We start from the raw sequence: 56,897 nt of genomic DNA, 5'->3' as shown, positions 1-56,897 counted from the left end.
TGGCATGGCATTTGTGGTCACCATTGCTGCAGGCGCTTACCTTATCGCCATCTAGCAACCTGATTTGCCACTAAAAAAGCCACCGAATACGGTGGCTTTTTAATGTCTAGCGGTTTGCCATTGCTACAGGTTGCTGGCGTGGCCTAACTGGTTCCAAGCCTCTTGCAGGAGCATACTGGAAGTTCGTAAGTTAGGCTCGCGATGGATACCGAGCAATTGGATTAAGCTGAAATCCGAACCGCCGCATAAGTGGCCATCTCGAGAAAATCTGACTTCAGCTTGAGCGCCCGTCAGCACTTGTTGGGTGAAATTGCGTACATAGCGCTGTTTACCTTGGCGTAAACCAATAAAGGGTAGGTAGGCATCAATTCGGCCAGTCGCAATTTCGACCCACTGCATCTGGCGTAATAGACTCTCTTCTGCATTCACATCTTGCCGCACATTATTCACCAGCAACGGCATGTAGCCGAGTTTGCGACGAATGCGCTCAGACAACTGATTGACTTCATTTTGAGGCAAAGATGGAATACGCACCGATGTGGTACCAAAGCGAAGTTGCCAGTCTGTGCGCGTATGCAGTTGCGCAATGCGACCACATATTAAGAAGAAGGCCAGCACATCGCCATTCGCGACCGGAAATGAAAAACTAATTTGAGGTGAGGACAAACCGTCCCACTCAACAATGCCGCCGTTCCAGCATTCAAACAAAGTAATCATGGTGTCACCCACATTGCTCGTCATCTCCCTGACAAATCCTCCAACTGCCAGCCAAAGGCGCAACACTGCGTCCGCTCGCCCTATTAACTTTAGTCAAGTTCTCATCAAACTCTAACGTTGAGACAAATTAGTTAACGCCAGCAGGGCAAAATATGGGGCACCTCAAGTTATCGCAAAGGTCGTAGCTATTTTTATCAACTAACCCTATGAATCAGAGAATTTGATGCTACTGCCTTCGCAGCATTCGCTAGCTGTCGTAAATGTTTAACAACAACTTGCTAATTTGAACGCGCTAATCATGAGGGAAAAGAAATGGATACTGTCGTCGAAGCCGAAATTGAGCGTCGCGGAAGTAACGCGCTGGTTCGCCTAACACAGGCACAAGAACTCAGTGTTCACGCTATGCAAAAGCTTGGTTGGGATATTTGGTTTGTCCGTATGACTCAACGTGGGCCACTCGCCGTATTGTGCCGAGGCGAAGCAATTTGTACCGTAGACCACTTAGGCAATGCTAGTTTTTCGCCAACCATCACCATACGCCAACACGACTAATCTCCGCCTTTGCTGAGCGATACGGTTAAGCTCTATCGACCGGAAAAGCGATCACATCACTGATGGCAGCGGCGTCCTGCTGCAACATCAACAGGCGGTCAATCCCCAATGCAACGCCAGAGCAAGCCGGTAAGCCGGCCTCTAATGCTTGCAGAAATAATTCATCCACCGGCGCTTGTGGCAAGCCATGTTGTTGACGATAGTGATTGTCAGCAGCAAATCGAGCGCGTTGCTCACTGGCATCTTGCAACTCACGAAAGCCATTGGCTAACTCAATCCCTCTGAAGTAAAGCTCAAAGCGATCTGCCGTGCGGGGGTCATTGTGGTTAAGTTCCGCTAACGCAGCTTGCGACGCGGGAAACCCATAAACAAACACAGGTCGTTGCTGACCGATGCGCGGTTCAATCGCCATGCTAAACAATAATTGCAGTAAGGTATCGCGATCCGTTTCGTGGTGAGCTAAGTCGGCACAGCTAGCAGGCGCAACTTGTTGCAACTCGGTCAGGCTGGCGATCAGCGGATCAACATTCAAATGAGTCAAAAAGGCTTGTTGATACGTCATGCGATCACACTCATCAGCACCAATCACCAGCGTCATTAACTCGGCCATTTCAGTCATTAGCGCGTGATGATCAAAGTCCGGTCGGTACCATTCAAGCATTGTAAATTCGGGGTTGTGAAAGCGCCCCTGCTCTTCATTGCGGAAAGATTTGCAGATCTGATAAATAGGCCCACTGCCCGCACACAGCAATCGCTTCATATGAAACTCAGGAGATGTGGTCAGGTACAAGGCTTGTTGCTGCGCTTGCTGAGGGGAATCGAATTGGGTGACAAAATTCTGCAAATGGATATCGCAAACAGCCGCTTGCGACATCACAGGCGTTTCCACTTCCAGCACATCTCGGTCAGCAAAAAAGCGTCGAATACTGGCCAGTAATTGAGCACGCGCAATCAGCATGGCGCGAGTCATCGTAGGCTGCCAACAGCCTAAGGTTTTGGAGTGGTTCATGGCGTAAAATCAAAGACCTGAAATCATAGCAACCGGCACTGCAGCATGTGACAGCACGGCATAACGGCGTGGTGGCAAGGTTATCACTATTTGCCGGCCACGGCTCGATATTTGGTCTGCGGCGCCCAGTACCAGATGCCAATTATAATCAGCATCCAGCATCACAACCTGCGATGATTTACCACGGTTAATGAACACCTGAACTTGCTGCTCTGGCAACGTACGGCAATAGCCCAATACATCCTCGGGCAGATCGGAATCAAATGCCAAGGTTCCCGTGCGAAGCGCTGGAAACTGGTGACGCAACTTGGTCACTGCACGCACGAATGCCAACATGCCTTGGTCGATTAGCTCGGGTTGATGCCATGGGTACGCAGCCCGACAATGGGGATCATCCTCGCCAGTCATGGCAATTTCATCACCGTAATAGATGCAAGGCGCTCCCGGCATCGTCATCTGGAATAAAAAGGCTTGCTGCAAGGCGTGACGATCTTCGCGCAAAATCCATAACGGCCGTGCCATGTCGTGGCTGCCAAGTAAGTTAAATTGAGCTTGAGTGATCTGCCAATCTTGCGCTGCAACCATGTTGTCTATGGATTGGGTAAAGTCCTCGGTTGATAACTGCTTCAGCGGCAAGCTGTTCTTGTGATAATCCTCGCGCAAGGCATGGTGGCCAAAGTAGCTTAACGTCAGGCTACAAAATTCGTAGTTCATGGTGGCATCAAACATATCGCCTTGTAGCCAATGCGTGGCGCGCTGCCAAATTTCACCGCAAATATAAGCTTCCGGATTAATGGCTTTGACGCGCCGACGAAACTCACGCCAAAATTCATCATCATCAATCTCGCAGGGCACATCTAGCCGCCAGCCATCAATTCCGAATTTCAGCCAGTACTCAGCCACTTCAAATAGATAGTTCCGCACACCGGGGTTAGCGATATTAAACTTAGGCAAAGCTGGCAAGCCCCACCATGCTTGATAATTAGGAGGATTGTCTTCGTCAGCGTGATAAGGGCGCAGTGGCCAGTCTTCCACTAAAAACCAATCGAGATAAGGTGAATCGTCACCATTTTCCAGAATATGGTGAAACGCCCAAAATCCGCGGCTGGCATGGTTGAACACACCATCGAGCATCACTTTAATACCACGCAAATGCGCTTCATCCAGCAGCTTGCGCAGCGCTTTATCGCCGCCGAGTAATGGGTCTACCTGAAAATAGTCAAAGGTGTGATAACGATGATTACAGGCAGAACTAAAAATAGGATTCAGGTATATCGCATTGATGCCAAGTTTCGCTAAGTAATCGAGTCGATCAACAATGCCGTAGAGATCGCCGCCCTGAAACCCTTGCTCTGCCGGATCGGCGCCCCAAGGTTTTAACTGGATCCCTGCGGGTAAATGGTTGCCGCCGAAACGAGCGAAGCGATCGGGGAAAATCTGATAGAAAATGGCATGTTTAACCCACTCAGGCGTCTGGCTCATAGTTAGGACCTACGAATCGTTGTTGCATGAATCTGCTCGCTCGAAATGCAGCCGTATAAGAAACAAAGAGCGGGAAATGAGTATTTAGTATAGCAATCTAAAACTAGAGCAAGAGGCTAACTTGATTGCATTTTTATTGATGAATTAATACCAAAGGTCTGCCCAAACAAGCTGCCATTTTTACGTGTGAAGGGCGCCAGTCAGATAGAAAAAAGGCTAACGTAAACGCTAGCCTTCTCATCAATATTTGCCTGCAGCAGGTTCTCTTTATTGACCCGCCAACTTGGTGATCTGATCAACATAGTCAGCAACAGCTTGCTTATCAGCTTCTGTCACGCTGGCAAATTGCTCAGTGAGTTGCTGAGTCGTTTCAAGTAGGCTGAGCATGGCTTCTTTTTGCTCGGCCGTCATGTTGGGATCATTACGGATATCAGCAATTTCCTTGCTGAAATCTTGCTTGATGGTGGCTTGTTGTGAAGCGCCATAAGCCAGCATAATCTGCTCGCCGACTTGCGACCAATGCGCGGCCGAATTAAAGCCATGACTGGCCAGTACTCGCAACATGTCTTGATATAAAGGATTGTTGGTGATGTCGCTAGCGGCTTGATCGTCGTCGAAAAATGACTGAGCATCCAACGCCAATAGCTCGTCTTGGTGTTGTTTGGTCCACTGTTGAACCGCTTGGTAACTTGCCAGCCATTGACCAACTTGCACCTTGTTCAGATCGGCAGCATGCAATTGCACACTGAACAGCAACATTAAACCCGCTAAAACCTTTACCACGCGTGCCATGCTTAATCCTTATTTTCAATCAGACGACACTCACCAGCGATGGTGAGTGCACATGCTTACGACTCGTTTACCAAGCTTACTTTACGCGAGAAACATATTCCGCGCTGCGAGTATCAACTTTAATGACTTCGCCAATTTGGATGAACAGAGGGACCCGAACCACTGCGCCAGTGGTTAATGTTGCAGGCTTACCACCCGTACCGGCCGTGTCACCTTTCAGGCCCGGATCAGTTTCGGTCACTTCTAACTCTACGAAGTTAGGCGGTGTTACCGTAATTGGCGAACCATTCCAGAGCGTTAGGGTGCATAAATCTTGCTCCACTAACCATTTTTCATTGTCACCAACAGCTTTAGCATCAGCAGCCAATTGCTCAAAGGTGTCATTGTTCATGAAGTGCCAGAATTCACCATCGTTATAGAGGTAGGCCAGTTCAACGTCCATCACGTCAGCGGCTTCAACGGTCTCGCCAGACTTAAACGTTTTTTCCAGCACTTTGCCAGAGATCAGCTTGCGGATTTTCACGCGGTTAAAGGCTTGGCCTTTACCCGGCTTTACAAATTCATTTTCAATGATGGAGCAAGGCTCGCCATCCAACATTAACTTCATGCCAGAGCGAAACTCATTGGTGCTAAACGTAGCCATGGATACCTCAGATCAGGTTCAAAACGAAAAACCCGCCAATCATACAAGAAAACCAGCCATCTGGCAGCACTATTGGGGTCACATCTTTTGGCCCTAACTTGCATTAGATCAAAGCTGACTATAAGGTTCGCGTCATGAAAACGACCCAGCCCATCGAAACCTGCGATCAGCCCCCGTGGCAATGGCAACTCAAGCATGCCATTAGCTCACCGGAGCAACTATTGCAGCAACTTCAGTTAACACCTGAGCAGGTCGGCCTAGGCCAGGCAAGACGATTATTTCCTTTGCGTGTACCGAAAGCGTTTGTTGAAAAAATGCGCAAAGGCGATGCCAACGATCCGCTATTTAGGCAAATTTGGCCCGATGATGCTGAATTCGAACACGTCCCCGGTTACCAGCTCGATCCGCTACAAGAGCACGACTCTCCCGTACCCGGTGTTATCCACAAATATAAAAGCCGGCTGTTATTGGTGGTTCGAGGTGGCTGTGCGGTCAATTGCCGCTATTGCTTTCGCCGCCATTTTCCATACGGCGACAACAAACCAACAGAGCACCATTGGCAACCCGCCATTGATTACATCGAAAAGCACAGCGAGCTTAACGAAGTCATTTTAAGCGGCGGCGATCCTCTCATGGCCAATGATCAGCAGTTATCACAACTGCTCGATCAACTCGAGCAGATCCCCCACCTCAAGCGGCTACGGATCCATACTCGCTTGCCAGTCATGATCCCGGAGCGATTGACCCTTGGGCTTAAACAGCGGCTACAAACGTCTCGGTTGCAAACGGTGTTAGTGCTTCATATCAACCACCCGAACGAAATCGATGAGCGCCTGCAAAGTTCGCTGGCACCGTATAAACAGGCTGGTATTTGGTTGCTCAATCAATCGGTTCTGCTGGCCGGCGTGAATAACAATGCAGCCACGCTAGTCGCACTCAGCGAAGCGCTGTTTGACGCGGGTGTTCAGCCCTATTACCTGCACTTATTAGACCCTGTGGCACAAACTGCGCACTTCGATATGCCAGAAGCTCATGCCCAACAATTAGTGCATAGCATGCTGGCGCAATTGCCCGGCTTTCTGGTGCCCAAATTGGTACGAGAAATAGCTGGCGAAGCCAGTAAAACCCCATTGGATTTAAGGATGGAAAAATGACCGCAATCGATCATCAACAGGTTGTAATCAAGCTGCAAGAAGAGCTCAAAGGCCTATACCGAAAATGCGTCGATGCTGACAACAAGCTCAGTCAAATACGTGCCCAAGGCATGGGAAAATTTTCAGCGTTGTTCGGTGAGGAATCACCGTTTGATGTGCAATCGAAAACCTTCAGCGACTATCTTGCTGAAACAGCAGCTGACGTTGCTGCATTCGAGCAGATGTCCGCCGACGATGTCGAGCAATGGCAAGATCGCCTGGCTAAAATTCTAACCAAGCTGCAGGCAATCCACCAATTGCTGGCGCAGTTCAAAAAGCTTTGAAACGCCTGATTACTGCTGCCAGTTGGTCACGTTAAAGGCTTCTGGCAGCCAACCGCGTAATGTCCCAGAGACATCGCCGACGAAGCAAACCCGGCTACGATCTTTTACTTTCGCCAACGCGGTTTTGATTTCATGAATCAATTCATCGCGGTCGTTGGCGTTCAATACGAACATATCAATGCCGTCCTGCGTTTTCGCATCAACACGACTTAACGCATCTAGCGCACCAACACCAACAGGCGTTAGCTCGACTTTATTGTCAATCACATGGCCACCAGACCAGCAACAATACAATTGCTTTTGTTCGAATTGGGTGTCGAACACCATGTAAGACACGTTGCCCTGCTCTGGTTTGTCCATGCCCAACATATCCAATACGGCATCAGTGCATTCGGCACTGGCTGTATTGTCAATCAACTCACTTGAAATCATGTTTGTCTCCTAGGTGTTAAGGTGTCATTTCTGGGTGTCAAAAATTCACCACTAACGACTTGCAAACAAGATCTATACCAATAAGTAACAATCAACTAATGCACTGTTTAATAAGTAAAAATAAAATCAACCCTACCACCTTGGAGCGATTTCTAGCGATCATTTTCAAGCGATGTTCTTGTTGTATTGATTGCAGAGGCAAGCCATCGCCGCCGCAAGTAACGCGCATTCGGCGCAATTCATCCGCGACTCTGGCCGTATTTGATCCACCGCTCAGAACCATCCCGTCGGTCAACCGTTACAACCGTCCGTACCTACCGCTTTGGTAATCGCCATGTCATGCTGTGCACTATAAAAACAACACAGAGCTACCCACATGACTAAACCATTTCTCTGGGGCATCATCGGCCCCGGCCGAATCGCCCATCGTTTTGCACAAGCACTCGCTCATAGCGGCTGTGGCAACTTGCACGCTGTTGCAAGCCGCAACCAAGATCGCGCCCGCTCGTTTGCGCAGCAGTACAACGCCGCCGTTTACTATGACAATTATCAGCAAATGATTGCCGATCCGGAGATCGACGGCATTTATATAGCCACGCCGCATAACTTTCATTTTGACGCCGCCAAACGTTGTTTAGAAGCCGGTAAGCCCGTGCTGTGTGAAAAACCACTCACTGTAAACACAGCACAAACTCAGCGCTTAATTGAGCTGGCTCAGCAACATCAAACGTTTTTAATGGAAGCGTTGTGGACCCGCATGCTGCCGGTTTACCAACAAGTAAGACAATGGCTCGACAGCAACGCCATTGGCGACGTTAAGCTGGTGCAATCTAACTTTGGCTTTTGCATCGATCGCAACCAAGAAGATCGCCTGCTCAACCCTGAACTCGCCGGTGGCGTGTTGCTCGACATGGGAGTTTACAACCTTTCGATGAGCGACTGGGTTTATGGCCGAGGGCCTATCTCCACCCAAGTAACAGGTATGATTGGCGATACTGGTGTCGATGAATTAATGGCCGTTAATTTAGACTTTGGCCACGGCCAATTCGGCCAATTTACTTGCAACTTCCTGTGCAAAACGGACAACCACTTAACCATTTATGGCAGCAAAGGCCATATTCGAGTGGATCAAATGTTCTGGGATACCGGGCGAGCAAAATTGGTGGTCGAGCAGCAACCAGATGTCGAATTCGATCAACCTTATGATGCATCAGGGTTTGAATATCAGATCATGGAAGCCGAGCGCTGTATTCGCGCGGGGTGGCTAGAATCACCAGAAATACCTCATGCCACAACCCTCCGAACCGTTGAAGCAATTGACCGGTTAAGAACCTTGGTAGGCCTTCCGAAATAACCCAAAGGTTATTTGTGAGGGACGATTTAGCGCCTGCGTGATTCGGCGATGTTAGCTCTTACAGGCATCGCCGATAGCTTGCACTGATTCGCGCCGTACCAATTCGAAATCAATCAAGTGACGATAGTCGGAGCGACGTAACGTTCGGTCGCTCGTTAGCTTGCCCGAGCGGATCAACTCAATGGCACATTCAGCCATTTCGGCAATCGGCTGGCGAATGGTGGTGAGCGGCGGCCACAGACTCGAGGCAATTTCCACATCATCAAAGCCCGCCACAGACACATCTTCTGGCACACCTAAACCATGAATATGCGCGGCCGACGTAACAGCGGCGGCCATGTCATCATTGCTGGCAAATATCGCCGTTGGCCGATTCACTAATCCTAATAGTTTGCTTGCGGCTTGCAGGCCAGATTTATAAGTAAAGTAACCTTGCTCAATGTGTTCAGGCGGGCAATTAATACGATTCGAGCGCATCGCATCCAAAAAACCCTGATAACGTAATCGGCTGGTGCCGTGATTCGGATGACCAATAATAAAGCCAATATCACGATGGCCCGCTTGAATGAGTTCTTGCGTCATGTCGTAGGCGGCTTGGTAGTCGTCCATGCACACATAAGGCGACGCTTCTAAGTCGGCATTTGGGGCAATGCGAACAAACGGCGTACCGCTTTGTTTTAAGGTTCCGAGGATTTCTGGCACATCACACAGTGGCGGCAGTAAGATCACCCCATCCACTCGCGTGCTGGCGACAAAGTCACGTGTCATTCGCACCTTGTCTTGCGAACTCCCCTGACATTGATCAATCACCAAGTGATAACCCGTCGCACGACAGCGCTTAAGCGCTCCCAATAAGAATTGGCTCACGTAGCCTTGACTCGGATTGTCGTATAACAAGCCAATAAAATAACTCTTAGAGCCTGCAAGCTGGCGGGCAGAAATATTAGGCCGGTAATTGAGAGCCTGCACCGCATCCATCACCTTTGCTCGCGTCTTATCACTCACTTTGACGTCTTGGTTTAGCACCCGTGAGACCGTCATTTTAGAGACGCCAGCCCGATCGGCCACATGCTGGATAGTAATGTTCTTTTGCTCTGATCTCATCGCTCAAGACGGCCTTTTTAAATGCGTACCAATCAACTTAATGTTAGCAGTAACATAACCACTATAGCTGACCAGCATTGCCGAGAAGAAGTTGCTGAAAGAATAACTCAAACTAGTTGTCAAACAACACACTTTTTACAGGACTTCAGCGACAGATACCAAAATGAGCATGTTTTACGGAAAATATCGGCTTGGACTTTAATAGTTCATGATGCTCTCAACACGGCAAAACCATCTCGATTATCCGAGCTATTTTCAAAAAACTTAGCACTGAAGGTAAGTGACTACCGGTTAAATAAACAGCGCCAAATCAAATTAAAACCAATAGAATGATAACGATAACATTCATGCTATGCAGTCATAATAGCTTGCTATCGAGCAAAGCTCAGAGCGGAGTCTAATCGGGCAGGCAATCAATCACGATCAACGCTCTTAGCCAAAACCATGTGCTATAAAGCTCAACATTCACACTCATTCATTTCTTGCATATGCTATTAACTAAGCTTATAAATAGCATATGCCATTTAGGAGCATATATGCCCAGACCCAAAATACCGCGCAACATTTGTGGTCGCCCTGCCGACTCTTGCTTTAAGCCCAACGGCATCCCAATGAGCCAACTGGTGCAGGTCGCCTTGGCCGCCGATGAATATGAAGCGCTTCGATTAGTTGATTTGGAAGGTCAGCAACAACAGCAAGCCGCGGTGGCAATGGGTGTATCACGGCAGACCCTAGCAAATGTATTAAAACGGGCTCGCTTTAAAGTGGCAGACTGTCTTACTCATGGTAAGGCATTGATGATGCAGAATTAATCGCTAGCGCTGGTTGTTGCAGGGGATCGGCAAGGCGGAGTTAATTCATTCACTGTTGAAAGGAATAGATTCATGATTACCGCTATCCCAATGAATAACCAAGACATTGCACAACACTTTAGCAAAGCACTTAGCCTCGCATTCTTCGACGAGCGAGGTAACGAAATACACCGAGAGCCCAACCCAGCATTAGATAAAAGCTGTGCCGGCAAAGCTGCCATGTTGAATGTGATGGTGGCGCAAAAGGCGGAGCGCGTATTAGTCCGCCATATTGGCGAAAAGATGCTCGCTCGCTTACTCAATCACTCGCTGAATGTTTTTCAAATGAAGCGCGGACGCCATTCCCACCACCACATACCAAACATTCCACCAAAGCACTTAGTGGCACTGACCGATGCAACGCAAGGCTCGCCATCCATCAACAACCGCAATAAACAGGCTGAGGGTGGTCAATGTTGCGAGCAACATCAAGCGTCCGATGCGACTCATCATACCCACGGAAAATGCTGCAACAGCCAACAACAATCGTCATCTCATGGTGGCCATCAGCGCCGTTGCTGCCATTAATCCAGTAGTAACGAATGAGTACCGCGGGGCATTGCTAGCCGAAAATTTTTCCTGATGGTCGCCATCCTGACCACCTAGCTTCATCTGACTCGGCAAAGGCAACACGGTGTGCCACCAAACCACGTGGCTGATGTGGCTATTCAGCGGCCTGTGGTGCCTCCCTTTATTCGATCATCGATATCGATGCTTAGTGCTCAAGCCCAACCCGACGCTAGCAGTTTTAAAAAACCGCTTTTGTACCGCTTGAGCTCTATTCGACAACAACAAGGAATTTACTGTGTCTTTGCCTCATCGTTCACCGGTACCAGCCATCGCGGCGGCTGACGTCCATCCCCATTGTTTTGCCTGCAGCGACCTTCCGAGCGGCCTTGGTTTAACGTTTGACTCAGTGGCTTCGAATCCAGAGGTTTCGAATAAGGTAGTCGCGCGTTTTTTTACTCATGATTTGTTTCAAGGTTACCCGCAACGACTGCATGGTGGGATCACCTGCACCCTACTCGATGCAGCCATGACACATTGTTTGTTCACCGCGGGCATTGCCGCGCTAACGGCCGATTTAAATGTGCGATTCATGGCGCCGGTTCCGCTTAACGAACACGTTGAGATTGAAGCGCAGTTGCTCACCACCAAACGGGGCGTTTATCAGCTGGAAGCAAAACTTTGGCGAAATAAGCAGTGCTTGGCGAAAGCCACGGGGAAATTCTTACGCTCGAAAAGCCCATAACCCCATTAAAAACAGCATTTTCAATGAAATCTAAAAAGTATTTCTCTTTTGTTCGCCATTGCCGCCCTCCGCATTAGCAACTAAATTGCTAAGCACTTTATTCAGTCGACCTTGTTTCGCAATCGGTAATCGTGTTTCTCTAACGTCAGAGCAACCGGAGCCTTCTCAAACAACGTCGCCATGCCGCAATTTAGACCTAAGGACTCGCTATGACTCACCCGATCATCCGTGATTTGAATACGCGCTATACCGCCAAAAAGTACGATGCCAGCAAACGTATTTCTGCCGAAGATATCAATGTCATTAAGGAAGCGCTGCGCATGTCGGCATCTTCTATTAATTCACAGCCGTGGAAATTCATTGTCATTGAGTCAGATACAGCCAAGCAGCGTTTTCACAACACCTTTGCCAACATGTATCAATTCAACCAGCCCCATGCAAAAGAAGCATCTCACACCATTCTTTTTGCTTACGATCCGGCATTTACGAAAGAAAAATACGCCAAACGTGTCGATGCAGAAGTTGAATCGGGGCATCTGCCAAAAGACATGTATGACTCAATGATGGGCGCGTACGCCTTTGCTGAATCGAATACCGATGAAACCGGCTTTAATGGCAGTTGGACCAAAGCTCAAATGTACATTGCACTTGGTAATTTACTGCACACGTTGGCACGTCTCGGTATTGATTCGACGCCGATGGAAGGTGTTGATTCAGCACTGATTGGCGACGAGTTCAAACAAGAATTAGATGGTCACGTTTGTGAGGTTGCGTTGGCAATGGGCTATCATTTGCCTACTGAAGACTACAATCATGGCTTGCCAAAGGCCCGCTTAGATTTACAAGACGTCATCACAACCCTGTAGCGGCCAATAGTTAAACCGGCACCGATCATCTCATTAATACCGTTCATAGCCACTCATACCGTTAGTCTTGTATGTGTGGCTAGTGAGTTCTTGTGCAGCAAGCTTTAAAGTTGTTCAGTCATCCGTGAATAGAACAGTTGCGTCCGGCTATCGATCTTGTTGGTGGCAGAAGAGGTGATGCTCGGCGCGAGATCTTCGTTCGTTGGTAGATAAGGCTTAAACTCCAATAGCGGATCAACGCTGTGAGCGCGGTATCCCTGCAACGGCTGCGTCGCATTTGCTTGTGTTGTCACTTGAGCAACGGATGAGATCTTAAACGAGGTTGCCATAGCGGGCACCGCGATCATCACCACAGCAGTTAAAATACCAATACTTTTCAAACTCATAGCTACATCCTTAAGCGAACTACTTCCTAAAATTGATTCGGCCTCATTTAACCACACAAACTATAGGCCTACAACTTTATGTGACACAAATCACACTTTATTCACAATTGATGACGAGAGAAATAGAGTTTCAGTTCTATTAATACGTTGCTTTAAAATCAGGCTACTCCAAGCCAAGAGTGTGTATTATTTAGTCTTTGGTCGGTCAATAGCCATGCTCTCGTTGATTGGTGTGCGCTCATTGCCCGTAGCACGCAAACGGTGTCACCTGCTGTGGCGTAATGATCGATTCAGTCATTAGGAAACGGATTTCCATGCAATGTAATATTCTTAAAAATCTATACGTGAAGTCGAATGGTGACATTCGCTGTGACGATGATTACGGTGAACGGATTTTGCTCGGCTCCATCAATCAGCTCGACAATTGTTCTGCTGACGCACTATTTACTCACCCGAACTATCAGACGATTCGACAACGTTACCAATCAAACTTGGCACCATGGCCGGGCGTGTGCGAACAGTGTGCGTTTTATCGTTCTGGGGTGATAGAAGACTCTATTTCGCGAAAAGTAATTACCAAAATTCAATTAGAACTGAGTTTGCTGTGCAGTTTACGTTGCCCCGCTTGTTCCCGATCCGAGCAAATAAAGGCTGGTAGAAAACCCTTAATCATGTCCTCGGCATCACTAAAGCGCTTTTTGATAAAACTCAACGAGGGAGGTTACTCGGTTGAGCGGTTTGAGTTGTGTGGTCAAGGCGAGCCATTAAATCACCCGGAGCCAAGTCATTTAATCCGTTTAATCAACGAAATTTTTCCAGCATCGCAAGTGTGTTTGGTGACGAATGGTAATTTTGAGGTTGATAAAGAGCTAACTGATTGCCGGCTCGACGAAATTATTGTGGCAGCCGATGGTGCTACGCAAGCATCGTATCAGCAATACAGAGTGAACGGAGATCTCAGTACTTGCATTGAGTTTTTCCGCGATGCACGGGCACTGTTCCCGCACGCCAAAATCATTTGGAAGTATGTGTTATTTGCTCACAACGACAGTGATGAGGAGTTGATACTTGCTCAGCAACTCGCCGACAGCCTTCACCTGAACGAGCTGCGGTTCATTAACACCACCTATGGGCCGGTATCCGACCGTTTTACCGTATCCAATACTAAACCGTTGCCTATTTGCTCGGATATCGTGACCGTTTTCCCCCATGCAAATGCGTTTAACACGGTCAAAATATTAATCACGCATGCACAATCACGGCAATGGCTACAAAAGCTAATGGCACGACTGGGGCCTAAATTCGTAAAAAAACTATGGCCGTCGAGTTACCATGCCATTGAAAAAGTGACCCTAGTTAAACTGCAACAAAGTTACTACTTATGTGCCGATGGCTGGGTCGCCAGCTCTCGCGACGCATCCATCAGCTACTTGGGCCAATCGAGGCAAATTCAACGCATATTTAGCCGCCGACATATTCATTGGTGGCAAACCCTGTTAAGAGTTGCGGGTGTAAAGGTGAAGCCCAAATACCAATTAACAAAGTTTAGGGAGTCGCTACCGATTAACAGTGACGTACTGCCCAATGACTTTGAGTTAATCATGACCACGAAAAGTTGGTTTTATCGCAGCCGGTTTAGGTATCGATGCAGCATGCAATAAACCAAACACAGCAGTAACCTGCGGCTCTGCCTTTCCAAAAAAGGGCGAATGCGCCAGCACTCTGACCGAGAGCTAAGCGGATGGAATCTGGCTCCTGCTGACAGCCACCAAAGCCAATATAAACACCTGAAGATCTGATGAGTCGTAAACTGAACTGTCGCTGAATCAATCGGTTAATCAGATTGAACAAAGATTAAACCCCGTCTAAGCTCTGGCTATCAGTTTGTTACCACCATGGAGCACAACATGTTAACTAAGGCACGGAATTTGGTATTGGCAGGCGCAATTGCGTTTATCTCCTTCAGCGCAACAAGCGCATCCATCACGTTAAAAGACGGTCGCGTTATTGAAGGTGAGGTCGTGTCTCAGCAAGGCGATAACCTGATTGTGAACAGCGGCGGCATTGAAGTTACTTTGCCTAAAGCACAAGTTGCCAATATTGATTTAACGGGCGGCTCAGCGCCTGCTCCTCAAGCAGCGGCTCCGGCCCCTCAAGCGGCAGCTCCAGCCCCTCAAGCAGCGGCACCGCAAGCCAGTTCACAACCCGCAGTGGTCAACGCAGGTACCCCCTTTACCGTTCGCACCACTCAGAAGCTCTCGACTCGCGGTAATGGTCAGGGCCAACGCTTCACCGGCGTACTTGAGGCGGACATGGTGGCAGCCAACGGGTCCGTCATTGCACCGCGTGGCACCCAAGTATATGGCCGGATCACCAGCTCGCAGAGCTCTGGTCGCATGACAGGCACCGCAGGCATGAGCTTAGAGATCACTGAAATCATGATTAATAATCAGATGAAGGCGGTGGTCACTAACACCCTAAATGCAAGCTCGGGGCAAAATGAAACAGGTAAGACGCTCGGTCGTACCGCTCGTACAGCTGCGATTGGAGGCTTGATTGATGGCAGTAGCGGCGCTAAAACCGGTGCTAAAGTCGGTTTAGGCGCATCCATTCTGACGCGCGGCAATGACGTGGAAATTCCGAACGGCACCTTGCTCGACTTCCAATTACGAGCACCGTTCCAAGGCTTGTAATTAATCTTCCGTTAACTGCCGTACCACCCTTAGGGTTGGTTCGGCAGCCGTTTCTGGCGACACCGCCCAATACCAGCAATAGCACATGGCCCAATACAAGCGCTCGGCAATCGAGATCGTTTCATCGGGTACTGTGGCCCCGTATTGTTGTTCAGCAGCACTTTTTAACGCCGGCCAATCGGCGGAAGGCAAGAGTTCACTCAGCTTCAAACTCGCCAGTTCGAGCGGCAACTCACTTAACACTAAGTATTCAAAATCCACTAAGTAAGCTGTTTGCTTGGTCAGCAATAAGTTTCCTCGATGCCAATCTAAAAAAGACGGCACTTGCGGCCAGCATTGGTTATCAAGTTCGCTGACCGCTTGTTTGCCAATTGCCACCACCCGCTGCCATTCGTCAGATTTTGGCCCCAGAGTAGCTGAGAATTGCCGCTCGGCTTGATGAATGTAATGGGTCAATCGGTCCGCTTGCTTCATGGCAAAGTGCACGGGCAAATCACCCACTCGTTCAATTAACGAGGTTAACTGCGCAAGTGTAAGGCTGGCAGAGGTATCGTCCTCAACATACTCGCTAAAAAAGAAACGTTGCTGATCATCAAGATAGGTGAGTTTAGGAGTAAGTCCCTGCTGACTCGCCTCAGCTTGCACCTTCAATTCATGCGGTCGATTAAGCCAAGGCTTGCGCGCTGCCTGATAAATTCGCAAAAAATAACTGGTGCCAGCTGCATCACGGACATGAAAGCTGTCGTGGCTTAAGCCCGTTTCGATGGCTGACCATTGGATAGGGCCTGCTAGCCCCGCCGCCGCCGCACACTGCGCCGGCGTCAATGGTTGGCTGATATCAGCGGTTAATTGTTGGCGACTCAAAGGCGGCTTAAGCTCCTTGTTCGGCATACAATGACGTCTCGTCAACAGGCTTTAGTAACCGGCTACGCCATAACCAATAACTAACAGCGGCTAGCACCACGTAGCCAACAAACAGCACGCTGGTGAGCACGAAGCCTTTTTCTATGTAGAGATAAATCGAAGCAATATCGATCACGACCCAATACAACCAATTTTCCAACACTTTAAATGCCAACATGAAGGTAGCGACAATCGCAAAGCAGGTGGTTGCAGCGTCTAGATAAGGCAGCGCCGCATGGGTGTAATTTGCCATCAGATAGCCCGCGGTAACGGCAGTTACTGCAGTTAACCCAATGACCAGTCCATGTCGTCGCCATGGCCAACGATGAACAGCAACTCCTTGCTGCTGTGGGCCGCCGCCCCAACGCCATTGCCAATAGCCATATAGCGCCATCACCATATAAAACACGTTGAGCGCCGACTCCATCAACAATGACACATGCCAAAACAAGATGGTGTAAATCAGCGTACTGAAGAATGCGGCCGGCCAGCACCAAAGGCTCGCCCTCATGGCAAACAACAGATAAGCGATGGCAAGTACAACCGCCACCGCTTCCCATCCGGTCATTGCCGATAATTCGCCAATAACAGTGCTAATCGTATCGGCCATTAGCGGTCAGACTTACCAAAGTTGTCTTGGTAATCCAATTCCCGCTCGCCCGGCAAGAACTTACACACAAACACGGCTTGACCAAACGCTTCATGCGCCGCCTTCATCTCTGTGCTGAGCATCGCCATCACATCATCATGTGGGCCACAAATTTGTGTCGCCAAGGCATTGGTGGTGCGTTTGATGTTGGGATAACTGGCAAGCCGTTCAATAAACCAGCTGATCGGCGTAAGGTAGTCATCCTTCAGCGGGTACATTGAAATATCAACGGTTAACATACCCAACTCCTAGTCCAGATCTACGGTTAACGTCAAACCAATTTGACGCGGATCGCCGTAGCGGATGTATTGTTTAGCGGCCCAGTCCTGATCAGGCTCATTTCCAAAGTAAAAGCCTCGTACGCCGTATTCTTCATCCGTCAGGTTACGCCCCCAAATGGCTACGCTCCAGTGCTCCGTTTCATAACCCGCGCGCGCGTTAAATAGGATGTAGTCATCGCTTTTTGAATTATGGGAGTCAGAATAATAAAACTCGCCTTTACCATTGGCATTGGCGTTAATGAACCAGCCCTGCGGTAGCAAATAGGTTGCCCCTAAACTGTACGTGGTACTTGGTGCATGAGCCAAGTCGCGGCCACTGAGATCAATGGTTTCATCTTCATCTGCTTGGTATTCATAGTCATCATACTCAGCATCAAGCAAGCCTAAGCTACCATAAACGATGAGTTCATCCGTTGCTTGCCAGTTGAGGTCCCACTCCAAACCATAACTGGTCGAGCTGGTGGCATTGGTGGTAAATAGCCAGAAATCACCTGAGCCAACTTCTTGTCGCGAACCTTCTACTTGCTGATCTTGGCGATCCATGTAAAACACCGCCACGTTGCTGATCAGCGCATTATTTAATAACAAGCTTTTTAAGCCAATTTCGTAGTTGTAGAGGGTTTCTTTGTCGAACTCTTTTTCTTCAGCAAGATCGTCAGGCAAGGCCATATTAAAGCCACCCGCTTTATAACCGCGAGCCGCTTTGAGGTAGCCTTGGTGCTCAGCATTGAACGCCTTGTGCAAGGCAATGTGACCGCCCCACATGGTTTCTGACGGATCAAAGTCTTCGCCCGCCGAATCACTGTAGTCCGCGTCACGGTATTCAATTCGTGCCCCAACCGACAAGCTGTAGCCATCGCTAAGTTCACTGTCGAGCTGGCCGAATAAGGCTAAGTTTGTGGCTTCATATTCAGAATCAAACAATTCTCGCCAAGCCCCATAACCGTTGTAGGCCTGATCCACAGTCAAATCGTTCGACTCATCGAGGTTCATTGCATACATGCCCACCAGCCAGTGGCTGCTGTCGTTAAAAATTCGACCTTGCTCAGTCGAGCTTAACCGCACTTCTTGAGTCCAAGTTTCACGATTACCTTTTTTGTCCCACCAGTAATCATAGATACAAGGCTCGGAATCAACGACATTCCAAGCATCATCGTAAATTGCGCACTCTTTGCTAGCCCAATAGTCAGGATTAGCCCAATCACCATCATATGCATGGCGATGATCACTATCGGCATAACTGGTAATGCTGGTGACATCAAAGGACGTCGCATGGCGGAACGTCATTTTCAGGGAAGCGGCATTGGTCGTTTGAGAATCTTCACCCGGCTTATCAGACAAGGTGTCAAAGCCATTATTGTCGAGTGTCCAAGCGTCGTAGCCGTTGTCAAAATCGGCTCGCAACACAGTCAGGTCAATCGTGGTGTTTTCATTGGTTAGCCAACGAAATTTAGCGCGCGCCGTTAATTCGTCGCGTTCGTTGGTGTCGTCTTTGCCAAGGTATTTGTTATCACGATAGCCGTTTTGCTGTTGCTGCTGCACCGCCACACGGTACTGTAGCGAACCACTGTCGTTAATCGCGCCTGAGCTATAGCCGGCAAATTCACGTAAGTCATCGTCTCCAACTGACAACTTCATGCCATGTTCGGCCACATCCGTTGGGTCTTTCGTTTTAATGTAGATAAGACCGGCCAACGCATTGGCTCCGTACTTGGTGCCTTGAGGGCCGCGTAGGACTTCCACCTGCTCAACATCGAACATGCTGGCTGTCATACCCAAGCCCGACAAATCGATGTCATCAACAATAAAGCCAACCGACGAGTTAGGCGCGCCTTGATATTCGGCCTGCTCACCAACACCACGTATTTGGAAATAACGAGGTCGAGAAGTACCACCAGCCCAGTTGAGGTTAGCGATGCTATTCAGTACATCTTCAAAATGGTTGGCGCCTTCATCTTCCAATTGCATCGCATCAATCACACTAATGCTGCCCGGCAATTGCTCAATCGCACTACCACGGAAGTCAGAGTGCACCACAATGTGCTCGGCGGTTTGTTGTTGATCAGCTTGAACGGGCAGGCTTAACGCTGCGGTTACAGCAAGCACCAAGTGCTTGGTTTTGAGTTGTTGGCTTAGGTGTGTCATAGGATCTCATTATAATTTTGGAGATCCAGTCGGTAGTTTGCACGCCAGCGGTTTTAGCCGTCATAGCGTTGATGAGAAAGTGCGCGACAACAATGTCAAATTCACAGCCATTCCTCCGCCGGTACCAACCGGATCAGGTTCGAAGGGTTCATCTTTTGATGTCTCAGTTGGCTGATTTAATCCATTAAATCATCGCAACGCCCCTTGGCTTCAGCACAAATCGAATCGGAAGCGCATGCCTCGCCGCTCGAATTTGCTGATGGCGGAAGTATACCTGCTCTGTTAATGAGATTCACTTGCTTTAACTTCTGAGTAACAAAGATGACCTGCGAATTTGAGCCGTAAGGTTGGCAAGACTTCCCCTTTTTATAATTTGAGCGTACACTTGTTCGCTCAAATTAGAGAGGCCGCTATGTCGTATGCTCCGTCTTATTCTGCCACCGAAGAGTGGCTCAACAGCCTGACCCATTTAATTGGTTTCGGCCTGAGTATTGCTGCGTTGGTTTTAATGCTCATGGTCTCCATTGAGCAACAAGATACTTGGCGGATCGTTGCCAGCAGCATTTACGGTGCATCGCTAATCTTGCTATTCGGCGCTTCCTCTTGCTATCACGCGGCGCCCTGGCCGCGGCTCAAAAAACATCTAAAAGCACTGGATCATTGTGCAATTTATATTTTAATCGCCGGCTCTTACACCCCGTTCATGTTGGTCAGTATTCGCGACTCCATGGGCTGGTGGGTATTTAGTATTGTCTGGGCCATGGCAGCAATTGGTATCACCTTAAAATTAGGCTGGCCCCACCGATTTAAAGCGTTACGGGTGATTAGCTATTTGGTGATGGGCTGGCTCGTCGTTGTGGCACTCAATCCGTTATCAGCGGCGATTGGCGACGCAGGAATGTGGTGGCTGTCAGCAGGCGGGCTTTGCTATAGCGTTGGCGTGGTATTTTATCTGATGAAGAAGCTGCCGTTTACCCACGCCATTTGGCATGTTTTTGTAGTCGCTGGCGGTATTTGCCACTTCTTTGCGGTGTGGTGGCATGTGTTACCACCCATTGAATTTGGCTTGTTGGCGAATCAATGAGTCGGTTGAAGGGCGGTTAGCCGACCATCGAATAAATGAGTTGCAACACCAATGAAATCCCCACAAGTGGCAAAATCCATTTGCTGAGAGATTGCATTTGCGACATCGAGCGTTCTTTGCCAACTCGCTCAGTCAACTTGACCACCACAAATAAGCATATCGCCAGAACGGCTAAGATTTTCAGTAATGCCATCAGCTGTTCCTTTGGTTGTCTAACGTTACCAGCATAAACCGTACGTTCAGTCGGTCAGCCAAGGCATGTCCGGTAGTAGCGCTAAATTAGCACTGTACCTCGCCAAATTGAATGATTCACCTTGCTCTGCAATTGCTGAGAGTTCTAAGGTCAGAGCACACGCAATCAATTCCAACGCCTCTTCTTTATCATGGCCTGTCATCATCAATCGCATTTGGGTTTCTTTAACGACCAGAGGTTCACCATCCGCTAATTGGTTTTCAACCACTTGAAGTACATCGTCACCAGAAAATTGTTCTGTCACCGTACTGCCTGTAAATGTCTTGAATTAATGCTGCAAGTCTGCGCTTTTTGTCTACCAAATACCACCTTATTCATATGGTTTAAAGCACCAAGATTATGCAACTTGAGCGATTGATGACTTTTCTAATATATGCACTTAACACTCGCACCAAGTTAGTGCCACCACGCATTGTTGTATTGCAAATGCAACTTATAGCGCATTCATCAAAATCGAACATAAAAACAATAAGCGACTGTTTTATATAAACTTAATTGCATCACCAGATCCATGGCACAGACCCTGCATTAACAAGATCATAACAAAAAACACCAGACCGAGAACATCATGACCGACGTTGCCCTAGCCAAAGCAGCGCCTTTAGCGACTCGAAAAGATTCCCTTGCGGATTCAAAAGAGCCGGTTGGAACTTATGATCCAACCGAGGCTCAACTTGCGCGTCGTGTTCTGATTATTGGTGCCGGCCCCGCCGGTGTTCGGTTTGCACATGAGTTGCTCAAACGTGAACCCAATGCCGAGGTCACCCTATTCGGCAACGAACCTTACGCCCCCTACAATCGCGTGCTGCTATCAGCACTTCTGGCCGGTGATGCCAGCTATCACGATATTCAAACTGCATTGCCGGATGAGCAAAAGCACCCCGGCTTTCGTCAGCTCGTAGCCACAATTACTCATATTGACCACGAACAAAAAGTCGTCACCGACAATCAGGGCATCCGCTATAACTATGATCAGCTGGTATTGGCGACCGGCTCGCGCCCGCACGTGCCAAACATTCCGGGCGTTCAACAAACCGGTGTGTATACCTTTCGCAACCTAAAAGATACCGAAGCCTTGTCCGCGCGCGCTTCGCGCTGCCGACACGTTGTTGTGGTAGGCGGCGGTCTACTCGGTTTAGAAGCTGCGCGCGGCATGCTCAAATTCAATACCAAGGTCACCTTGGTACAACAAGCTACTCGCTTGATGAATCGCCAGCTTGATGACGATGCCGCTAGCCGTTTGCGCCAAAAAGTAGAAGCGCTCGGCATTGAAGTGGTTACAGAGTCCGGTGTGCGTGAAGTGCTCGGCGAACAAGGCCGGGTGACTGGCGTAACAACCCGCAGTGGCGACCATATTGAATGCGATACCGTATTGCTGTGCACCGGCGTGTCACCCAATACGCGGCTGGCTTTATACGCCAACATCAAAGTTGCACGCGCCATTGTGGTCAATGATCAGTTACAAACCAGCGTTGCCGATGTGTATGCCATTGGTGAATGCAGCGAACACCAAGGCCAGGTTTATGGTCTGGTCAACCCTGGATTCGAGCAAGCCGCCATTGCCGCAGATGTTATTTGTGGCGGCGCATCGGCTTATCTGGGTTCGCTGGAAGTGTCGCGACTGAAAGTGGTTGGCGAGCAAGTTTGTTCGATGGGCGAGGTTGCAGAGTTGCCTAGTCGGCCGTTTCAATCAGAGTTGGTTTATCGCAACAAATCGCAAGGAATTTACCGCAAGATTGTCATCTACAAAGGCAAACTCATCGGTGCGGTCGGCATTGGCGAATGGCCAGAAGCACGCCGAATCCAAGAAGCATTCAAGCAGCAGCGCAGCATCTCAAAATGGCAACAAATGTGGTTTCGTCTCGGTGGCAAGTTGTGGTCTGACGATAGCGAGGGCGACATAAAAGCATGGCCAGCCGACGCGGTTGTTTGTCAGTGCAACAACATTAACCAAGGACAACTGCTTGAAGCCATTGCCGAAGGCGCTGGCTCGGTTACAGAACTACAGCAAGCCACATCGGCCGGCACGGTTTGTGGCTCGTGTAAGCCGCTGTTAACACAGCTTATTGGCAGCGCCGAACCGGCAGCCAAAGAAACCGGTTGGCTAACGATGTTAACCATGTCGTTAGTCGCCGTATTGGTGGTATGCGCCATGGCATTTACCCCAGCATTAAGTGTGGCCGACTCGGTACTTGAACGCGGCTGGTTTGAAGGGATTTGGAACGATAAATTCTGGAAGCAAGTTACCGGATTCACCTTACTTGGCCTGACTGTCATCGGTCTTGTCATGTCGTTACGCAAGCGTCTCGGCTGGACCAAACTCGGCAATTTTGGTTATTGGCGTGTTCTACACGGCGTGCTGGGCGCTGCCTGTGCTGGCATGCTCATCGTCCATACCGGCTTTCATCTGGGGGCCAATTTAAATCAATTACTGATGTTCAATTTTCTTGCGGTATTGGTGCTTGGCGCCAGCGCCGGCGCCGTGGTGGCGTTCAGCCACAAGTTTAATCCGATGAAAACCACAGCGATTCGTAAGTTTTGGACTTGGCTTCACACCCTAGTAGCTTGGCCTCTGCCGATCTTGCTGAGTATTCATATTTTAACGGTGTATTACTTCTGATGAGCATGAAAAAGTTGTTGTGGCCAATTTGGATCCTGCTCACCCTAGCGATTGGTGGCTACTACGCCTTTGTAATTTTTGCCAGCGACGATAAAGCCGAGCTGCTGATTGGCGAAGCAACCCATGGTCATTACCAAATTGAGATGGCCTGCGACAGCTGCCACACCGAAGCGTTTGGCGGCACCGAAATTCTGCAAAATGCCTGTACCAGCTGCCATGCCGACGAATTAGAAGACGCCCACGACTCCCATCCTAAAAAGAAATTTACTGATCCGCGCGAAGCCTATCGTTTAGAAATAATCGACGCGCGCTATTGTGTCAGCTGCCATACAGAGCATCAGGCCGAACAAACTCGCGCCATGGGCGTGACCTTACCTGACGATTATTGCTGGCACTGCCACCAAGAAGTAGGTGAAGAACGCGAAAGCCATAAAGATTTGCCATTCGATAGCTGCGCCTCAGCGGGCTGCCATAACTTCCACGACAACCGTGCTTTGTTCGAAGATTTTCTGGTCAACAACGCCAATCAACCTTGGCTATTAGAGGAAAATGGCGTATCACCGTCGCTCGATATTCGTAATGCCGCCAAACTTTACGCCAATCGAGAAGTGGCCATTGATCCGCAACAAGATGCGCAGTACATGGCCAACCATCCAACCGAAACCGAACATTGGCAAGATACCGCCCATGCCAATGCAGGTATTAGCTGTACCGGCTGCCATGCACCGACCGGCGAAGCGCAAACGCCAACAGATGAAAACTGGATTACCAAGCCTGGTATTGAAGTTTGCGCGTCATGCCACCAGCCGGAATTTGATGGTTTTAGTTCGGGTAAACACGGCATGCGATTAGCTGCTGGCGCTCTGTCTGCAGACGGTACAGCCGCCGCTATTAGCCCAGCGGACGTTCAGTCGCACTTAGATTTTGACCCAAACAACCTGCATTTACAGCAAGGCTGTAATTCGTGCCACCAGCCACACCAATATGACACCACATTCGCGGCCACCGAAGCATGCTTAACCTGTCACCAAGATGAGCACTCGCTCGCCTTTGAAGGCTCCCCACATGGCGAACTTTGGCAACAAGCACAAGCGGGCGATATCGCCGTTGAACAAGCCGTTAGCTGTGCGAGTTGTCACATGCCTCGAGTCGCCAAGAAAAAGCGTGGCGAGCAAGTGGTCAGCGTGCAGCACAACCAAAACTATTACCTAAGACCGAACGAGAAAATGATTCGTCCGGTGTGCATGCAATGTCACTCATTAGAGTTTTCCATTGATGCATTGGCAGACCCCGATTTAATCAGAACGAATTTCGCTGATAAACCTGGCATCCACATAAAATCCATCGACTGGGCACTAAAGAGAGCAAATCAATAACAGCCAATACAACCAGTCATTTTAATTTAATTACGTATGTTCAAAAGGGCAGAGAGATGATCAAAAAAGTAATCGCAACAGTAGCATTAGCTGCAACCGCCGCTACCTTGATCGGCTGTGGTGAAGAAAAAGAAGCAGGCATCGATCCGAAAATCTACACCGATTCCTTGTTCGCAGTGATGAAAGCCGACCGTACCAATTACACCAAGCTTATTATTAAGCGCTTAGGTCCAGCCGGTGCTGGCGCCATTAAGCCAGATGAGCACTGGAAAGAATATGAAAATGGTGCCTTGTTGCCAGCACAGATGTTCCGCGCGGGTGCCGAAGCCGTTGCCGAAATGACCGATGATTTCACTTATTCACTGCAATCGATTTGGCCAATTAACAGCCAAAACGCACCGAAATCGCCAGTAGAGAAAGAAGGTCTGGAGTTTATTTCTGCTAACCCAGGAGAGAACTTCTATGGCAAAGAAACCTTAGGTGATGTCACTTATTTCACCGCGGTTTATCCAGACGTTGCGGTATCCGACGCCTGTACTTCCTGCCACAACGAACACAAAGATTCACCACGTACCGATTTTAAAGTGGGAGAAGTGATGGGTGGCGTTGTGATTCGCGTGCCGCTTTAACGTCAGGCAAAACGCTTAGGCAAACAATGCGTAACCCAAAGGAGACGTCATGATGATGACTCGTAACGCAAAACCAAAAGCACTTCGACCGTTTGCCGCCTATGCCACTGCCCTCGCGGCAGTGGCATTACTGGCTGCTTGCTCAGAAAAACCACCAGAGCCTTCAGCCGGCGAGCTGGTATTTAAGGGCACTTGTAAGGTCTGCCACGCACAAGGCATTAACGGCGCTCCGATCGTCGGTAACAAGAAAATGTGGGGGCCTCGCTTAGAGCAAGGTATTCCAACGTTAGTAGAACATGCCAGTAATGGTTACGGCTTAATGCCCGCCAAAGGTGGCAATACCGAACTCACCACAGAGCAAATCACTGCTGCGGTGGAGTACATGGTTGGCCAAGTCCAATAGTCAGCCAAGAGTAATAATTAAAGGAAATCAATATGTTTGGATTATTTAAAAAGAAAGAAGAAGCAGCAGTGTCGCCAGAAGAAAAAGCCGCGTCGGTGTTTGACAAGCTAGGTGGCGCGCCCGCCATTGATGCCGCCGTTGATATTTTCTACCGTAAAGTGTTGGCCGATGATCGGATCAGCCAGTTCTTTGATACCATCGACATGGAAGCTCAACACGTCAAACAAAAAGCGTTTTTGACCATGGCATTTGGCGGCCCGAATAACTATTCAGGTAAGGACATGCGTGCAGCGCATAAAGGAATGAATTTGACCGAAGTACACTTTAACGCGGTAGCAGAGCACTTGGTGGGCACGCTACAAGAACTTGGTGTTGGCCAAGAAGACATTGATAGTGTGGTGACTATTGCCGTTAGTGTGAAAGATGATGTCCTCAATCAGTAGTTGGCTAACAAAGCGCTTGCCCTCTAAGCGCGCTAAAACCATTGAGTTTGCTGGCAGCACCACATCGTTGCAAGAAAACGAGTCGGTACTTGATGGCCTGCTTCGGGCGGGTCATCAAATACCTTATGGCTGTCGAGGCGGCAGCTGCCAAAGCTGCATGATGCAATGCACCCAAGGTGACATTCCAGCGCCAGCACAGCAAGGACTCACCGCGGCTCAGAAAGAGCTTGGTTACTTTCTTGCCTGCAGCTGCACCCCCCAAAGTGCCATGGCCGTTGCGCTTAAGCCGCCGGCAGAAAAAGTGATTGCTCCGATTATCGACAAACAACAACTGAATGATGATGTCGTGCAATTGCGAGTGAAGGCCGAATTGGCGTATCGCGCGGGGCAATTTGTGAAGTTATTCCGCAATGGCGTTGTATCGCGCAGCTACTCGCTCGCTAGCGTTGCTGGCATTGATGACTACTTAGAGTTTCATATTAAGCGTGTTGAAGGCGGCAAGTTTAGCACTTGGGCTTATGACGAATTAGCCATCGGCGATGAAATCGCGTTAGAAGGGCCAAGTGGCGAATGTTTTTATAGCGTCACAGATCCGCAGCAACCCATGCTATTGGCAGGCTTAGGCACAGGACTTGCGCCATTGTACGGCATTGTTCGTGATGCCCTGCTCAACCATCAACACCAAGGGCCTATTCAGTTGGTTATTGGGGCTCGCACCAGTGAGCAACTCTATTTGTTGTCTGAATTGCAAGCGCTGGCATCCAGCCACAGTAACTTAACGGTACATTGTATTGCCCAACATGTAACTGCCGCGCCACGCCCTATTGAGCAGGCCAATATTTATGAGTTTTGCCAACAATTAGTACCCGACTGCAAAGGCTACAAAGTGTTTTTATGCGGCGCTGATTCGTTCGTCAAAAAGCTCAAAAAGCAATGCTTTCTGGCTGGCGCTAACATGGCAGATATTTCGGCAGATGCGTTTGTTGCAAACGGCTAGCCATTGCTACGTTAAGGTGCGGGTCCAGCAATTTCAGGGGGGCTAGCAATCGGCCATGAAATGTCGATAAGCCATATTGGCGGCGCACATACTCGGCAAATCCAGCACCAACAACAGCGCTAACAACAGTAAACCCTGCCGACGCAATGAACAGTACCCACGCAGATTACGCCGAAAATAACACGCCAATTAAAGCAAGTAATCGCATCGGAGAGGCAGCAATTGCCAATCACGGAGAGATTTGAACCAAGCTATCCCTCGAATGATGCTCATCCCCTTATCCTATTTGAATACCGACTGAATTAACGCTTCACTCAATTGGTAACTCAGGGTTAGCGCCCCAATCGGCCCATGAACCATCATACAAACACAGATTTTGATACCCAGCTACGGCGGCCGCTAGCAACACAATGCATGCCGTTATGCCAGAGCCACACGAGCCAATAAGCCGAGTGGAAGGATCTGCCACGCGCTCAGCTAGCAGCGCGGCAAGCTCATCAACGGGCTTGTATTGGCGTTGCTCTAATAACATTGCAAACGGTAAATTCAGCGCGCCGGGAATATGGCCAGAGCGCAGTCCCGCGCGAGGCTCCGCTTGCTGACCGTTAAAGCGGCCTGCGGCGCGGGCGTCAACAACGGCAACGTCCGGCGAGTGAAGTTGCGCCAGCAACTGTTGCGCATCACATACGCACTGAGGTTGGTAATTGGCAAGCAACGTGCCTTCACCAGAGCCGACATTGTATGTAGTTTGGCTGGAGCGATTATCCGCAAGCCAGCGGGGTAAGCCACCATCGAGCACATAGACGTTGCTAACCCCCATGACTCGAAATAGCCACCAAGCACGTGGGGCACTGTATACCCCCTGATTGTCATACAGCACAACTATCGAGTCAGTGTTAAGACCCGCCAGTTTTGCAAACGCGTTGAACTGCTCTGGCGTGGGCAGCGCATGAAGCTGGGTAGAATCCAAATCGCATAATGCGCCTTCCAAATCCATTTTTTGGGCGCCGGGAATCACCGTCAACGATTGGTATTCCAAGGGCTCAATACCAACCACTTTAGTCATACTGGCATCAAACAGGCGTAAATTATGATCGTCTAAATGATCGTTGAGCCATTGAGTTGAAACGAGTGGTGATGGCATATGAGCTCCAGTTTGCTGTCATTTAAAAACGGCTTACCACACTAAAATTGGCTATTTGACGGGCATTTGGTGCACCACACGCTGTGGAAATGGGATCTGCACTTGGGCTTGTTGTAAACTATCGAGCACCGCTTTGTTGATGGCATATTTGCGTTCAAAAAAGCTCAGGCTCGGCACCCACACGCGGTAGCCAATGACAATCGCGCTATCATCAAATCGGTCGATACCAACATTTGTAGCAACTTTTTGGTGCTCATCATTGCTAGTCTCATCATCCTCACGATTCAGATCTTGGCAAACCGTTTCAATCGCTTGCTGAACAACCGCTATGGCTTTTTCCATATCGCTGTCGTAGGCAACACCAACTTCCGATTCAATGACACGATAGGCACTGGAGTTGTGCACAATCTCGCCGACGATATGCTTATTGGGGATCAGAATTTCTTCGCCGTCTTCATTCTCTAATAACGTGTGGGCGAGCTTAATGTCCTTCACCACACCATGGACGCCCTGAACTCGAATGGTATTGCCGATAGTAAATAAACGCGTCAGGATGATCGTCAAACCGGCGGCGTAATTAGATAGCAGCCCCTGAAAGGCCAAGCCAGCACCCAGAGAAGCGGCACCAATGGCAGCCACAAACGGCGTGATGGCAATCCCCACCTGATTCAACGTCATCACTACAACGATGGTGATGACAATGATTTTCACCATGTTGGCGAGAAAATTCGCCAAAGTGACATCAACATTGTGGCGCAAACACAGGCCGTTCACCCAGTTCGCAATGCTCTTGGCAAGCCACAAGCCAATTAGCAATAAAACGATCGCACCTAGCAGCTGGAAGCTATATGTGACCAAAAATTCTGTAATTAGCTCATAGTACTTTTCAACATCAGCGATATTTTCTTGCATCGAGGTAAACGCTCCGGCAAACGGCAGGTACAAACAAAGGTAAAGCGAAATCACTTTACATCACAGATATTAGCTTAAAAGTTAGTAGCTTGCGTTACCAGCACAATAACTATGATCGGCCTCGCTAAAGTCATTAAAGCCGTTAAGATGGGAACCAACCTAAGGTTTTAGCATCGAATACTTTGCGCGAATGCGCCGACACATCAACAACGTAAATGTATCAATGGCGTTGTTCGCCAACTCACAGCCAAGGAGCCACTGTTGGATTCAGTTACTCAAATCGCCCTAGGCGCTGCCGTTGGCGGTGTGATTGGTCACAAACAACTGGGTTGGCGTGCTTATGCGCTAGGCGCTGCGCTTGGTACTTTGCCTGATCTGGACGTGCTGGTTCAATACGACAATGCGGTAGACAACGTTACTCGCCATCGCGGTTTTAGTCATTCGTTGTTCGTGCTCACCGCTCTATCGCCGGTGTTAGCGTGGCTTATTCAACGCTACCGTCATTGGCAACAATACAAGGTCAGTTTTTGGCGAATGTTGTTGCTGTGCTGGTTATGCTTGATTACTCACCCGTTGTTAGATGCCTTCACGAGTTATGGCACTCAATTGCTGTGGCCGTTGCAGCCACCGCCCACGAGTTGGTCGAGTATTTTCATCATCGATCCACTCTACACCTTGCCACTGTTGATTGGCGTAGGCTTTGCCATGTATTGGCGAACCGCCAAACAACCTCATCGCGGTTATTGGCCGAATGTTATTGGGCTAAGCGTTGCCAGCCTCTATTTAGCAATGAGCTTTGGCTTGGCACAACACATGCGAAGTGCAGGTCAACAGTCCACTCAAGCGCAACAGCTAGATGGCCAACTGTTTGTCAGCCCAACACCGTTTAACATTGCTCTGTGGCGAATCGTATTAGTCACTGAAAACGATTGGTACAGCGCCTATGTCAGTCTGTTTGATGATGATGCTTCGCCACAGTTTCATCATGGCGGCAAACTGAATCATCAACTTGGAAATGGCTTAGCGGACGTTGAGCGACTGGCTTGGTTTACCAACGGTTTTTATCACATCAACATCGAAGACGATCAATTGGTTGTGACCGATCTGCGCCTCGGCGTTGAGCCCATCATGCCGTTTCGTTTTGTCGTCGCACAACAACAAGGCGATCACTGGCAGCCCATCAAATCAGAGCAATTACCAACAAAGCGGCCGCGAGGCGATCAGTTAACTTGGTTGTGGCAACGTCTTCGAGGGCAAACGAACGAGGCACCAGCCGCCATTGATTATCAGCTACAGGATTAATGGGCCGCATGCTAATGCTTACAGCCTAATGCTTGAAGCAATTCAGGGCTAAGCTCGCTACGGTGATTGCTAGCAATATGCTGATACGTGCCATCAGCACGCATGGCCGCCAGCTGCAGATTGAAGTGTTCGATAATCGTTTGGTGTGCCGGATTGTCTTTCGACAACATGATGTGCACCGAGCGCACATCCAATGCCGGCACCAGCGCGGTGACTTGGTCTTGCCATTCGGGATGATGCTGTTCAATAAGGTGGGCCACATGCTGTTTTTCACAGGCGAATAAATCTATTCGCTTGGATATAAGCTTACTTAAATTCTGCAACTGACTGGTTACCTCTTGTTTGTCGAGGTAGTCAGCATGGTCGAATGCTTCAGAGATAGATGCGCCGCGCATCACGCCAATCTTGTAGCCGCGAAGATCATGCAGAGAATCAAATGACACGGGCTCATCCGCTCGGCCAAACAATGACAACTCGACGTCAACAACTGGATCAGAATAGTAGAATTTATTCTGACGCTCAGCGGTTAATAGCGCTCCTAAGATGCCATTAATATCGTTGTGCTCAGCCATTTGTATCGCGCGCTCAAATGGCGCGAATTTGACATCCAGCGAGTAGCCAGCACGAGCCAGTGCCTCACGAACAATTTCAGAGTAATAGCCCTGACCAGCGCTCTGCTCTGAAAAGTGAGGTGGAAATTCTGGCGTTGCGAGAACCACCGGCATACCTTCGGCACACACCAACCAAGGCGCAAGCAACAACATCCAGAAGATGCTTCCGATGACGGTCAGATTCCCCAACTTATTCACTGCTAAGTGCTCTTTAAACCAATATAAATAATGACTAATTAAGCTTGTAGACGTGGCCATCTTTCATCACGAAAGTCACCTGCTCTAGCTGCTTAATCTGCTCTAATGGGTCCTCGTCTACGGCAATTAAATCAGCCAACTTACCCACTTCAATGGAGCCCAGTTCATCATCAATACGCAACAGCTTTGCGGCATTCATGGTGGCACTTTCAATCGCATCCATGGGTGTCATGCCAGCTTCAACCATGTAGCCAAACTCACGACCGTTCAAGCCATGAGGGAACACACCGGCGTCGGTACCAAAGGCGATTTTGACGCCTTTTTTATAGGCTTTCTCAAAGGTTTGCTGAATTTGAGGCCCAACTGCAGCTGCTTTGGGTTGCACAATGGCTGGATAATAACCGTCAACGGCAGCTTTTTCGGCCACCCACTTGCCCGCGGTAATGGTCGGCACGTACCAAGTGCCGTGCTTGCGCATTAACTTAATGGCTTCATTGTCCATATAGGTGCCATGCTCTACCGAATCGACTCCCGCTCGAATGGCGCGCTTCATGCCTTCGGCGCCATGCGCATGGACCGCGACAACAAAGTTATAATCTTTGGCTGCGGCCATAATGGCTTCGAGTTCATCGTCGGTGAATTGAGGGTTTTCACCGCTTTTTGCCAAACTAAGCACGCCTCCGGTCACCGTTAGCTTAATCACATCAACACCATCTTTGTAATGTTGGCGAATCGCTTTATAAGCATCTTCAGGGCTGTTAATCACCCCTTGTTTGGGGCCCGGATCGCCTTGCCATACTTGATTGAAGCCATTCGTCGGATCAGCATGACCACCGGTCGTCGCAATGCTTTTACCAGCCGTGTAAACCCGAGGGCCGACAACCCAGCCTTTGCTAATTGCATCGCGCAAACTGGTGGTTAAACCGGGAGAAAACTCGCCTAAATCACGTACAGTGGTAAAACCCGCCAGCAAGGTGTCTTTGGCATAACCGACCGACCGAAAAGCATAGTCAGGCGGATTCAAGGTGAACTTTTCACGGTAATAGGCGGGGGTGATTTCGCCAGATAGATGGGTGTGCATATCCATCAATCCGGGCAAGACAGTTTTGGCTTTTAGATCGAGTAGTTGCTCGTCATCGGTCGGGCTTACATAACCCGATTCAACCGCAGTAATGCGATTGCCTTCAATGCGAATGGAAACTTGCTGCTTAGGTTTGGCGCCGGTGCCATCAATCAGTTGGCCGGCATGGATCAAATAGTTATCAGCGTGAGCGGATGAAATCGTGAACAGAACGGCCGCCGCCGCGAGTACTATTGTTGCGCGCATTGCAGAGTTTCCTTGTGTCAGGCAATTATGAAACTAGCCTACCGCCAATACGAGCGCCTGAACAAGGTTCACCAAGCGAACGCTGACTTAGATCATGGTTTCATAGAGTTGCTGCCGGCTATCGCCCATGCAGCGGTGTACTTCAATAGAGATATGTACCAAACCACTATTTTGCGGCAGGCGTTCCTTATAGGCCTGTGGCGGTAACGGATCATGTGCAACCACAGACAACACCAAAGCATAACGATTGGGGCCAATCACCCACAGATGCAAATCGGCTACTTTGCTATCTCCATCTTCTTCAATCGAACTTTGGACTTTATTGCGCAAGGTTTCATCGCCTTGGCAATCGAGCAATACGGAGCTAGTTGCACGAATTAATCCGACTGACCACCACGCCACCAGCAAGGCGCCAACGATCCCCATGATTGGGTCCATCCAAGTAAAGCCAAACCACTTGGCAGCCAACAGTGCAACAATCGCGAGTACCGAGGTCAGCGCATCAGCCATCACATGTAGATAGGCGGATTTAAGGTTGTGATCATGTTTATGGCCATGATCGTGGTGTTCGTGATGTGAGTGGTCATCAGAAGAGTGGCTGTGATGATGGTGATCATGTCCGTGTGAGTGGTCATGTCCGTGAGAATGGTCATGCCCATGTTCGCCTAAGATCCACACACATAGACCATTAACGACTAAACCTAGCACCGCTACAGCAATGGCTTCGTTGTACAGAATCGCTGTTGGATTCAATAAACGGTCAATGCTTTCCCACGCCATCATCAGAGCAAATAGCGCCAATAAAATTGCCCCAGCAAAGCCACCGAGCGCGTTCACCTTGCCAGTGCCAAAACTATAGCGCGGGTCATCGGCGTGGCGACGAGCATAAATATAGGCAAATGCGGTCACGGTCAACGCAGCAGCATGAGAGCCCATATGCAAACCGTCGGCAAGTAGTGCCATCGAGCCAAATAAAATGCCAGTGGTGATTTCCACCACCATCATGACAGCGGTAATGGCAATCACGATCAAAGTTCTGGCTTCACCCGCACGCTTTTGCTTTTGGCCAAAGCTGTGGTCATGAGTCCAAGGACCGAGATCATTCGTATGCATAAAGGTTTATCCGTCTGGCAGCCGCACAGGTCATCCATAAAATGAAACGGCGACGAGCAAAAAATTTAACACTTAAAGAAGGATACTAATGCAGGATTGGAGTGTGACCAAGATCTAATTTATCTATGACGTGCAGATCGTTGACGATCATCCATCGCTAACACGGTCTTGGCAGCCGAATAACTGGCGACTAAATAAGGGACTAAATAGGTCAACCCTATCTGCCACAGCTGGCCTAAATAGACGTGACCACTCAGTAGCGACGGGCCATGATTGATCAAAACAAGTAGCGAGCCCACGACCAAAGCAATACGTACCGAGGTCGTCACAATCGACGGGCGAAGCGCAGTTAAAATGAGACGAGTCATATCGGGTAATGCCAGTGGCAGCAATTCACGTCATTTAATCACAGTTAGTCGGCAGGTGCGATGACGCAACCTGCCTTCCTCACGAACCTTACTCAGCGGGCTTACTTTGGTATTTCTCAAACCACGCCAAAATGTTGCCAATCTTGCGAATCAAATTACTTGGCTTAGCTGCAATACCATGATGCGCTTCAGCAATACGAACTAAGGCAGAATCGACCTGTTGCAGCCGTAATGCTTGATAGTACTGCTCGGTTTCGCTCATGGGGGTGCGGTAATCCACCTCTCCGGTCAGCAACATGGTAGGCGTCGTCACATTACCAACCAACGACAACGGCGAGTGTTGCCATAAGTGATCGGCAATTTCCCACGGCTTACCCGGCATCCAGTATTGCGAGAAATACGGATACATATCTGCAGTCAGCGCAAAGCTGAGCCAGTTAATAACCGGTTTAGCAACCACTGCTGCCGCAAAGCGATCAGTTTTACCGACAATCCACGCCGTTAATACGCCACCGCCAGAGCCGCCCGTAACAAACAGTTGCGACGAATCGATATAGCCTTGAGCAATAACAGTATCAACCACATCCATCAAATCTTGATAATCATCCGATGGGTAATTGTGATGAATCAGGTTGGCAAATTCTTCACCGTAGGACGAGCTTCCGCGCGGGTTAGCCCACACCACCACATAACCAGCGGCGGCCATTAGTTGCACTTCCGCACTGAAATTAGGACCGTAGGCGGCATGCGGGCCACCATGGATTTCTAGAATCAGCGGGTATTTTTTGCTGCTATCGAAATTCGGTGGCAGCGCAACCCAAGCGCCAATATCGCGCTTATCGACCGATGACTTCACCTTGATGATTTTAACCTCGGCCAAGGGTTTATGATCCAGTAAATCTTGATTTAGGTGAGTTAACTGGCGTGTTTTACCGCGCTTGGTTAGTACCGCTAGATCGGCAGGGCGTTTGGTGTCGCTTTGGCTAAACACAATATCGCCACTATCGCTCACGCGAAAATCACCTGACGTATACGGGCGGCCTAACGACTGCCCCCCCAAGCGAACATCAAGACGTTTGATATCGCCTTTCAAGCTAACAAAAGCTAGCTTACGAGTACCTTGGTCATCATAACTGACGTACAAGCCGGAGTTATCAGCAGCCCACTGATAACGATTCACCGAGCGGTCTAAATTGCCGGTTAATAGCGTTTGCTTTTTACCGTCTGGCGACATGATGGCCAAACGAGACACTTGATAACCAAGCTTGCGATCATCGACATTCAGAAATGCCAACCATTTGCCGTTCGGACTTAATGAAGGGGCGCTCTCTGGGCCGGCTTTACTGGTTAATTGGGTGAGTTCCGCAGAAGCCACATCAAGCCGATATAAATCGCTTTCTAGCGGCCGCAATTCCCAATCTTCATGGCGATCGGCAGACAGAATTAGCGCCGAAGAATCAGCCGTCCAAGCCAGAGGACCTCCGATTGGCGATTGCTCGAACGTTAACTGACGCGGCGTGCCGCCTTCGGCAGGCACCACATAAATCTGACTGAAGCCCGATTTGGCGTAACCACCATTGTTGGAGCGATATAACGTGCTGTCGATATACTGCTCAGCACCGGCCCACTTAGCGCCTTTGGGGGCTTTGGGCATATCGGTAAACAATGGTTTAGCAGGCTCAGGGGTAAACATAGTAAATGCCAACCACTTGCCGTCCGGAGACCAGACGATGGCAGACGGTGAGCGTTGCAGATTAGTAACACGCGCCGAGCGGCCCGAATCGAGCCATTTAATATAAAGCTGATTGTCCCCTTCATGGCTGGCCAAATACGCCATTTTAGAACCATCAGGAGAGAAACGCGCCATGCGATAGTTGGCTTTACCGGAGAACAATGGCTGATGATTGCTGCCATCTAAGTTCACTTGCCACAGGTTAATGCGAGTTCTGTCGGTCATGATATCCATCGACCGCCGTTCATACACCACCGCATCGCCATCAGGAGTAATTCTGGGGGCCGCCGCATATTCCAGCTCAAATAAATCGGTATAAGAAAACGACGTATTTCGCTCCGCACTGGCGGGAGCCACAATCATCGCAGAAGCGAAAAGAGCAACGCTACAGCGGGCGAGCAAACGGTTAAACCTGGCGGGGCTAAAAAAAGAACGGTGAGCAGTCGGCATGACGTCATCCTTGCTTGAGGCCAAACTGTTGTTATACCTAAGGGCAGTCCAACCTGTCCATACAATCGATGTAACCAACCATGAGCAGAGCATGCATTCGGCCCTGGTGATGGCCATTTAACCAGCAATCGAACTCCGCTTGATCCACAACAAGCAGCGCGAATCAAAGCCTCCTACAATGCCGGCCATGCAAGCAGAGCAACATTATTACACCTTCGGCCGCTACCTAAAGAAAACTTGGGGACGCAAAATCCGCAAGCTATCGCTACACGGCAGTTTTACCTGCCCGAATCGCGATGGCACGTTAGGGCGTGGCGGGTGCACCTTTTGTAATGTGTCGTCTTTTGTAGACGAACAGGCCGATGGCCAACGCATTGCCGTTCAGCTCGAACAGCGTAAACAAGAGCTAACCCGCAAAGCCGATGCTTACCTCGCCTACTTTCAGGCTTACACCAGCACTTATGGCGAAGTAGAGCAATTGCGGCGCCTTTATAATGCCGCGCTAGCTGAGCGAGATGTGATTGGCTTGAGTGTGGGCACTCGTCCAGATTGCGTACCGGATGAAGTGTTAGCGCTGCTAGCGGATTATCAGCAGCAGGGGCAAGAAGTTTGGCTAGAGCTAGGGCTACAAACCGCTCACTCCGACACCTTAAAGCGGATTAACCGCGGCCATGATTTTTCGGCTTATGCCGATGCTGTGGCGCGTGCACAAAAATTTGGCCTCAAAGTTTGTTGTCACTTGATTATGGGGCTGCCCGGCGAGCATCAAGCACATGCCGAACAGAGTTTGCAGCAGGTGTTATCGGTTGGTGTTGACGGCTTGAAATTGCATCCATTGCACATCGTATCAGGCAGTACCATGGCCAAGGCGTGGCAAGCGGGGCGCCAACAGATCATTGGGTTAGAAGAATATGCCGACATTGCCGCCAGATTGATTCAGCTAACCCCAGCAGACGTCGTATTCCATCGTATTAGCGCCCACGCCCGACCACCAACACTGTTGGCTCCTGATTGGTGTCAGGATCGCTGGTTAGCCCCTCGCCATATTTTACAACGGCTAGAGGCGCAAGGCGGCCAAGGCTGCTTAACTAACGCACCTTATTTGGCGGCTGCCGAAACAAGCGCTTAACGTCGACTACACTGTACGGGTCGCACATTGCAGGCGCTTGCTGTATCCTTCCGGCCCCTGCCATCATCGAGCCAGCTTCATCCTGTGAAGCAAACGCCATCGATCTGGTCTTCGAAGGAGATTGTTCTCCTTCAAATAATTACCTAATAAAGAGAAATGTCGCCATGCAATTTAGTGAACTGGATCTCCACCAAGCCCTACTTGATGCCGTGGCGGCAGCAGGTTATGACACCCCATCACCCATTCAGGCTCAAGCGATCCCTGCGGTTTTGGCTGGACACGATGTCATGGCGGCAGCGCAAACAGGTACAGGTAAAACCGCTGGCTTTACCCTGCCGATCTTACATAACCTCAGCAAAGGTCAACGCGCGAAGCCGAATCACATTCGTTGCCTGATCTTGACGCCAACCCGAGAGCTAGCTGCTCAGGTCAGCGCGAGCGTGTCGACTTATGGTAAAAACCTGCCCCTCTCCAGTACCGAAGTATTTGGTGGCGTTGGCATTAACCCACAAATGATGCGTTTACGCAGAGGCATTGATGTCTTGGTGGCCACACCAGGCCGCTTACTCGATTTGTTTCAGCAAAAAGCAGTCAAATTTAGTCAGTTAGAAGTATTGGTGTTAGATGAAGCCGATCGCATGTTGGACATGGGCTTTATCCACGACATTAAAAAGATCATTGCACAGTTGCCGAAAAAACGTCAGAACCTGCTGTTCTCAGCAACGTTTTCGGAAGAAATTCGACAACTTGCCAAAGGCTTAGTGCATCAGCCCGTAGAAATCTCAGTCACCCCGCGCAATAGTACTGCGACGACCGTTGCCCAATGGCTACACCCGGTCGACAAAAGTAAAAAATCAGCCGCGCTCTCTCATCTGATTAAGCACAACAACTGGCAACAGGTGTTGATTTTCACCCGTACCAAACACGGTGCAAACCGACTGACCCGCCACTTAGAAGGCCGAGGCATCGAAGCGGCCGCTATTCATGGTAATAAAAGCCAAGGGGCCCGTACCAAAGCATTGGCCGACTTTAAATCCGGTGCGATTCGAGCCTTAGTCGCCACCGACATTGCTGCCCGCGGCTTGGATATTGACCAGCTGCCGCAAGTGGTCAACTTTGATTTGCCGAACGTGGCGGAAGATTATGTTCACCGGATTGGTCGTACTGGCCGAGCAGGCGCCACCGGACAAGCCATTTCATTGGTGTCTGCCGACGAGTCGAAGCAGCTCGGTGACATTGAGTCACTGACTCAAAAGCTCATTGAGCGCAAACCACTGGCGAGTTTTGAACCCGTTCACAAGTTGCCGCCGTCGAAGTTACGGGCACCGAAGAAGCCCAAAAAACCTAAGAAGCCAAAAGCTTCTCAGACCGGTAATCAACACCAACCGAGCCAAGGCGAGCGTCATACGCCATCGCGCTCAGGCAATAACACCGGCAACAAGTCGCGTTCATCAAACGACAAATCGAGCCCTTGGAGCAATAAGCCCAAGCAACAATCGACACGACGCCCAACCAAGCCGGCAAACCGCGCGAATTAATCGTTTGCCAGCGCTTGCTGGCAAAGATCATCAATGGCTTGAGCCATCGTTGGTTCCACATCAAACTGGTTTTGCAGATGCCGCAAGATCGCCAATGCCGATTGCGCATTGCGGTTGTATCCTTGTGCCATTTGCAACAGCCAGTGATTCGAATGCTGGTGTCGCATTTCAAATCGTCGCTCCAAACTAAAGGGATCCGCTGGCGGGCTGCTGTCATTCGCTTGGCGTTGCTCAGTCAACTCAATGATCCGGTCGAGGGCATAGACCTGCACAAAACGCATGGCCGATAACCGTTCGCCACGCACATCCCGCTGCATTCCCACAAGCAAATTGGTTAATGCCTCTCCCACTAACCACTCAGCTGACGACATGGTGGGCTGCGGTAATGGCTGTTTCGGTTCAAGCATCGATGGGTCAATTGCTGGCCGATGCCAAATGACTTGGCCCGGCGCATAAGTCACCGATGCCAACTCGGCGAGTTCAAACACCGCAAACTCACAAAACACGCCATCGGCATACAAGGCTTTGCAACCATCGGCCGTATTGGCAAACCGATAAGCCAGCGGCGCGGGATCTGATAGCCAGCTCATATCTGATAACAATTGATGCTTTTTGCCGGGCGCGGCAATAACAAAAAAGTCGAGGTCGGAATATTGATCTAAGCGTTCGCGTTCTAAACCAACGGATCCCAAACCCAGTAAGGCTACGGCTGATGGCCGTTTAGCGAGCGCTTCGGCGATTTGCTGCAGACGAGATAGCAACAATGCAACCTGAGGCATATCAATCCCCTATACCAACGAGAGAAAGTGATAAGAATAGGCGCAAATTGCGGTGCAATGATTACATCAAACGAATGATGTCAGTTTTTTTAACGCCTTGGCCTAGCCCCATATCTTCGAGCGGCGAGAAGATGTCTTGAACGATGGATTGAAGTGGAATACCAGCAAAGAGTACGGCATAAACCTCGCCGTTTTTCAGCAGCGGGAAATAGCAGGCGATATAGCTCTGACCGAATAACGTGACTCGGTTGCTGAATTCATGCCCTTCGAGCAGTTGTTGATAACCGGCATGGCTCTCACCCAAAAACGAGCCGATGGCTCGCGTGCCGTCGCCCTTATTGAGGGTCGTTGCAACGCGCACAAAGTCACTACCTTCGCGTACAAATACAGTGGCATGGCTACCGGTTGCTTCTAAGAAGCGGTCGACCATTTCAATATTGGCGCTAACGGGCACACCGTTAATCAGCAATTGATTTACTTCAACGCCATCAACCAACTCTCGACGTTGGCTTGGTGATAGGTTCACCAACTCATGCTCGCGCCAGCCTGTTAGTTGCTCACGCACAGTATCTAGCGTTGTGGCATAGGCTAACGCATGCTCAGCGCTACCTTGGCCCGGAACTGGACACGCCTTGCCGTTATCGCTGCTATTGGAAGATAAATGGAATTGATGAAACGTCATGCCGGCAGTGGCAACAGTACACAGCATAATCAACGCTAAAAGCCCGAGCTTAAGCTGTTGTAAACTGGTTAGCTGTAAAATCTGTTGAACCATCACCGAACCACAATAAAAGAAACGCCCTATGGGCAGCGGAATCATGCTACCCATAGAGCGTTTCACGTTTATTGCTTTAAAACAACAAACTCGCAACAAAATGGCAACAAGCCATATTGCTGCATCGTCCAGTTATTTTTTATTCGCCCGGTTCAACTCGTACAGTTGATCGGTCAGCTCAATCGATTCGTCCAGTAAACGAGGCTTGGCCCCTTCGACCCAATCCCCTTTGCTCGCCTTAATTTGTTGTAGCTTTAAGGCCAGCAGCTCAATGGACTCCTCCATTTTCCCGTCTTGCTCAATCACCTGCGGCTGCGGTACTTGAGCATTTTTCTGTAACGAAGGATCAATGATCCAATGTGTTAGCGCCCAGCCTAAGACCATGCCAAACAGCACCTTGACTGCGGCGGAGGCGTAATTGGGTTTACGTCGTTCCATTGTGTGCTCCTCTTCGTTGGATGCCATGATCCCTGCACTTCAACTTTGGCTGTTAGTTTATGATTCCGCAAAATAAGTTAGTGCATCTGAGGGCTTTCTCAAGATTTTTTAAAACTCAAACCACCTTTAGTAAATTAGTGCTAGGCCACAAACCGGCAAACAAAAGGCGCTCAGTTGTCGTTTTTAAATGGTCATGAGGTACATTTATGTAAATGACATTTTAAAAATTAATGAATTCTAATTTAATGCGACACCACTGCTTCTGGCTCTTACTGCTAACCCTATTCTGCAGCAGCAGCTTAGCAACAACGATTCAACTTGATCGTCATACGGTCAAGCTAGGGCTGGCGGGCAAAGCCGAACTACTCGAAGATATTAATGGCGAGCTAGATCTCGAACAGATCATCGCCATGCATCAGCAGGGGCTCTTTCAGCCGTTTACGGTCGCTCAAAGCAATCGTGGTGTTACTCGAAGTCACTATTGGTTGGCCTTTACCTTAGTTAACGAATCTGATGAACCTCTGACTTGGGTGCTCACGCCGGAAACCAGTTATCTCGATGACCTAACGCTTTACACGCGCAGCCAACAGGATGATTGGCAACGACACGTTAGAAGCGATCATGATGTTTTTAACCAGCGAGACCAACAGTACCGATTACTCAACGTACGCTACAGCCAAGCACCACAAAGCACTGTCCAAGCCTATCTAAAGCTATCCAATCGCACTTTAGAAACCGTGAGCATTCAGGGGTACGTGTCCGAGCAAGGCGCCTTCACCGATCACCTGATTGAAGAAAACCTGCTGTTTGGCATTTATTACGGGCTATTTTTTGGCATGACATTGTTTGCCTTTGCACTGTGGCGCTACTCTGGCGTGAGGAAGTCGCCTTACTTTGGCTACTTTTTTGTTTACCTGAGCCTGTCCATGTTGATGTGGGCTTCACTTAACGGGTTTAGCTTTCAGTTTCTTTGGCCACAGCATCCGTGGCTGTTTAATCAGTCGTTTCACATCATTTACCTCGGCGTTGCGATTTTCTCGTTTCAATTCAGCCGCTACCTGCTTAACACGCCAACGTTATTGCCCAAAATAGATAAAGCCTTGCTGGGATTAATTGCCATTTATTTGCTGGCAATACCACTTCGGTTACTGGGCTTTTACGATCTTGTTTTATACATCTCGTTTTTCAGCCTTCTGAGCATGACCATTCAACCGTTATTGGGTTGGATGTGTTATCAGCGAGGCAACCAGTATGTGGTGTTCTACATCATTGCTTGGATCCCTTACTCAATTAGCTTATTTGCCAGCTTAATATCTGCCACCAGCGAATGGTCGACCTTCGGCATGAGCACGTTAAACATGTCTCAGTTAGCGGTGTTGTTCGAATGCTTTATGCTGGTTCTGGCGATGCTTGCCAAGATGAAACACTCGTCTCACAAACTACAGGCCGAAGCCGAGCTGTCGATGATTGACTCCCTCACTCAATTAAAAAACCGGCGCTACATCGAACAATGTTCAGCACAATTGGCGGAGCAAGTGGAGTCAGGCGTTGAATATTGGCTGTTACTCATTGATTTAGACGACTTCAAACAAATCAATGATAAACATGGTCATGTGGTCGGCGATCAAGTGTTGCAGGAACTAGCCACCATTTTGAAAAATGAATGCCGCTCGGTCGATGTTGCCGCACGGTGGGGAGGCGAAGAATTTGTCATTATCACCAATGTGATTAATCAACGCATGGCTTTGATTATCGCCGAACGCATACGCCGTACCTTCGCCAAACAAGTGAGCCAAGCCAATGGCAACCAAGTGCCACATACATTGAGCATCGGCCTTGCTAAATGGGATGCGGCTGGCAACCAAACCTTCTCACATTGTTTCGAGCAAGCCGATCAAGCGCTTTATCACGCCAAACAAAATGGCCGCAATCAAGTGGTGAGTTATCACGCCGAGCTAGCAAACGAGCAAATCGTCACGCCAGTGCAGAAATAAACCGCAGCTCGTCGCACATCCAGTTGCCCATAAAAAAACGCCCTGACCAAGTCAGAGCGTTTTTTGTTTTAGCGGCTTTCTGAACCTGTCAGAAAGCGGGCTGGGGGAGCTTACATCATGCCGCCCATGCCACCCATACCGCCCATGCCACCCATATCAGGTGCAGCTGGCGCAGCTTCTTGTGGGATTTCCGCAACCATGGCTTCAGTGGTGATCATCAGGCCACCGATTGAAGCAGCGAACTGCAGAGCCGAACGAGTTACTTTAGTTGGGTCAAGGATACCCATTTCCAGCATGTCGCCGTAGTTTTCAGCGCCAGCGTTAAAACCATAGTTACCTTCGCCGTTCTTCACTTCGTTCGCAACAACAGAGGCTTCTAAACCTGAATTGGTAACGATTTGACGCAGCGGTGCTTCCATCGCACGTAGCGCGATTAGGATACCGTGGTTCTGATCTTCGTTGTCGCCTTTCAGCTCAACCAGCTTGCTAGCAACGCGAATTAGCGCGGTGCCACCACCTGGTACTACGCCTTCTTCTACCGCAGCACGAGTGGCGTGCAGGGCATCTTCAACGCGAGCTTTTTTCTCTTTCATTTCGATTTCAGTCGCAGCACCGACTTTAATCACAGCAACACCGCCAGCTAGCTTAGCCACGCGCTCTTGCAGTTTTTCACGATCATAGTCAGAGCTTGCATCTTCGATTTGCTGACGAATTTGACCTACGCGGCCTTCAATCGCTTCAACTTCACCTTCACCATCAATGATGGTGGTGTTGTCTTTGTCGATTACAACGCGCTTAGCCGTACCCAAATCTTCCAGAGTTGCTTTTTCCAGCTCCAGACCGATTTCTTCAGAAATCACAGTACCGCCAGTTAGAATCGCGATGTCTTGCAGCATGGCTTTACGACGGTCGCCGAAACCAGGCGCTTTCACACCAGCTACTTTCACGATGCCGCGCATGTTGTTCACAACCAGAGTTGCCAGCGCTTCGCCTTCAAGATCTTCAGCGATGATCAGCAATGGTTTGCCTGTTTTCGCCAGACCTTCTAGCAATGGCAGCAATTCGCGGATGTTAGAGATTTTCTTATCAACCAACAGGATGAATGGGCTTTCCAGCTCAACAGTGCCGTTTTCTTGGTTGTTGATGAAGTAAGGCGACAGGTAACCACGGTCGAACTGCATGCCTTCAACTACGTCTAATTCGTTGTCGAGAGCCTGACCTTCTTCAACAGTGATGACGCCTTCTTTACCAACTTTGTCCATCGCAGTAGCGATGATTTCACCAACGATTGCGTCAGAGTTAGCAGAGATGGTGCCCACTTGAGCAATTGATTTGTTGTCAGCACATGGCACTGAAATCGCAGCCAATTCTTCAACCGCTACGGCAACAGCTTTGTCGATGCCGCGTTTCAGATCCATTGGGTTCATGCCAGCAGCAACGGCTTTCATGCCTTCGTTGATAACAGCTTGGGCCAAAACAGTTGCAGTGGTTGTACCGTCACCGGCGTTGTCAGAGGTTTTAGAAGAAACTTCTTTCACCATCTGCGCGCCCATGTTTTCAAACTTGTCTTCCAGCTCGATTTCTTTCGCAACTGAAACACCATCTTTAGTGATGGTCGGGGCACCGAAGCTCTTATCCAGAACTACGTTGCGGCCTTTAGGGCCTAAAGTTACTTTTACAGCATCTGCCAGGATATTTACGCCCGCTAGCATTTTAGTGCGAGCATCGTTTCCGAATTTGACTTCTTTTGCAGCCATTGTCTTCAATTCCTATGTATTCGTTACTTACGCGAGTTGACTCAGCGTTACACCGGTGGCGTAGTGCCAGCGGTTAAAAACTAGTTAGCCTTCAACAACGGCTAGAACGTTGTCTTCTTTCATGATCAAGTGTTCTTCACCGGCAATTTTCTCGGCTTTTTCTACACCGTGACCAAATAAAACGACGTCACCAACCTGTACAGATACGGCTTTCACTTCGCCGTTATCTAAGGTGCGGCCAGCACCTACAGCAACTACTTCACCTTTTGAAGATTTTTCTGCTGCGCTGCCGGTCAGAACGATGCCGCCTGCAGACTTAGTTTCCACTTCCAAGCGCTTAACCAGCACGCGATCGTGTAATGGACGAATGTTCATGAGTTAGATCTCCGATTCACGTTCCAAAGTAAGTTATGACACTGGCGAAAGCATCGCGCTCTCGCCGGGATGAATGAAAAATGGGGATGGTTTTTATCAATACAAGCGGTAAGGCGAAAAATTTTTGAAAATCGCGACAAGCACTGACCGCATCTTGGCGAGTGGCTCACTCAACATCAGGGGCATTCTAGACAATCAGCCGCCTTGGCTAGGCTCAACCAACAGGCCACTTGAAGATGATGGAGCCCCAGAGGCTCCTGCCCAGATTGCTATCCAACAATTCCCAGGCTGACTATCAGGTTCAGCGTTGGTTCAGCTTGGCGCTCTAAAGTACGCGCTCTTTTTATACCTCCCAAATTTTATAGGTTTACACACATGGATAGCTTCGCAACACTCGAACCACCTCCTAGTCACGCGCCTGCTCAATGGCGTAAATGGCTAGGCATTGCCTTGTCCGTCTATTTAGTTCTGGTCGCCGTGAATGCCATTGGCGACGGCTTTAAGTTTTTATCGGGCGGCTCTGAAGGTGCGGAGCAAATTTTTGCGTTTGCCACCCACCCCGTTGCGGCGTTGCTGTTAGGGGTTGTTGCAACATCTCTGGTTCAATCATCAAGTACGGTGACGTCGGTGATCGTCGGTTTAGTTGCCGGCGGCTTGCCGCTGTCAATGGCGATTCCCATGATCATGGGCGCCAATATCGGCACGACCATCACCAATACATTGGTGAGCCTCGGCCACCTAAGGCAAGGCGAAGAATTTCGGCGCGCCTTTGCTGCATCAACAATTCACGACTTCTTTAACTGGCTGGCGGTCTTGATTCTATTGCCAATTGAAATCATGACGGGCTTTCTCGAAAAAACGTCATCGGCACTCGTCAGCACATTTATGGGCACAGAGAGCCTGTCCATGAGTGGGTTTAATTTCATGAAGCCAATACTGGCGCCGGGCGACACGGTATTGAATTTTGCTTTAGCATGGCTGCCGGCAAATGGTCAGGCTATGGCACAAATCATTGTCGGTATCGGTCTCATTTTGCTGGCCGTCACAGGATTATCAAAGTTACTACGGGCGGTCATGGTCGGTAGGGCGCGCCACATCCTGAAAAAGGCCCTTGGCCGCGGTCCTATTTCAGGTGTCACCTCCGGCGCAGCCGTGACGGTATTGGTGCAAAGCTCATCCACCACCACAAGCTTAATTGTCCCATTGGTTGGCTCTGGCACCTTAACTCTGAAAGAAATCTACCCCTTTACCCTCGGCGCCAATATTGGCACCACGATCACGGCGATTTTGGCAGCAACCGCAATTACCGGCCCAACGGCTCAGGCCGCGATGACAATTGCCATTCTGCACTTGTTGTTTAATCTGCTTTCAACGGTAATGATTTATGGCATCCCCGTGCTCAGAAATATCCCGCTCTGGTGTGCAGAAAAGCTTTCTCAAGCAGCCGCCAGCCCACGTCAATGGGTAGCTGCAGGCTACTTAGGCACCGCGTTTTTTGCCTTGCCGGTTGGAATTTTTAGTTTGACTTAATCGGCACCAACTCGTGTTTCTAGCCACAAGCCCAGCGATTGCTGGGCTTTTTTATAACCCAGGGGGGAGTGTTCATGTTACCGCCGACCGACAGTCGATAATTTGCTGACATAAGACATATGATTACCGCATCGCAAGGCGTAGACTAGCTGCTACTGCAGCCCCTTTATCTTGAGATATCAATGAATTCCAACACCAAGTTGTTTGCCACATTGGTCATCGCACTGCTGTCTTGTGCTCAAATAGCTTGTAGCGGCCATCGGATTGAATCATCCAATACAGTCTCTCCTGCGGCGTTACCCGCTCAACACTTTGACTTAAGTCATTGGAAGCTAACCGTGCCGCTTGATGAAAACAACGACGGGAAAGTTGATGAAATAACCGTAGCGCAGCTGCAGTCTTATGCTCATGCTGATTTTTTCTACTTAGATGAAGACGGCTACATGGTTTTTGCCGCCTCCAACAATGCCATGCGTACCGCCAACTCGACCAATACTCGCAGTGAATTACGACAGATGCTACGCGGCACCAATGAACAGATTGATACCCATAGCCCGCTCAACAATTTTGCGCTTGCCGCCCACCCGCAAGCAGCCGAATTTGCGGCCATTGGCGGAAAGATGTTGGCCACCCTCAAAGTGAATCATGTGGCACTTCGAACAGGTAAGCCGCACGCAAAATCGGCTCATGCTGTTGTGATTGGCCAAATTCACGCGGGCAAAATGAAAGACAAGCGGGGCGGTTTTGGCTGGGGTAACGAGCCGCTGAAGATCTTCTATAAGAAATTTCCAAACCACAATACCGGCTCGGTGTATTGGACCTACGAGCGTAACTTGGCGCGCGGCAACAAAGCCCGACGCGATATCGCTTACCCTGTTTGGGGTAATGGTCCAAAAAACCGAGACAACCCGGGCGAAGACGGCATTCGGTTGGGGGAATCATTTAGCTATGAGGTGAATGTTGACCAAAACATCATGCAGCTTACATTTAGCGCCGAAGGGAAGCCCGAAATACACTATCAAATTGACCTGTCAAACAACGTCAACGCCTATGGCGATGTAGACGATGCCGATCACCCGCAGGGTTACAGCGGCGACTTTTTATATTTCAAAGCAGGTGCCTATAACCAATGCAGCCAAGCCCACCAACAATGCCCTGGCACTGGCGATTGGGCCACTGATAAAGCCAATGGCGATTACGTCAATGTCGCATTTAGTAAATTAGAGCTTAGCGAGGCAACCCCAATTCCCGCGACGAACTGATGAATGCCGCGAGCCTTCAACGTGCGGAAAAAGCCAGTGACATCTCACTGGCTTTTTCATTGGCAAGCGTTCTACTTCATTTGGCTTGTCTGCAAATGAACATCAACGAAACACTTACTTGCTCAGCACCAGTTTTTTGACGTTGCTGTCGTGACCAATATAGGTGAGTGAGCGCCAGAGCCATTCAACCGGCCCATGTCGGTAGCGGCGCTGCCACCAAAGACTAAAGTAAGCTTGCGCACTAAACACCAGCACCCCAAGTATCAAACTCATTGTCGCGCCCATGTATTGGTACATGGCCAAACCAAAACCATAGAAGAACCAAACCCCAAACAGCGCTTGCGCTAAGTAGTTGGTCAGGCTCATGCGCCCATATGCAGCCAGCAACTCATGTACCTTATTGGTGCCAAACTGCAAATAGAGGTAAATCAGCGACGCACAAATAACGCCTGTAAATGCCAAGTTGTAATAAGAGCCAAGAATTAGGTTTAGGTGCTTAGCTTGCTGCGCGGTTAGGCCATCGGTCACAAACGACATCAGAACCATCAACGCAACCATGGCGCAAGCGCATCCGACTAGAAAGATAGGAATAGCCTTTTTGCGCTGCAAAATCGTTTCAAAGAACTGATAGCGAGCCAGCACCAATCCCAAAATAAACAACGACACAAGCTGCAGGTAGCGACCATTATAAAAGGTCCAGCCGAGCACCGTGGTTCTGCCTTGCCAAAGATTAAAATTCATCACATCGGCTAACGTTCCGGTTGCATAGGTTTGATCAACGAGGTGCCAAATGCCCATGCCAAAGGTTTCTTGATAGTCATAAGTTGAATCGATAACTGCTTGAGTAAGCTGATAAATAGAGGGGATCTGCAAAGCTAAAAGTACGCAGATAACTATCAGAACCTTGCTATTGACGTGATAGAGGCCAATGAGGACGAGCCCGAGCGCCGCATAAAGGTGAAGAATATCTCCCTTATAAACCAATGAATGCGCAAAGCCGATCGCAAATAAAATACATAAACGCCAAAGGTATCGCCCTCTGAAGTCGACACCTGCTCGTGCTTTCCGATTAATTTGGATAAAACAACTGTAGCCAAACAACAATGCAAAAATGGCGTAGGCTTTGCCACTCACAAGCGCAAAGACGCCGTTCATGACCAGTTGATCGGTTTGGCTAGAAAATATGAGCCCCTGTTGCGCAGGGGCAAAAAAATCAAAGTGCTCCACATAGTGGATGATGACGATAAGAAGCAACGCAAAGCCTCTTAAAATATCGAGCAATTGAATCCGTTTCGACTCACCTGCAATTCGCGTTTCCATGGTTTATGAGGTCCTGTAGCTAACGTGTGATTTGTCAGAAATAGCTTTGCCAATATCATGGGAGCCATTGGCAAAACCCTGAGCCATTAGCGTAAACAGGGCGTTATTGACGATCGTTCGACTAATTACAGCGGTTAGGACTTTTGTCCACTGGATCGAAAATTGTGAATGATTTTGTGACGTAGGCGTTCGAGTAACGTACTGGCAGGCAAACAACAGCAAATATTACAGTTAGTTAGTTAGTTAGTTAGTTAGTTAGTTAGTGAAAAATGGTGACAAGGTACAGCTCGTTTGGGGCTGCCGTCCTGAACGACGAATTCCTGAACCATAACCATACTGTTTGGGCCGGATTTTCTTCCAAAAGCCCAATAAAAAACCAGCGAACAAATCGCTGGTTTTTTGGGGGCGTTATTGAGCCGAGGAGTGTTAAATATGACCGCCAATGTGTTGATGAACGCGCATGGATAGGTTTTCTCGCTTCTCATCATGATCAATACGGTCAGCGAAATCACGCATGGCTTGGTGTACGTCACTGATGAATTTACCGTAGCCGTAGCTCGTTTTATCACCTTTTGACGCGATCATAATGAACTGAATGGCATCCACCAAGTTGCCTTTAGCGAAGTAACAATCAAAACCATTGATTGGATCTTTTTCGTTAAAGTCGATGGTTTGTAGTTCACCATTTTCAGAGATGTGGCTATCAACCTTACTGCGTACAACCGGCGTGCGATCATTGGCAGTCATAATGCCGCGCTCTAAGCCGGCGGCTTTGGCACTCGCAACAAAGGTTTCATACAAGTGCTTGTACAACTCTAAATACGGCCAATCTGATGATTTATCGGCAGCTACTAATTTTTGCACTCGCTTATTCACATGCAGGTTAACCACCGCATAGGTTTGCGAGTCCAATTCATTTTCATCAATTTCCACATCATGGGCGCGGAAACGATTCGCAATGGAACGCAATTTATGCGCCTGCACACCTTCAACGCCTTTTTCTTTGGCGAATAAGTCGTAGGTCAGGTGTTGATGATCGCAAAGGCGAATAGCACCTGAGGCCAGCTCAAGTAACTGCGCGTATTCTTTTACCGCTTCGGTCACTTGGGTGTGGAATTTAGCCGAGTAATGGCGCAGCTCAGGGCCAGTTGCTAAGAACAATAATTTGATTTTACGAACGCGTTCATTGCCATCGAAAAAAGCGCGACTACCGGTGTGGTATTTCGGGCTGTATAAGAACGTCAGCTGTTGCTCTGATTCAACGGTGAACATTTCAGGGCAGTAACGAACGCGAAGAAACTTATCGTTGGCAATGAACTGGCCTGCATCAAGGCCATGTTTGTCGCATACATCGAAAAACAAATTGGCCAGTTGCTGATAGCAGTAAGAGTAAGGAGAGTCTGAATCGTCAGCTCCCTGTTGCGAAAAGGCCGCCAACAATTCATCGGTTAGCTCAAATTTAGCCAGTAGGTACTGGTTTTCGCGTGCGTTCGATGGAATATAGACCTTGTGCTGCTGGCCTCGATCTCTAGATAGCATGTTTTTTCCCTTTCATCTTTTCTTGTTTTCATTGAATGCAAGGAATTTTACACATCTTTGATTGCAGCACGAGGGCTAAAGCCAGCAACAGTGATCTAGCAACGGTTTGAAAGGGAAAGGTCTTACAAGACAAGGTGAGAATAGGCAGAGCAAGGTAGGCGACCGACGATCTCGGTCGCATGATTCCGTTAGTTTAAGCGGTCGTTATCATCTTTACGTTCATATTCACCATCAATGGTGTTGCCCGTTTGAGAGTCATTCGGGCGGCTTTGAAACGGCCCTTGCTGAAATGAACCATGACCGCCAACACCACCGAAACGAATAACCCGCGAGCTCAACACGGACTTGGCAAATTGCTTACGCAGTGGCGGCAGCAAGAGTAAAGCGCCGAGTGCATCGGTAATAAAGCCAGGGATCAATAAGCACAACCCAGCAAATGCCAGCATGCCTCCTTCCACGACTTCCGGTGCCGTATTCTGCCCTTGCGCCATATTTTGTTGAGCACGCTGCATCACGCTTAGACCTTGACTCCTAACCAACGACAGCCCAACAATGGCAGTCAGAATGGTCAGGCCGATGGCGCCGAGTGCGCCGATTTGGCTGCCAACCTGAACCAATACGGTTAACTCGATGACTGGCACCAGCAAAATCAACAAAAGAAATGGCAAGGTCTTGCTCCAATAATTAGGTGAACTTATTACATGCGGTTGGGTTGGCTACTTTTCAAGCCTACACCTTAGTGACCGCTTTAGTATGGTCTCTCAGACCACAAATCCAACGTAAGGTTGCACGGTAATGACGTCAAACTCCCAAGCTAACTCCCAGCTGAAAATCCTGCTAACGACCTGCGCCGATCAGCAACAGGCCGCGACATTAGCAAATGGGTTGTTAGCTCAACGACTTGCAGCTTGCATTAACGTTCTCCCGCAGATGCAAAGCTGGTATCGTTGGCAACAAAAAGTTTGTCATGATCCAGAAGTTCAGTTGGTCATTAAAACCAGTAGTGAAAAAGTCATCGATGCGATGGCTTGGCTCGAGCAGCACCATCCTTATGACACGCCAGAGCTTGTCGTATTGACAGCGGATGACGCCAGCCAAACATATCGCCAGTGGGTAATAAACGAATGTTCATAAAAGCAGTAACACACCAAATGCCAAAGTCGTGGTGGCGAGTGCTCTTAGCCTCCCTTTGTTTAACACTGTTAAGCTTTAATAGTTGGGCAAATTCGCTGTCATTTCTGCAGGACACGCCAGAGTTTCTGCCAGAAGAGAAAGCGTTTGTGTTTGCGTACGATGTCATTGAGCCCGGCAAGCTCGAGGTGTTTTGGCAAATTGAAGATGGCTATTATCTCTACAAAGAAAAGCTAAAGTTCGAATTAAATGGCCAGATCATTACCCCGGCTACCCTGCCTCCTGCCAAACCTCACGAGGACGAGTTCTTTGGCATAACCGACGTTTACTACCATAGCTTGACGGTACCACTCACCTACACCGCTCAAAATAGTTCCGCCCTAACCGTCACCTATATGGGCTGTGCTGAAGCCGGTTTGTGCTACCCACCCACGAAGCAAAAAATATCGTTGCCGGCAACCCTATCAAGCACCGCTGCGGCATCTGCTAGCCAAGCAAGTTTGGCCGATTCTCTCGCCACCGACAGCAACGTTGCCACACTTGGATTGTTCTTTTTACTTGGCTTGGGTTTAGCTTTTACGCCGTGTGTATTTCCCATGTACCCAATTTTGTCGAGCGTCATCGCCGGCAATAAACAGGCTTCCAAATCACAAGCCTTTGCTCTTAGCTTTACTTATGTGCAGGGCATGGCGCTCACGTATACCTTACTGGGATTATTGGTGGCGTCATTTGGCATGCAACTACAAGCAGCATTTCAACACCCGGCGGTATTGATTGGCCTGAGCCTGCTGTTTGGATTACTCGCGTTGTCGATGTTTGGCGTCTTTAACCTACAGCTACCGGCCAGCTTGCGCGATCGTTTGCAACAGACCAGTGAGGGCATGGAAGGTGGTAAGTTCGGCCCCGTTTTTGGCTTAGGTGTGATTGCCGGTTTAGTGGCATCGCCTTGCACCACAGCCCCATTGTCTGCCGCGCTGCTCTACGTAGGGCAAAGCGGTGATTTGTTGTTTGGCGGCAGCGCCTTGTATCTATTGTCGCTCGGCATGGGCTTGCCTTTATTGGTGGTTGGAACCGTTGGCGCTAAATTGCTGCCTAAAAGTGGCCAGTGGATGAATGTGGTCAAGCACTTGTTGGGCTTCATGACGCTAGCGGTGCCAGTGTTCTTGCTTGAGCGAATGATACCGGAGCCCGCTTCGGCAGCGTTATGGGCGCTACTACTGCTGATCACGGCCAGCTATTTATTGTTTGCATTGCGCCAAGTCACGCGTCCGATCATTGGAACCTTGGGTTATGCCCTGGCGATCATCACATTGGCTGGCGCAAGTTACTTCGCGATGCAGGTATTGCCGTCATCGATTACGCCAAACCAAAATATCAGCAAAGATGAGCTGGGGTTTATAACCGTCACTAATCAAGCAGAACTGGCTGAGCAACTAGCGGCGGCAAAACGGGCGGGGCAGCCTGCCCTTGTCGACTTTTACGCAGACTGGTGCGTTGCCTGTAAAGAATTTGATAAGTACACCTTTCCCGATCCTAATGTGCGCGCAGAATTGGCCGATTGGCGTTTGATACGCATCGATGTCACGGCTTCAACACTGCAGGACATTGAACTGCTTGAGCACTACAACATTCTTGGTTTACCAAGCTTGTTATTATTTTCAGCGAATGGTGACGAGCTGGTTGAGTTTCGAATCGCCGGCTTTCTAAAACCCGCCCCTTTTATCCTTCACATTCAATCTACCGCCCAGTAAAGCTACCGAAATAGCCGATTTGGCCTACACTTGGAGGTCAAATCGGGCAGCAAATGCCTACATGAAGCTCCCTTAGCGACCATAAGTTGTACGCTGCCTCACAGATTTTCGGAGATTAGACCAGAAAAAAGCTGCGAACGGGTGCGATTTTCCATTATCATCGCAGAAATTGAAATCTGCCGACTATTCGGTGGAACTTTTCGTAAGATTTAACATCTAACGAGACGTTAACAACAATTAACAACTTTTTTGCCGAGGATGCCTGCCTAATGCCTAACAAATACCGAATTCTGGTACTAAACGGTCCCAATCTGAATTTACTGGGCACTCGAGAGCCAGATAAGTATGGGCATCAAACGCTCGCCTCTATTATCGAGCAACTAAAAGATTTGGCTGGTAAATACGATGTTGCTATTGAGCACCTGCAGAGCAACGCTGAAGCCGAGTTAATTGACGCGGTGCATGCCGCCCAAGGTCAGGTAGATTTTATTCTGATCAACCCTGCCGCATTTACCCACACCAGTGTGGCGCTGCGCGATGCGTTGTTAGCGGTGGCGATTCCATTTATTGAAATTCATTTGTCGAATGTTCATGCCCGTGAATCATTCCGACAACACTCTTATTTTTCCGATGTGGCACAAGGCGTCATTTGTGGCTTGGGCCCTATTGGTTATGAACTCGCGATGTTGGCTGCCTTCCAGCAGTTGTCATCGAACAACCCGACAAACTAATTACAAAAAGAGATCCCTACACTATGGATATTCGCAAACTTAAGAAACTGATTGAACTGGTAGAAGAGTCCGGCATTTCAGAACTTGAGATCACCGAAGGTGAAGAGTCAGTTCGCATCACGTGCGGCGGCGTTGTTGCTGCAGCACCAGTAGCGGCCCCTATTGCGGCAGCTCCAGTCGTTGCGGCACCTGCTCCGGTTGCAGCAGCCCCTGAAGCGGCAGCACCGGAAGCATCTGGCCACGCCCTGAAATCACCGATGGTAGGTTCTTTTTATCGCTCACCAGCTCCGGGCGCAGCGCCGTTCGTGGAAGTTGGTCAATCAGTAAGCGCCGGCGAAACCCTTTGCATCATCGAAGCGATGAAGATGATGAACCAAATCGAATCAGACAAAACAGGCGTGGTGAAAGCCATTCTGGTTGAAGACGGACAGTCAGTTGAGTTCGACGAACCTCTCATCATCATCGAATAAGCGAGTCTGTCATGCTAGATAAAGTAGTGATTGCAAACCGAGGTGAAATTGCCTTGCGCGTATTGCGTGCATGCAAAGAACTCGGCATTAAGACAGTCGCGGTCCATTCGACCGCCGATCGCGATTTAAAACACGTATTGCTGGCCGACGAATCTGTTTGTATTGGTGAACCTGCAGCGATGAAAAGTTACCTCAATGTGCCACGTATTATTGCGGCCGCGGAGGTCACTGGCGCGGTAGCCATTCACCCTGGTTACGGTTTCTTATCTGAAAACGCTGATTTTGCCGAACAGGTAGAACAAAGCGGCTTTATTTTCATTGGCCCCAAAGCAGACACTATTCGCGTGATGGGCGACAAGGTAGAAGCCATTAAGGCGATGAAGAAAGCCGGCGTGCCTTGTGTGCCAGGTTCTGATGGGCCGCTCGGCGAAGATGATGCTAAAAACATCGCCATTGCCAAGCGCATCGGTTATCCGGTGATCATTAAGGCATCAGGTGGTGGTGGCGGTCGCGGTATGCGTGTTGTGCATGCCGAAGACGAGTTACTACAATCCATCCAAATGACCCGCGCAGAAGCCGGTGCAGCCTTCAATAACGACATGGTTTACATGGAGAAATACCTAGAAAACCCACGTCATATTGAGGTTCAAGTTTTAGCCGATGGTCAAGGCGGTGCGATTCACTTGGGTGAACGCGATTGCTCCATGCAACGCCGCCACCAGAAAGTCATTGAAGAAGCGCCAGCACCGGGCATTACTGAAGAAATGCGCAAGTTTATTGGTGAGCGCTGTTGCCGTGCTTGCCTTGAAATTGATTATCGTGGCGCTGGCACATTTGAGTTCCTGTACGAGAATGGCGAGTTCTATTTCATCGAGATGAACACTCGAATTCAGGTTGAGCATCCTGTTACCGAAATGGTAACGGGTGTTGATTTGATTAAAGAACAACTGCGCATTGCTGCTGGCCAACCGTTATCGTTTAAGCAAGACGATATCAAGCTCAGTGGTCACGCGATGGAGTGCCGCATCAATGCCGAAGATCCAGATACTTTTGTGCCTTCCCCGGGTACCATCGAGCGGTTCCACCCGCCGGGTGGTTTAGGCATCCGTTGGGATTCGCACATCTATTCTGGCTACAAGGTACCTCCGCATTATGATTCGATGATTGGCAAGCTGATCACCTATGGCGAAAATCGTGATGTTGCGATCGCCCGTATGCGCAATGCGTTAGGTGAATTAGTTGTGGATGGCATCAAAACCAATCCGCCACTGCATCAGAAAATCCTAGCCGATGAAAATTTCCAGCATGGTGGTACCAACATCCACTATTTGGAGAAAAAGCTCGGTATGCAGTAATCATCAACCGGCTTTTCCATAATTAAATCAAGCGCAGTTGCTATGCCAGCTGCGCTTTTTTTGTAGCTACTCTGACCACTAATTTTTTCCGCTATAGAACAAAATAATGATAGCCGAATCACATCCCTCACGTGGAACCGGTCCCACAAATCATGTATTCTTTATGGCACGGAATGAACTGCCGTCTTGAGTGAATGTTAACTGCTATTCAGTGCTTTCTCTGGTCCTAGCCTACCGAGTTAGCAACGCAGCCAAGCAACGCTCTCCTAGCTGACGGTGGCAAAATCCGCCTTCTTATAAGTGTGTTGCGATCGCGTTTTTAGCCTTTCGCTGTTCGCTACAGCATTCATGCTGACCACGACTTATCAGATGTTACCTAGCCTTTTTTGTTACCCATGTCCCGTCCTGAAATAGGTTTACACATTGGAGACCTATGATGGAAAAGCGAATCCCTTCAAAAACAAAGCGCACTC

58 protein-coding genes and 1 riboswitch (1 of these 59 running past the window's edge) are annotated in these 56,897 nt (G+C 49.2%); of the genes, 29 read left to right on the top strand and 29 right to left on the bottom strand.

The genetic code is table 11. From position 1 onward, the window contains the following. Window positions 1–55, top strand: partial view of a fumarate reductase subunit FrdD gene (gene frdD, locus K0504_RS16085; protein WP_220105180.1) — the 3' portion only. The gene continues 308 nt to the left of window position 1, outside the view; the window shows 55 of its 363 coding nt (coding positions 309–363); its start codon lies off the left edge, out of view; it ends in the stop codon at window positions 53–55. A 68-nt stretch (window positions 56–123) separates the two neighbouring features. On the opposite strand, the gene K0504_RS16080 is transcribed toward frdD, so the two are convergent. Next, on the bottom strand, window positions 124–741 hold the full coding sequence (locus K0504_RS16080; RefSeq protein WP_220105179.1) for a hypothetical protein: 618 nt from the start codon (window positions 739–741) through the stop codon (window positions 124–126). Between the two features lie 288 nt (window positions 742–1,029). On the opposite strand from K0504_RS16080, the gene K0504_RS16075 reads away from it, so the two are divergent. Further along, entirely contained in the window at window positions 1,030–1,269 is a 240-nt protein-coding gene (locus tag K0504_RS16075; RefSeq protein ID WP_220105178.1) for a hypothetical protein, read from the top strand. A gap of 25 nt (window positions 1,270–1,294) precedes the next feature. Here K0504_RS16075 and epmA read toward each other — a convergent pair whose 3' ends face one another. From epmA to efp, 4 genes are all read right to left on the bottom strand, one after another. Further along, on the bottom strand, window positions 1,295–2,278 hold the full coding sequence (gene epmA, locus K0504_RS16070; RefSeq protein ID WP_220105177.1) for an elongation factor P--(R)-beta-lysine ligase: 984 nt from the start codon (window positions 2,276–2,278) through the stop codon (window positions 1,295–1,297). Window positions 2,279–2,287: 9 nt separating this feature from the next. Beyond that, complete coding sequence (locus K0504_RS16065) at window positions 2,288–3,760, bottom strand: glycoside hydrolase family 13 protein (RefSeq protein ID WP_220105176.1); 1,473 nt, start codon at window positions 3,758–3,760, stop codon at window positions 2,288–2,290. A gap of 267 nt (window positions 3,761–4,027) precedes the next feature. Next, complete coding sequence (locus K0504_RS16060; protein WP_220105175.1) at window positions 4,028–4,552, bottom strand: hypothetical protein; 525 nt, start codon at window positions 4,550–4,552, stop codon at window positions 4,028–4,030. 76 nt (window positions 4,553–4,628) lie between these two features. Further along, a complete protein-coding gene (efp, locus tag K0504_RS16055) occupies window positions 4,629–5,195 on the bottom strand; it encodes an elongation factor P (RefSeq protein ID WP_220105174.1) in 567 nt (188 codons plus the stop codon). A 134-nt stretch (window positions 5,196–5,329) separates the two neighbouring features. Here efp and epmB point away from each other — a divergent pair, with 134 nt between their 5' ends. Both epmB and K0504_RS16045 read left to right on the top strand, forming a co-directional pair. After that, window positions 5,330–6,349: an EF-P beta-lysylation protein EpmB gene (epmB, locus tag K0504_RS16050; protein ID WP_220105173.1), complete on the top strand. Its 1,020-nt coding sequence runs from the start codon at window positions 5,330–5,332 to the stop codon at window positions 6,347–6,349. Further along, window positions 6,346–6,672 (top strand): prephenate dehydrogenase, encoded by a 327-nt coding sequence (locus K0504_RS16045; RefSeq protein ID WP_220105172.1) that lies wholly within the window; start codon window positions 6,346–6,348, stop codon window positions 6,670–6,672. The genes epmB and K0504_RS16045 overlap by 4 nt, the downstream gene beginning before the upstream one ends. A 9-nt stretch (window positions 6,673–6,681) precedes the next feature. On the opposite strand, the gene K0504_RS16040 is transcribed toward K0504_RS16045, so the two are convergent. Beyond that, on the bottom strand, window positions 6,682–7,104 hold the full coding sequence (locus tag K0504_RS16040; protein WP_220105171.1) for a hypothetical protein: 423 nt from the start codon (window positions 7,102–7,104) through the stop codon (window positions 6,682–6,684). A gap of 376 nt (window positions 7,105–7,480) precedes the next feature. On the opposite strand from K0504_RS16040, the gene K0504_RS16035 reads away from it, so the two are divergent. After that, window positions 7,481–8,458 (top strand): Gfo/Idh/MocA family protein, encoded by a 978-nt coding sequence (locus K0504_RS16035; protein ID WP_220105170.1) that lies wholly within the window; start codon window positions 7,481–7,483, stop codon window positions 8,456–8,458. Window positions 8,459–8,509: 51 nt separating this feature from the next. Here K0504_RS16035 and K0504_RS16030 read toward each other — a convergent pair whose 3' ends face one another. Next, window positions 8,510–9,562, bottom strand: coding sequence for a LacI family DNA-binding transcriptional regulator (locus tag K0504_RS16030; RefSeq protein ID WP_220105169.1), 1,053 nt, complete (start codon window positions 9,560–9,562; stop codon window positions 8,510–8,512). A 536-nt stretch (window positions 9,563–10,098) separates the two neighbouring features. On the opposite strand from K0504_RS16030, the gene K0504_RS16025 reads away from it, so the two are divergent. The 4 genes from K0504_RS16025 to K0504_RS16010 all read left to right on the top strand — a co-directional run bounded on the left by K0504_RS16025 (window position 10,099) and on the right by K0504_RS16010 (window position 12,531). Beyond that, entirely contained in the window at window positions 10,099–10,374 is a 276-nt protein-coding gene (locus K0504_RS16025; RefSeq protein WP_220105168.1) for a DUF134 domain-containing protein, read from the top strand. A 72-nt stretch (window positions 10,375–10,446) separates the two neighbouring features. Next, window positions 10,447–10,941, top strand: coding sequence for a NifB/NifX family molybdenum-iron cluster-binding protein (locus K0504_RS16020; protein ID WP_220105167.1), 495 nt, complete (start codon window positions 10,447–10,449; stop codon window positions 10,939–10,941). A gap of 277 nt (window positions 10,942–11,218) precedes the next feature. Next, on the top strand, window positions 11,219–11,665 hold the full coding sequence (locus K0504_RS16015; RefSeq protein WP_220105166.1) for a PaaI family thioesterase: 447 nt from the start codon (window positions 11,219–11,221) through the stop codon (window positions 11,663–11,665). A gap of 209 nt (window positions 11,666–11,874) precedes the next feature. After that, entirely contained in the window at window positions 11,875–12,531 is a 657-nt protein-coding gene (locus K0504_RS16010; protein WP_220105165.1) for a nitroreductase family protein, read from the top strand. A 104-nt stretch (window positions 12,532–12,635) separates the two neighbouring features. Here K0504_RS16010 and K0504_RS16005 read toward each other — a convergent pair whose 3' ends face one another. Beyond that, a complete protein-coding gene (locus tag K0504_RS16005; protein ID WP_220105164.1) occupies window positions 12,636–12,917 on the bottom strand; it encodes a hypothetical protein in 282 nt (93 codons plus the stop codon). 314 nt (window positions 12,918–13,231) lie between these two features. On the opposite strand from K0504_RS16005, the gene K0504_RS16000 reads away from it, so the two are divergent. Both K0504_RS16000 and K0504_RS15995 read left to right on the top strand, forming a co-directional pair. Beyond that, window positions 13,232–14,578 carry a radical SAM protein gene (locus K0504_RS16000; RefSeq protein ID WP_220105163.1) on the top strand — a complete coding sequence of 449 codons (1,347 nt, stop codon included), beginning with the start codon at window positions 13,232–13,234 and terminating at the stop codon, window positions 14,576–14,578. A gap of 246 nt (window positions 14,579–14,824) precedes the next feature. Further along, on the top strand, window positions 14,825–15,610 hold the full coding sequence (locus K0504_RS15995) for a hypothetical protein (protein ID WP_220105162.1): 786 nt from the start codon (window positions 14,825–14,827) through the stop codon (window positions 15,608–15,610). Here K0504_RS15995 and K0504_RS15990 read toward each other — a convergent pair whose 3' ends face one another. From K0504_RS15990 to K0504_RS15975, 4 genes are read right to left on the bottom strand one after another with little or no spacing between them, the layout of a single operon-like run. Then, the gene (locus tag K0504_RS15990; RefSeq protein WP_220105161.1) at window positions 15,611–16,474 is read right to left on the bottom strand and encodes a phosphotransferase; all 864 of its coding nucleotides are present in this window, start codon (window positions 16,472–16,474) and stop codon (window positions 15,611–15,613) included. It lies immediately after the preceding gene. Window positions 16,475–16,481: 7 nt separating this feature from the next. Further along, on the bottom strand, window positions 16,482–17,123 hold the full coding sequence (gene pnuC, locus K0504_RS15985; RefSeq protein ID WP_220105160.1) for a nicotinamide riboside transporter PnuC: 642 nt from the start codon (window positions 17,121–17,123) through the stop codon (window positions 16,482–16,484). Next, window positions 17,123–17,401: a hypothetical protein gene (locus K0504_RS15980; protein ID WP_220105159.1), complete on the bottom strand. Its 279-nt coding sequence runs from the start codon at window positions 17,399–17,401 to the stop codon at window positions 17,123–17,125. The genes pnuC and K0504_RS15980 overlap by 1 nt, the downstream gene beginning before the upstream one ends. 9 nt (window positions 17,402–17,410) lie before the next feature. Then, a complete protein-coding gene (locus K0504_RS15975) occupies window positions 17,411–19,588 on the bottom strand; it encodes a TonB-dependent receptor (RefSeq protein WP_220105158.1) in 2,178 nt (725 codons plus the stop codon). Window positions 19,589–19,681: 93 nt separating this feature from the next. Beyond that, window positions 19,682–19,803, bottom strand: a riboswitch (TPP riboswitch). 197 nt (window positions 19,804–20,000) lie between these two features. Between K0504_RS15975 and trhA the strand changes: the two genes are divergently transcribed. Further along, entirely contained in the window at window positions 20,001–20,672 is a 672-nt protein-coding gene (trhA, locus tag K0504_RS15970; RefSeq protein WP_220105157.1) for a PAQR family membrane homeostasis protein TrhA, read from the top strand. 16 nt (window positions 20,673–20,688) lie between these two features. Here trhA and K0504_RS15965 read toward each other — a convergent pair whose 3' ends face one another. Together K0504_RS15965 and K0504_RS15960 are read right to left on the bottom strand one after the other, a co-directional pair. After that, complete coding sequence (locus K0504_RS15965) at window positions 20,689–20,865, bottom strand: hypothetical protein (protein ID WP_220105156.1); 177 nt, start codon at window positions 20,863–20,865, stop codon at window positions 20,689–20,691. 46 nt (window positions 20,866–20,911) lie between these two features. Next, window positions 20,912–21,169, bottom strand: coding sequence for a hypothetical protein (locus tag K0504_RS15960; RefSeq protein WP_220105155.1), 258 nt, complete (start codon window positions 21,167–21,169; stop codon window positions 20,912–20,914). 324 nt (window positions 21,170–21,493) lie between these two features. On the opposite strand from K0504_RS15960, the gene K0504_RS15955 reads away from it, so the two are divergent. The 6 genes from K0504_RS15955 to K0504_RS15930 are packed head-to-tail and all read left to right on the top strand — an operon-like array spanning window position 21,494 to window position 27,393. Then, complete coding sequence (locus K0504_RS15955) at window positions 21,494–23,545, top strand: FAD-dependent oxidoreductase (protein ID WP_220105154.1); 2,052 nt, start codon at window positions 21,494–21,496, stop codon at window positions 23,543–23,545. After that, window positions 23,545–24,921, top strand: a complete 1,377-nt coding sequence (locus K0504_RS15950; RefSeq protein WP_225918189.1) for a cytochrome c3 family protein — start codon at window positions 23,545–23,547, stop codon at window positions 24,919–24,921. Before K0504_RS15955 ends, K0504_RS15950 begins: the two co-directional genes overlap by 1 nt. Before the next feature lie 56 nt (window positions 24,922–24,977). Next, window positions 24,978–25,550, top strand: coding sequence for a Tll0287-like domain-containing protein (locus K0504_RS15945; RefSeq protein ID WP_220105153.1), 573 nt, complete (start codon window positions 24,978–24,980; stop codon window positions 25,548–25,550). A gap of 49 nt (window positions 25,551–25,599) precedes the next feature. Next, window positions 25,600–25,953, top strand: coding sequence for a c-type cytochrome (locus K0504_RS15940; RefSeq protein ID WP_225918188.1), 354 nt, complete (start codon window positions 25,600–25,602; stop codon window positions 25,951–25,953). 32 nt (window positions 25,954–25,985) lie between these two features. Next, window positions 25,986–26,396 (top strand): group I truncated hemoglobin, encoded by a 411-nt coding sequence (locus K0504_RS15935; protein WP_220105152.1) that lies wholly within the window; start codon window positions 25,986–25,988, stop codon window positions 26,394–26,396. Next, a complete protein-coding gene (locus tag K0504_RS15930; RefSeq protein WP_220105151.1) occupies window positions 26,377–27,393 on the top strand; it encodes a 2Fe-2S iron-sulfur cluster-binding protein in 1,017 nt (338 codons plus the stop codon). Before K0504_RS15935 ends, K0504_RS15930 begins: the two co-directional genes overlap by 20 nt. 310 nt (window positions 27,394–27,703) lie before the next feature. Here the strand turns inward: K0504_RS15930 and K0504_RS15925 are convergent, their stop codons facing one another. Next, window positions 27,704–28,537: a sulfurtransferase gene (locus K0504_RS15925; protein WP_220105150.1), complete on the bottom strand. Its 834-nt coding sequence runs from the start codon at window positions 28,535–28,537 to the stop codon at window positions 27,704–27,706. 51 nt (window positions 28,538–28,588) lie between these two features. After that, window positions 28,589–29,449 carry a mechanosensitive ion channel family protein gene (locus K0504_RS15920; protein ID WP_220105149.1) on the bottom strand — a complete coding sequence of 287 codons (861 nt, stop codon included), beginning with the start codon at window positions 29,447–29,449 and terminating at the stop codon, window positions 28,589–28,591. A 261-nt stretch (window positions 29,450–29,710) separates the two neighbouring features. Between K0504_RS15920 and K0504_RS15915 the strand changes: the two genes are divergently transcribed. Then, window positions 29,711–30,751, top strand: a complete 1,041-nt coding sequence (locus tag K0504_RS15915) for a metal-dependent hydrolase (protein WP_220105148.1) — start codon at window positions 29,711–29,713, stop codon at window positions 30,749–30,751. 11 nt (window positions 30,752–30,762) lie between these two features. On the opposite strand, the gene K0504_RS15910 is transcribed toward K0504_RS15915, so the two are convergent. The 5 genes from K0504_RS15910 to K0504_RS15890 all read right to left on the bottom strand — a co-directional run bounded on the left by K0504_RS15910 (window position 30,763) and on the right by K0504_RS15890 (window position 36,550). Beyond that, on the bottom strand, window positions 30,763–31,620 hold the full coding sequence (locus K0504_RS15910; RefSeq protein WP_220105147.1) for a substrate-binding periplasmic protein: 858 nt from the start codon (window positions 31,618–31,620) through the stop codon (window positions 30,763–30,765). Then, entirely contained in the window at window positions 31,595–32,887 is a 1,293-nt protein-coding gene (locus tag K0504_RS15905) for a metal-dependent hydrolase family protein (RefSeq protein ID WP_220105146.1), read from the bottom strand. The genes K0504_RS15910 and K0504_RS15905 overlap by 26 nt, the downstream gene beginning before the upstream one ends. Window positions 32,888–32,974: 87 nt before the next feature. Beyond that, complete coding sequence (gene dmeF, locus K0504_RS15900) at window positions 32,975–34,000, bottom strand: CDF family Co(II)/Ni(II) efflux transporter DmeF (protein WP_220105145.1); 1,026 nt, start codon at window positions 33,998–34,000, stop codon at window positions 32,975–32,977. A gap of 119 nt (window positions 34,001–34,119) precedes the next feature. Continuing rightward, window positions 34,120–34,368: a nitrate/nitrite transporter NrtS gene (nrtS, locus tag K0504_RS15895; protein ID WP_220105144.1), complete on the bottom strand. Its 249-nt coding sequence runs from the start codon at window positions 34,366–34,368 to the stop codon at window positions 34,120–34,122. A gap of 88 nt (window positions 34,369–34,456) precedes the next feature. Then, entirely contained in the window at window positions 34,457–36,550 is a 2,094-nt protein-coding gene (locus tag K0504_RS15890; RefSeq protein ID WP_220105143.1) for a S9 family peptidase, read from the bottom strand. A 187-nt stretch (window positions 36,551–36,737) separates the two neighbouring features. On the opposite strand from K0504_RS15890, the gene K0504_RS15885 reads away from it, so the two are divergent. Together K0504_RS15885 and K0504_RS15880 are read left to right on the top strand one after the other, a co-directional pair. Beyond that, window positions 36,738–37,679 carry a TIGR01212 family radical SAM protein gene (locus tag K0504_RS15885; protein WP_220105193.1) on the top strand — a complete coding sequence of 314 codons (942 nt, stop codon included), beginning with the start codon at window positions 36,738–36,740 and terminating at the stop codon, window positions 37,677–37,679. Between the two features lie 164 nt (window positions 37,680–37,843). Continuing rightward, on the top strand, window positions 37,844–39,217 hold the full coding sequence (locus K0504_RS15880; RefSeq protein ID WP_220105142.1) for a DEAD/DEAH box helicase: 1,374 nt from the start codon (window positions 37,844–37,846) through the stop codon (window positions 39,215–39,217). On the opposite strand, the gene K0504_RS15875 is transcribed toward K0504_RS15880, so the two are convergent. The 3 genes from K0504_RS15875 to K0504_RS15865 all read right to left on the bottom strand — a co-directional run bounded on the left by K0504_RS15875 (window position 39,214) and on the right by K0504_RS15865 (window position 41,209). Beyond that, window positions 39,214–39,996 (bottom strand): hypothetical protein, encoded by a 783-nt coding sequence (locus K0504_RS15875; protein WP_220105141.1) that lies wholly within the window; start codon window positions 39,994–39,996, stop codon window positions 39,214–39,216. The two genes, K0504_RS15880 and K0504_RS15875, sit on opposite strands and share 4 nt — an antisense overlap. A 61-nt stretch (window positions 39,997–40,057) precedes the next feature. After that, entirely contained in the window at window positions 40,058–40,837 is a 780-nt protein-coding gene (locus tag K0504_RS15870) for a Cache 3/Cache 2 fusion domain-containing protein (RefSeq protein ID WP_220105140.1), read from the bottom strand. Between the two features lie 66 nt (window positions 40,838–40,903). After that, window positions 40,904–41,209 (bottom strand): hypothetical protein, encoded by a 306-nt coding sequence (locus K0504_RS15865; RefSeq protein ID WP_220105139.1) that lies wholly within the window; start codon window positions 41,207–41,209, stop codon window positions 40,904–40,906. A 245-nt stretch (window positions 41,210–41,454) separates the two neighbouring features. On the opposite strand from K0504_RS15865, the gene K0504_RS15860 reads away from it, so the two are divergent. After that, window positions 41,455–43,203 (top strand): sensor domain-containing diguanylate cyclase, encoded by a 1,749-nt coding sequence (locus tag K0504_RS15860; protein ID WP_220105138.1) that lies wholly within the window; start codon window positions 41,455–41,457, stop codon window positions 43,201–43,203. A gap of 110 nt (window positions 43,204–43,313) precedes the next feature. Here K0504_RS15860 and groL read toward each other — a convergent pair whose 3' ends face one another. Both groL and K0504_RS15850 read right to left on the bottom strand, forming a co-directional pair. Further along, window positions 43,314–44,960, bottom strand: coding sequence for a chaperonin GroEL (gene groL / locus K0504_RS15855; RefSeq protein WP_220105137.1), 1,647 nt, complete (start codon window positions 44,958–44,960; stop codon window positions 43,314–43,316). 84 nt (window positions 44,961–45,044) lie between these two features. Continuing rightward, window positions 45,045–45,335 (bottom strand): co-chaperone GroES, encoded by a 291-nt coding sequence (locus K0504_RS15850; RefSeq protein ID WP_220105136.1) that lies wholly within the window; start codon window positions 45,333–45,335, stop codon window positions 45,045–45,047. A 375-nt stretch (window positions 45,336–45,710) separates the two neighbouring features. On the opposite strand from K0504_RS15850, the gene K0504_RS15845 reads away from it, so the two are divergent. Both K0504_RS15845 and K0504_RS15840 read left to right on the top strand, forming a co-directional pair. Next, a complete protein-coding gene (locus tag K0504_RS15845) occupies window positions 45,711–46,865 on the top strand; it encodes a Na/Pi symporter (RefSeq protein ID WP_220105135.1) in 1,155 nt (384 codons plus the stop codon). A gap of 182 nt (window positions 46,866–47,047) precedes the next feature. Next, window positions 47,048–48,127: a polysaccharide lyase family 7 protein gene (locus tag K0504_RS15840; protein WP_220105134.1), complete on the top strand. Its 1,080-nt coding sequence runs from the start codon at window positions 47,048–47,050 to the stop codon at window positions 48,125–48,127. A gap of 114 nt (window positions 48,128–48,241) precedes the next feature. Here the strand turns inward: K0504_RS15840 and K0504_RS15835 are convergent, their stop codons facing one another. The 3 genes from K0504_RS15835 to K0504_RS15825 form a co-directional block, all read right to left on the bottom strand. Beyond that, window positions 48,242–49,447 (bottom strand): DUF418 domain-containing protein, encoded by a 1,206-nt coding sequence (locus K0504_RS15835; RefSeq protein WP_220105133.1) that lies wholly within the window; start codon window positions 49,445–49,447, stop codon window positions 48,242–48,244. A gap of 426 nt (window positions 49,448–49,873) precedes the next feature. Beyond that, window positions 49,874–50,986, bottom strand: a complete 1,113-nt coding sequence (locus K0504_RS15830; RefSeq protein WP_220105132.1) for a DUF3083 family protein — start codon at window positions 50,984–50,986, stop codon at window positions 49,874–49,876. Window positions 50,987–51,174: 188 nt separating this feature from the next. Next, window positions 51,175–51,654, bottom strand: coding sequence for an FxsA family protein (locus tag K0504_RS15825; protein ID WP_220105131.1), 480 nt, complete (start codon window positions 51,652–51,654; stop codon window positions 51,175–51,177). A gap of 127 nt (window positions 51,655–51,781) precedes the next feature. On the opposite strand from K0504_RS15825, the gene cutA reads away from it, so the two are divergent. From cutA to accC, 5 genes are all read left to right on the top strand, one after another. Continuing rightward, complete coding sequence (gene cutA / locus K0504_RS15820; protein ID WP_220105130.1) at window positions 51,782–52,120, top strand: divalent-cation tolerance protein CutA; 339 nt, start codon at window positions 51,782–51,784, stop codon at window positions 52,118–52,120. Between the two features lie 17 nt (window positions 52,121–52,137). Further along, a complete protein-coding gene (dsbD, locus tag K0504_RS15815) occupies window positions 52,138–53,868 on the top strand; it encodes a protein-disulfide reductase DsbD (RefSeq protein WP_220105129.1) in 1,731 nt (576 codons plus the stop codon). A 269-nt stretch (window positions 53,869–54,137) separates the two neighbouring features. Then, a complete protein-coding gene (gene aroQ / locus K0504_RS15810) occupies window positions 54,138–54,599 on the top strand; it encodes a type II 3-dehydroquinate dehydratase (RefSeq protein ID WP_220105128.1) in 462 nt (153 codons plus the stop codon). Window positions 54,600–54,622: 23 nt separating this feature from the next. Next, entirely contained in the window at window positions 54,623–55,069 is a 447-nt protein-coding gene (accB, locus tag K0504_RS15805) for an acetyl-CoA carboxylase biotin carboxyl carrier protein (protein WP_220105127.1), read from the top strand. Between the two features lie 11 nt (window positions 55,070–55,080). Further along, a complete protein-coding gene (accC, locus tag K0504_RS15800) occupies window positions 55,081–56,424 on the top strand; it encodes an acetyl-CoA carboxylase biotin carboxylase subunit (protein ID WP_220105126.1) in 1,344 nt (447 codons plus the stop codon). Window positions 56,425–56,897: the final 473 nt, after the last annotated feature.

Origin of the sequence: Neiella holothuriorum (assembly GCF_019457915.1) — a bacterium.
GTDB lineage: Bacteria > Pseudomonadota > Gammaproteobacteria > Enterobacterales > Neiellaceae > Neiella > Neiella holothuriorum.
The sequence above is the reverse complement of the archived record's forward strand: the minus strand, read 5'-3'. Positions and strand labels throughout refer to the sequence as shown.

Bases quoted from the DNA above. Each gene is read 5' to 3' on its own strand.
- K0504_RS16080 (WP_220105179.1), bottom strand. From the start codon at position 741: ATGACGAGCAATGTGGGTGACACCATGATTACTTTGTTTGAATGCTGG.
- K0504_RS16075 (WP_220105178.1), top strand. From the start codon at position 1,030: ATGGATACTGTCGTCGAAGCCGAAATTGAGCGTCGCGGAAGTAACGCG.
- epmA (WP_220105177.1), bottom strand. From the start codon at position 2,278: ATGAACCACTCCAAAACCTTAGGCTGTTGGCAGCCTACGATGACTCGC.
- K0504_RS16065 (WP_220105176.1), bottom strand. From the start codon at position 3,760: ATGAGCCAGACGCCTGAGTGGGTTAAACATGCCATTTTCTATCAGATT.
- K0504_RS16060 (WP_220105175.1), bottom strand. From the start codon at position 4,552: ATGGCACGCGTGGTAAAGGTTTTAGCGGGTTTAATGTTGCTGTTCAGT.
- efp (WP_220105174.1), bottom strand. From the start codon at position 5,195: ATGGCTACGTTTAGCACCAATGAGTTTCGCTCTGGCATGAAGTTAATG.
- epmB (WP_220105173.1), top strand. From the start codon at position 5,330: ATGAAAACGACCCAGCCCATCGAAACCTGCGATCAGCCCCCGTGGCAA.
- K0504_RS16045 (WP_220105172.1), top strand. From the start codon at position 6,346: ATGACCGCAATCGATCATCAACAGGTTGTAATCAAGCTGCAAGAAGAG.
- K0504_RS16040 (WP_220105171.1), bottom strand. From the start codon at position 7,104: ATGATTTCAAGTGAGTTGATTGACAATACAGCCAGTGCCGAATGCACT.
- K0504_RS16035 (WP_220105170.1), top strand. From the start codon at position 7,481: ATGACTAAACCATTTCTCTGGGGCATCATCGGCCCCGGCCGAATCGCC.
- K0504_RS16030 (WP_220105169.1), bottom strand. From the start codon at position 9,562: ATGAGATCAGAGCAAAAGAACATTACTATCCAGCATGTGGCCGATCGG.
- K0504_RS16025 (WP_220105168.1), top strand. From the start codon at position 10,099: ATGCCCAGACCCAAAATACCGCGCAACATTTGTGGTCGCCCTGCCGAC.
- K0504_RS16020 (WP_220105167.1), top strand. From the start codon at position 10,447: ATGATTACCGCTATCCCAATGAATAACCAAGACATTGCACAACACTTT.
- K0504_RS16010 (WP_220105165.1), top strand. From the start codon at position 11,875: ATGACTCACCCGATCATCCGTGATTTGAATACGCGCTATACCGCCAAA.
- K0504_RS16005 (WP_220105164.1), bottom strand. From the start codon at position 12,917: ATGAGTTTGAAAAGTATTGGTATTTTAACTGCTGTGGTGATGATCGCG.
- K0504_RS16000 (WP_220105163.1), top strand. From the start codon at position 13,232: ATGCAATGTAATATTCTTAAAAATCTATACGTGAAGTCGAATGGTGAC.
- K0504_RS15995 (WP_220105162.1), top strand. From the start codon at position 14,825: ATGTTAACTAAGGCACGGAATTTGGTATTGGCAGGCGCAATTGCGTTT.
- pnuC (WP_220105160.1), bottom strand. From the start codon at position 17,123: ATGGCCGATACGATTAGCACTGTTATTGGCGAATTATCGGCAATGACC.
- K0504_RS15980 (WP_220105159.1), bottom strand. From the start codon at position 17,401: ATGTTAACCGTTGATATTTCAATGTACCCGCTGAAGGATGACTACCTT.
- K0504_RS15975 (WP_220105158.1), bottom strand. From the start codon at position 19,588: ATGACACACCTAAGCCAACAACTCAAAACCAAGCACTTGGTGCTTGCT.
- trhA (WP_220105157.1), top strand. From the start codon at position 20,001: ATGTCGTATGCTCCGTCTTATTCTGCCACCGAAGAGTGGCTCAACAGC.
- K0504_RS15965 (WP_220105156.1), bottom strand. From the start codon at position 20,865: ATGGCATTACTGAAAATCTTAGCCGTTCTGGCGATATGCTTATTTGTG.
- K0504_RS15955 (WP_220105154.1), top strand. From the start codon at position 21,494: ATGACCGACGTTGCCCTAGCCAAAGCAGCGCCTTTAGCGACTCGAAAA.
- K0504_RS15950 (WP_225918189.1), top strand. From the start codon at position 23,545: ATGAGCATGAAAAAGTTGTTGTGGCCAATTTGGATCCTGCTCACCCTA.
- K0504_RS15945 (WP_220105153.1), top strand. From the start codon at position 24,978: ATGATCAAAAAAGTAATCGCAACAGTAGCATTAGCTGCAACCGCCGCT.
- K0504_RS15940 (WP_225918188.1), top strand. From the start codon at position 25,600: ATGATGATGACTCGTAACGCAAAACCAAAAGCACTTCGACCGTTTGCC.
- K0504_RS15935 (WP_220105152.1), top strand. From the start codon at position 25,986: ATGTTTGGATTATTTAAAAAGAAAGAAGAAGCAGCAGTGTCGCCAGAA.
- K0504_RS15930 (WP_220105151.1), top strand. From the start codon at position 26,377: ATGATGTCCTCAATCAGTAGTTGGCTAACAAAGCGCTTGCCCTCTAAG.
- K0504_RS15925 (WP_220105150.1), bottom strand. From the start codon at position 28,537: ATGCCATCACCACTCGTTTCAACTCAATGGCTCAACGATCATTTAGAC.
- K0504_RS15920 (WP_220105149.1), bottom strand. From the start codon at position 29,449: ATGCAAGAAAATATCGCTGATGTTGAAAAGTACTATGAGCTAATTACA.
- K0504_RS15910 (WP_220105147.1), bottom strand. From the start codon at position 31,620: ATGGCCACGTCTACAAGCTTAATTAGTCATTATTTATATTGGTTTAAA.
- K0504_RS15905 (WP_220105146.1), bottom strand. From the start codon at position 32,887: ATGCGCGCAACAATAGTACTCGCGGCGGCGGCCGTTCTGTTCACGATT.
- dmeF (WP_220105145.1), bottom strand. From the start codon at position 34,000: ATGCATACGAATGATCTCGGTCCTTGGACTCATGACCACAGCTTTGGC.
- nrtS (WP_220105144.1), bottom strand. From the start codon at position 34,368: ATGACTCGTCTCATTTTAACTGCGCTTCGCCCGTCGATTGTGACGACC.
- K0504_RS15890 (WP_220105143.1), bottom strand. From the start codon at position 36,550: ATGCCGACTGCTCACCGTTCTTTTTTTAGCCCCGCCAGGTTTAACCGT.
- K0504_RS15885 (WP_220105193.1), top strand. From the start codon at position 36,738: ATGCAAGCAGAGCAACATTATTACACCTTCGGCCGCTACCTAAAGAAA.
- K0504_RS15880 (WP_220105142.1), top strand. From the start codon at position 37,844: ATGCAATTTAGTGAACTGGATCTCCACCAAGCCCTACTTGATGCCGTG.
- K0504_RS15875 (WP_220105141.1), bottom strand. From the start codon at position 39,996: ATGCCTCAGGTTGCATTGTTGCTATCTCGTCTGCAGCAAATCGCCGAA.
- K0504_RS15865 (WP_220105139.1), bottom strand. From the start codon at position 41,209: ATGGAACGACGTAAACCCAATTACGCCTCCGCCGCAGTCAAGGTGCTG.
- K0504_RS15860 (WP_220105138.1), top strand. From the start codon at position 41,455: ATGCGACACCACTGCTTCTGGCTCTTACTGCTAACCCTATTCTGCAGC.
- groL (WP_220105137.1), bottom strand. From the start codon at position 44,960: ATGGCTGCAAAAGAAGTCAAATTCGGAAACGATGCTCGCACTAAAATG.
- K0504_RS15850 (WP_220105136.1), bottom strand. From the start codon at position 45,335: ATGAACATTCGTCCATTACACGATCGCGTGCTGGTTAAGCGCTTGGAA.
- K0504_RS15845 (WP_220105135.1), top strand. From the start codon at position 45,711: ATGGATAGCTTCGCAACACTCGAACCACCTCCTAGTCACGCGCCTGCT.
- K0504_RS15840 (WP_220105134.1), top strand. From the start codon at position 47,048: ATGAATTCCAACACCAAGTTGTTTGCCACATTGGTCATCGCACTGCTG.
- K0504_RS15835 (WP_220105133.1), bottom strand. From the start codon at position 49,447: ATGGAAACGCGAATTGCAGGTGAGTCGAAACGGATTCAATTGCTCGAT.
- K0504_RS15830 (WP_220105132.1), bottom strand. From the start codon at position 50,986: ATGCTATCTAGAGATCGAGGCCAGCAGCACAAGGTCTATATTCCATCG.
- cutA (WP_220105130.1), top strand. From the start codon at position 51,782: ATGACGTCAAACTCCCAAGCTAACTCCCAGCTGAAAATCCTGCTAACG.
- dsbD (WP_220105129.1), top strand. From the start codon at position 52,138: ATGCCAAAGTCGTGGTGGCGAGTGCTCTTAGCCTCCCTTTGTTTAACA.
- aroQ (WP_220105128.1), top strand. From the start codon at position 54,138: ATGCCTAACAAATACCGAATTCTGGTACTAAACGGTCCCAATCTGAAT.
- accB (WP_220105127.1), top strand. From the start codon at position 54,623: ATGGATATTCGCAAACTTAAGAAACTGATTGAACTGGTAGAAGAGTCC.
- accC (WP_220105126.1), top strand. From the start codon at position 55,081: ATGCTAGATAAAGTAGTGATTGCAAACCGAGGTGAAATTGCCTTGCGC.